Annotated in this window: 53 protein-coding genes, 1 tRNA gene and 3 pseudogenes (1 of these 57 only partly in view); 31 read left to right on the top strand and 26 right to left on the bottom strand. The window is 69.5% G+C overall.

Features of this window, described 5'->3' with window-relative positions; translation table 11 throughout:
• The first annotated feature begins 118 nt into the window (after positions 1-118).
• Positions 119-340 (top strand): hypothetical protein, encoded by a 222-nt coding sequence (locus tag AC5L36_RS40585; protein ID WP_441224139.1) that lies wholly within the window; start codon positions 119-121, stop codon positions 338-340.
• Between the two features lie 95 nt (positions 341-435).
• Here AC5L36_RS40585 and AC5L36_RS40590 read toward each other — a convergent pair whose 3' ends face one another.
• The 3 genes from AC5L36_RS40590 to AC5L36_RS40600 form a co-directional block, all read right to left on the bottom strand.
• Positions 436-2,013 (bottom strand): ABC transporter permease, encoded by a 1,578-nt coding sequence (locus tag AC5L36_RS40590; protein ID WP_441224140.1) that lies wholly within the window; start codon positions 2,011-2,013, stop codon positions 436-438.
• Positions 2,010-2,915, bottom strand: coding sequence for an ABC transporter ATP-binding protein (locus AC5L36_RS40595; RefSeq protein ID WP_441224141.1), 906 nt, complete (start codon positions 2,913-2,915; stop codon positions 2,010-2,012). The genes AC5L36_RS40590 and AC5L36_RS40595 overlap by 4 nt, the downstream gene beginning before the upstream one ends.
• Positions 2,916-3,090: 175 nt before the next feature.
• Positions 3,091-3,591: a GbsR/MarR family transcriptional regulator gene (locus AC5L36_RS40600; RefSeq protein ID WP_441224142.1), complete on the bottom strand. Its 501-nt coding sequence runs from the start codon at positions 3,589-3,591 to the stop codon at positions 3,091-3,093.
• A gap of 182 nt (positions 3,592-3,773) precedes the next feature.
• Here AC5L36_RS40600 and AC5L36_RS40605 point away from each other — a divergent pair, with 182 nt between their 5' ends.
• The 6 genes from AC5L36_RS40605 to AC5L36_RS40630 all read left to right on the top strand — a co-directional run bounded on the left by AC5L36_RS40605 (position 3,774) and on the right by AC5L36_RS40630 (position 8,496).
• Positions 3,774-4,745 (top strand): calcium/sodium antiporter, encoded by a 972-nt coding sequence (locus tag AC5L36_RS40605; RefSeq protein ID WP_441224143.1) that lies wholly within the window; start codon positions 3,774-3,776, stop codon positions 4,743-4,745.
• A gap of 315 nt (positions 4,746-5,060) precedes the next feature.
• Positions 5,061-6,203 carry a HesA/MoeB/ThiF family protein gene (locus AC5L36_RS40610; protein ID WP_441224144.1) on the top strand — a complete coding sequence of 381 codons (1,143 nt, stop codon included), beginning with the start codon at positions 5,061-5,063 and terminating at the stop codon, positions 6,201-6,203.
• Positions 6,188-7,405: a hypothetical protein gene (locus tag AC5L36_RS40615; RefSeq protein WP_441224145.1), complete on the top strand. Its 1,218-nt coding sequence runs from the start codon at positions 6,188-6,190 to the stop codon at positions 7,403-7,405. Before AC5L36_RS40610 ends, AC5L36_RS40615 begins: the two co-directional genes overlap by 16 nt.
• Positions 7,406-7,452: 47 nt before the next feature.
• Positions 7,453-7,686, top strand: coding sequence for a hypothetical protein (locus AC5L36_RS40620; protein WP_441224146.1), 234 nt, complete (start codon positions 7,453-7,455; stop codon positions 7,684-7,686).
• A gap of 79 nt (positions 7,687-7,765) precedes the next feature.
• On the top strand, positions 7,766-8,128 hold the full coding sequence (locus AC5L36_RS40625) for a group II intron maturase-specific domain-containing protein (protein ID WP_441224147.1): 363 nt from the start codon (positions 7,766-7,768) through the stop codon (positions 8,126-8,128).
• The gene (locus AC5L36_RS40630) at positions 8,092-8,496 is read left to right on the top strand and encodes a hypothetical protein (RefSeq protein WP_441224148.1); all 405 of its coding nucleotides are present in this window, start codon (positions 8,092-8,094) and stop codon (positions 8,494-8,496) included. The genes AC5L36_RS40625 and AC5L36_RS40630 overlap by 37 nt, the downstream gene beginning before the upstream one ends.
• 32 nt (positions 8,497-8,528) lie before the next feature.
• Here the strand turns inward: AC5L36_RS40630 and AC5L36_RS40635 are convergent, their stop codons facing one another.
• Positions 8,529-8,891: an HPF/RaiA family ribosome-associated protein gene (locus AC5L36_RS40635; protein WP_441224149.1), complete on the bottom strand. Its 363-nt coding sequence runs from the start codon at positions 8,889-8,891 to the stop codon at positions 8,529-8,531.
• 1,001 nt (positions 8,892-9,892) lie between these two features.
• On the opposite strand from AC5L36_RS40635, the pseudogene AC5L36_RS40640 reads away from it, so the two are divergent.
• Positions 9,893-10,642 (top strand): annotated as a pseudogene (locus AC5L36_RS40640) (HAD-IC family P-type ATPase); the annotation flags it as partial.
• Positions 10,643-10,857: 215 nt separating this feature from the next.
• Here AC5L36_RS40640 and AC5L36_RS40645 read toward each other — a convergent pair.
• From AC5L36_RS40645 to AC5L36_RS40690, 10 genes are all read right to left on the bottom strand, one after another.
• Positions 10,858-11,586: a class I SAM-dependent methyltransferase gene (locus AC5L36_RS40645; protein ID WP_441224150.1), complete on the bottom strand. Its 729-nt coding sequence runs from the start codon at positions 11,584-11,586 to the stop codon at positions 10,858-10,860.
• Positions 11,587-11,603: 17 nt separating this feature from the next.
• Positions 11,604-12,632: a WD40 repeat domain-containing protein gene (locus tag AC5L36_RS40650; protein ID WP_441224151.1), complete on the bottom strand. Its 1,029-nt coding sequence runs from the start codon at positions 12,630-12,632 to the stop codon at positions 11,604-11,606.
• Positions 12,629-13,621, bottom strand: a complete 993-nt coding sequence (locus AC5L36_RS40655) for a CobW family GTP-binding protein (RefSeq protein ID WP_441224152.1) — start codon at positions 13,619-13,621, stop codon at positions 12,629-12,631. Before AC5L36_RS40655 ends, AC5L36_RS40650 begins: the two co-directional genes overlap by 4 nt.
• A 273-nt stretch (positions 13,622-13,894) precedes the next feature.
• Positions 13,895-15,154: a CobW family GTP-binding protein gene (locus tag AC5L36_RS40660; protein WP_441224153.1), complete on the bottom strand. Its 1,260-nt coding sequence runs from the start codon at positions 15,152-15,154 to the stop codon at positions 13,895-13,897.
• The gene (locus AC5L36_RS40665; protein ID WP_441224154.1) at positions 15,151-16,932 is read right to left on the bottom strand and encodes an ABC transporter ATP-binding protein; all 1,782 of its coding nucleotides are present in this window, start codon (positions 16,930-16,932) and stop codon (positions 15,151-15,153) included. The genes AC5L36_RS40660 and AC5L36_RS40665 overlap by 4 nt, the downstream gene beginning before the upstream one ends.
• Positions 16,932-18,740, bottom strand: a complete 1,809-nt coding sequence (locus AC5L36_RS40670; RefSeq protein WP_441224155.1) for an ABC transporter ATP-binding protein — start codon at positions 18,738-18,740, stop codon at positions 16,932-16,934. Before AC5L36_RS40670 ends, AC5L36_RS40665 begins: the two co-directional genes overlap by 1 nt.
• Entirely contained in the window at positions 18,737-20,323 is a 1,587-nt protein-coding gene (locus tag AC5L36_RS40675; protein ID WP_441224156.1) for an ABC transporter ATP-binding protein, read from the bottom strand. The genes AC5L36_RS40670 and AC5L36_RS40675 overlap by 4 nt, the downstream gene beginning before the upstream one ends.
• Positions 20,320-21,126 carry an ABC transporter permease subunit gene (locus AC5L36_RS40680; RefSeq protein WP_441224157.1) on the bottom strand — a complete coding sequence of 269 codons (807 nt, stop codon included), beginning with the start codon at positions 21,124-21,126 and terminating at the stop codon, positions 20,320-20,322. Before AC5L36_RS40680 ends, AC5L36_RS40675 begins: the two co-directional genes overlap by 4 nt.
• Positions 21,123-22,094 carry an ABC transporter permease gene (locus tag AC5L36_RS40685; RefSeq protein WP_441224158.1) on the bottom strand — a complete coding sequence of 324 codons (972 nt, stop codon included), beginning with the start codon at positions 22,092-22,094 and terminating at the stop codon, positions 21,123-21,125. The genes AC5L36_RS40680 and AC5L36_RS40685 overlap by 4 nt, the downstream gene beginning before the upstream one ends.
• A complete protein-coding gene (locus AC5L36_RS40690; RefSeq protein WP_441224159.1) occupies positions 22,094-23,653 on the bottom strand; it encodes an ABC transporter substrate-binding protein in 1,560 nt (519 codons plus the stop codon). Before AC5L36_RS40690 ends, AC5L36_RS40685 begins: the two co-directional genes overlap by 1 nt.
• 457 nt (positions 23,654-24,110) lie before the next feature.
• On the opposite strand from AC5L36_RS40690, the gene AC5L36_RS40695 reads away from it, so the two are divergent.
• Both AC5L36_RS40695 and AC5L36_RS40700 read left to right on the top strand, forming a co-directional pair.
• Positions 24,111-26,591: a glycosyl hydrolase gene (locus tag AC5L36_RS40695; protein ID WP_441224160.1), complete on the top strand. Its 2,481-nt coding sequence runs from the start codon at positions 24,111-24,113 to the stop codon at positions 26,589-26,591.
• A gap of 92 nt (positions 26,592-26,683) precedes the next feature.
• Entirely contained in the window at positions 26,684-27,151 is a 468-nt protein-coding gene (locus AC5L36_RS40700; protein ID WP_441224161.1) for a DUF5818 domain-containing protein, read from the top strand.
• Between the two features lie 53 nt (positions 27,152-27,204).
• Here the strand turns inward: AC5L36_RS40700 and AC5L36_RS40705 are convergent.
• Positions 27,205-27,354, bottom strand: a pseudogene (locus tag AC5L36_RS40705) (uS14 family ribosomal protein); the annotation flags it as partial.
• A gap of 913 nt (positions 27,355-28,267) precedes the next feature.
• Between AC5L36_RS40705 and AC5L36_RS40710 the strand changes: the two are divergent.
• Positions 28,268-29,140, top strand: coding sequence for a tyrosine-type recombinase/integrase (locus tag AC5L36_RS40710; RefSeq protein ID WP_441224162.1), 873 nt, complete (start codon positions 28,268-28,270; stop codon positions 29,138-29,140).
• Here AC5L36_RS40710 and AC5L36_RS40715 read toward each other — a convergent pair.
• Both AC5L36_RS40715 and AC5L36_RS40720 read right to left on the bottom strand, forming a co-directional pair.
• Complete coding sequence (locus AC5L36_RS40715; RefSeq protein ID WP_441224163.1) at positions 29,106-29,990, bottom strand: IS3 family transposase; 885 nt, start codon at positions 29,988-29,990, stop codon at positions 29,106-29,108. The two genes, AC5L36_RS40710 and AC5L36_RS40715, sit on opposite strands and share 35 nt — an antisense overlap.
• Positions 29,991-29,992: 2 nt before the next feature.
• Positions 29,993-30,268 (bottom strand): transposase, encoded by a 276-nt coding sequence (locus AC5L36_RS40720; RefSeq protein ID WP_441224164.1) that lies wholly within the window; start codon positions 30,266-30,268, stop codon positions 29,993-29,995.
• 289 nt (positions 30,269-30,557) lie between these two features.
• On the opposite strand from AC5L36_RS40720, the gene AC5L36_RS40725 reads away from it, so the two are divergent.
• The 4 genes from AC5L36_RS40725 to AC5L36_RS40740 all read left to right on the top strand — a co-directional run bounded on the left by AC5L36_RS40725 (position 30,558) and on the right by AC5L36_RS40740 (position 35,012).
• Positions 30,558-32,030, top strand: coding sequence for a hypothetical protein (locus AC5L36_RS40725; protein ID WP_441224165.1), 1,473 nt, complete (start codon positions 30,558-30,560; stop codon positions 32,028-32,030).
• Positions 32,031-32,303: 273 nt separating this feature from the next.
• Positions 32,304-33,230, top strand: a complete 927-nt coding sequence (locus tag AC5L36_RS40730) for a sigma-70 family RNA polymerase sigma factor (protein WP_441224166.1) — start codon at positions 32,304-32,306, stop codon at positions 33,228-33,230.
• A gap of 637 nt (positions 33,231-33,867) precedes the next feature.
• On the top strand, positions 33,868-34,686 hold the full coding sequence (locus tag AC5L36_RS40735) for a transposase family protein (protein WP_441224167.1): 819 nt from the start codon (positions 33,868-33,870) through the stop codon (positions 34,684-34,686).
• Positions 34,683-35,012, top strand: coding sequence for a hypothetical protein (locus tag AC5L36_RS40740; protein WP_441224222.1), 330 nt, complete (start codon positions 34,683-34,685; stop codon positions 35,010-35,012). Before AC5L36_RS40735 ends, AC5L36_RS40740 begins: the two co-directional genes overlap by 4 nt.
• A 35-nt stretch (positions 35,013-35,047) precedes the next feature.
• Here AC5L36_RS40740 and AC5L36_RS40745 read toward each other — a convergent pair.
• Positions 35,048-35,218, bottom strand: a pseudogene (locus AC5L36_RS40745) (ArsR/SmtB family transcription factor); the annotation flags it as partial.
• A 187-nt stretch (positions 35,219-35,405) separates the two neighbouring features.
• Here AC5L36_RS40745 and AC5L36_RS40750 point away from each other — a divergent pair.
• The 3 genes from AC5L36_RS40750 (at position 35,406) to AC5L36_RS40760 (ending at position 37,884) form a co-directional block, all read left to right on the top strand.
• Positions 35,406-35,810 carry a hypothetical protein gene (locus AC5L36_RS40750; protein WP_441224168.1) on the top strand — a complete coding sequence of 135 codons (405 nt, stop codon included), beginning with the start codon at positions 35,406-35,408 and terminating at the stop codon, positions 35,808-35,810.
• Positions 35,747-37,360, top strand: coding sequence for a multicopper oxidase family protein (locus AC5L36_RS40755; protein WP_441224169.1), 1,614 nt, complete (start codon positions 35,747-35,749; stop codon positions 37,358-37,360). The genes AC5L36_RS40750 and AC5L36_RS40755 overlap by 64 nt, the downstream gene beginning before the upstream one ends.
• A 161-nt stretch (positions 37,361-37,521) precedes the next feature.
• On the top strand, positions 37,522-37,884 hold the full coding sequence (locus AC5L36_RS40760; protein ID WP_441224170.1) for a hypothetical protein: 363 nt from the start codon (positions 37,522-37,524) through the stop codon (positions 37,882-37,884).
• A 90-nt stretch (positions 37,885-37,974) separates the two neighbouring features.
• On the opposite strand, the gene mtnA is transcribed toward AC5L36_RS40760, so the two are convergent.
• Positions 37,975-38,988 (bottom strand): S-methyl-5-thioribose-1-phosphate isomerase, encoded by a 1,014-nt coding sequence (gene mtnA / locus AC5L36_RS40765; protein WP_441224171.1) that lies wholly within the window; start codon positions 38,986-38,988, stop codon positions 37,975-37,977.
• 207 nt (positions 38,989-39,195) lie between these two features.
• On the opposite strand from mtnA, the gene AC5L36_RS40770 reads away from it, so the two are divergent.
• From AC5L36_RS40770 to phnE, 6 genes are all read left to right on the top strand, one after another.
• Entirely contained in the window at positions 39,196-39,528 is a 333-nt protein-coding gene (locus tag AC5L36_RS40770) for a hypothetical protein (protein ID WP_441224172.1), read from the top strand.
• The gene (locus AC5L36_RS40775) at positions 39,525-39,953 is read left to right on the top strand and encodes a MerR family transcriptional regulator (RefSeq protein WP_441224173.1); all 429 of its coding nucleotides are present in this window, start codon (positions 39,525-39,527) and stop codon (positions 39,951-39,953) included. The genes AC5L36_RS40770 and AC5L36_RS40775 overlap by 4 nt, the downstream gene beginning before the upstream one ends.
• The gene (locus tag AC5L36_RS40780) at positions 39,953-41,140 is read left to right on the top strand and encodes a cysteine desulfurase family protein (RefSeq protein WP_441224174.1); all 1,188 of its coding nucleotides are present in this window, start codon (positions 39,953-39,955) and stop codon (positions 41,138-41,140) included. Before AC5L36_RS40775 ends, AC5L36_RS40780 begins: the two co-directional genes overlap by 1 nt.
• Before the next feature lie 144 nt (positions 41,141-41,284).
• Entirely contained in the window at positions 41,285-42,202 is a 918-nt protein-coding gene (gene phnD, locus AC5L36_RS40785) for a phosphate/phosphite/phosphonate ABC transporter substrate-binding protein (RefSeq protein ID WP_441224175.1), read from the top strand.
• A 12-nt stretch (positions 42,203-42,214) separates the two neighbouring features.
• Positions 42,215-42,934 carry an ATP-binding cassette domain-containing protein gene (locus AC5L36_RS40790; protein ID WP_441224176.1) on the top strand — a complete coding sequence of 240 codons (720 nt, stop codon included), beginning with the start codon at positions 42,215-42,217 and terminating at the stop codon, positions 42,932-42,934.
• A 3-nt stretch (positions 42,935-42,937) separates the two neighbouring features.
• Positions 42,938-43,723: a phosphonate ABC transporter, permease protein PhnE gene (gene phnE, locus AC5L36_RS40795; RefSeq protein ID WP_441224177.1), complete on the top strand. Its 786-nt coding sequence runs from the start codon at positions 42,938-42,940 to the stop codon at positions 43,721-43,723.
• Positions 43,724-43,827: 104 nt separating this feature from the next.
• Here phnE and AC5L36_RS40800 read toward each other — a convergent pair.
• Positions 43,828-43,923: transfer RNA gene (locus tag AC5L36_RS40800), tRNA-Sec, on the bottom strand.
• A 337-nt stretch (positions 43,924-44,260) separates the two neighbouring features.
• On the opposite strand from AC5L36_RS40800, the gene AC5L36_RS40805 reads away from it, so the two are divergent.
• Genes AC5L36_RS40805 through AC5L36_RS40825 form a run of 5 tightly spaced genes read left to right on the top strand, consistent with a single transcriptional unit; the run spans position 44,261 to position 47,713 of the window.
• Entirely contained in the window at positions 44,261-44,785 is a 525-nt protein-coding gene (locus AC5L36_RS40805; protein WP_441224178.1) for an OsmC family protein, read from the top strand.
• A gap of 9 nt (positions 44,786-44,794) precedes the next feature.
• Positions 44,795-45,514: an ABC transporter permease subunit gene (locus tag AC5L36_RS40810; protein ID WP_441224179.1), complete on the top strand. Its 720-nt coding sequence runs from the start codon at positions 44,795-44,797 to the stop codon at positions 45,512-45,514.
• Complete coding sequence (locus AC5L36_RS40815) at positions 45,511-46,152, top strand: ABC transporter permease subunit (RefSeq protein ID WP_441224180.1); 642 nt, start codon at positions 45,511-45,513, stop codon at positions 46,150-46,152. The genes AC5L36_RS40810 and AC5L36_RS40815 overlap by 4 nt, the downstream gene beginning before the upstream one ends.
• 6 nt (positions 46,153-46,158) lie before the next feature.
• The gene (locus AC5L36_RS40820; protein WP_441224181.1) at positions 46,159-47,043 is read left to right on the top strand and encodes a transporter substrate-binding domain-containing protein; all 885 of its coding nucleotides are present in this window, start codon (positions 46,159-46,161) and stop codon (positions 47,041-47,043) included.
• Positions 47,036-47,713, top strand: coding sequence for an ABC transporter ATP-binding protein (locus tag AC5L36_RS40825; RefSeq protein ID WP_441224182.1), 678 nt, complete (start codon positions 47,036-47,038; stop codon positions 47,711-47,713). Before AC5L36_RS40820 ends, AC5L36_RS40825 begins: the two co-directional genes overlap by 8 nt.
• 4 nt (positions 47,714-47,717) lie before the next feature.
• On the opposite strand, the gene AC5L36_RS40830 is transcribed toward AC5L36_RS40825, so the two are convergent.
• A complete protein-coding gene (locus AC5L36_RS40830; RefSeq protein ID WP_441224183.1) occupies positions 47,718-48,632 on the bottom strand; it encodes a LysR family transcriptional regulator in 915 nt (304 codons plus the stop codon).
• Positions 48,633-49,200: 568 nt separating this feature from the next.
• Here AC5L36_RS40830 and AC5L36_RS40835 point away from each other — a divergent pair.
• Positions 49,201-50,256: a methyltransferase gene (locus tag AC5L36_RS40835; RefSeq protein ID WP_441224184.1), complete on the top strand. Its 1,056-nt coding sequence runs from the start codon at positions 49,201-49,203 to the stop codon at positions 50,254-50,256.
• A 1-nt stretch (position 50,257) separates the two neighbouring features.
• Positions 50,258-51,391 carry a flavin-containing monooxygenase gene (locus AC5L36_RS40840; RefSeq protein ID WP_441224185.1) on the top strand — a complete coding sequence of 378 codons (1,134 nt, stop codon included), beginning with the start codon at positions 50,258-50,260 and terminating at the stop codon, positions 51,389-51,391.
• Positions 51,392-51,405: 14 nt separating this feature from the next.
• Here the strand turns inward: AC5L36_RS40840 and selB are convergent, their stop codons facing one another.
• The 5 genes in view from selB to AC5L36_RS40865 are tightly spaced (at most 34 nt apart) and all read right to left on the bottom strand, a layout consistent with a single transcriptional unit that may run on beyond the window.
• A complete protein-coding gene (gene selB / locus AC5L36_RS40845) occupies positions 51,406-53,208 on the bottom strand; it encodes a selenocysteine-specific translation elongation factor (protein ID WP_441224186.1) in 1,803 nt (600 codons plus the stop codon).
• Entirely contained in the window at positions 53,208-54,548 is a 1,341-nt protein-coding gene (gene selA, locus AC5L36_RS40850; protein ID WP_441224187.1) for an L-seryl-tRNA(Sec) selenium transferase, read from the bottom strand. The genes selB and selA overlap by 1 nt, the downstream gene beginning before the upstream one ends.
• Positions 54,549-54,562: 14 nt before the next feature.
• Complete coding sequence (locus tag AC5L36_RS40855; protein ID WP_441224188.1) at positions 54,563-54,775, bottom strand: response regulator transcription factor; 213 nt, start codon at positions 54,773-54,775, stop codon at positions 54,563-54,565.
• 34 nt (positions 54,776-54,809) lie between these two features.
• Positions 54,810-56,336: an APC family permease gene (locus tag AC5L36_RS40860; RefSeq protein WP_441224189.1), complete on the bottom strand. Its 1,527-nt coding sequence runs from the start codon at positions 56,334-56,336 to the stop codon at positions 54,810-54,812.
• Positions 56,333-56,478, bottom strand: the 3' end of a protein-coding gene (locus AC5L36_RS40865) for a hypothetical protein (RefSeq protein ID WP_441224190.1). 889 nt of this gene lie beyond the right edge of the window; only the last 146 of its 1,035 coding nucleotides appear in the window; its start codon lies beyond the right edge, outside the window — the gene reads right to left on this strand; it ends in the stop codon at positions 56,333-56,335. Before AC5L36_RS40865 ends, AC5L36_RS40860 begins: the two co-directional genes overlap by 4 nt.

Here is a 56,478-nt window from a genome sequence, read left to right on the forward strand (position 1 = left end):
ATCTACCGGCAGACCGCCGCCTACGGCCACTTCGGCCGCGAGCTGCCCGAGCTGACCTGGGAGCGCACCGACCGCGCAATCGACCTCGCCGTGGTCGCCGCCTAAAGGGAGTGCCGAGATGAGCCGCTGGACCACCTATCTGTGGCGAGGGTTGGCAGCCGTGGCAGAGTCAGGTTGCCCCCTTAGCTACGCGTACCTCGTGCAGAGGGACCAGACCCTGCGGACCCAGGCACCACAAATCCATCTCGGTGACGACGCGTCGGTGGATGCGACCTTCTGCTCGATCGTCGAACGGGAATGGGGCGCCACCAGCTTCCGCGGGGAAACACCACACCTGTGAGGCCCGCATCTCGGTGAGTCGGTGGCCTGACCGCGCTCACCGCCTGATCCGCCCGGTGGCCGGCCTTTTGACGGACCGGCCCCCAGCGGCTCGGGCTAGAAACTCAGGTCGCGGCGGCGGAGACCGCGGTACCCCGCCGCGGCGAGCACCGCGGCGAGGGCACCGAGGGCGAGTAGCGGTGTCGCGGTGAGCGGGTCGAGTGGCGCTCGCGGTGTATGCGCGAACGGAGAGCCGCGTCGCAGCCACTCGGGGATGTTGAACGAGTCGGCGAACAGCGCGATCACCGCGCAATACCCGAACACGGCCCAGGACAGCGCGGCGGCTGCCCGGGGTAGCCAGCCGATGCCGAGGACCGCGACCGCGACCACCAGCAACACGGCCGGCAGGTAGCCGAGCGCGACGCCGATCAGGCGTGGAATCTGACCGGCGTCGGAGACGGTGAGCCCGTACGCGAGGCCTTCGCCGAGTCCGGCCGCGGTCAACACCAGGGCGCTGCCCACAGCCGCCACACTCAGGTGGCTGGCCAGCCATGCGGCGCGGCTCGTTGCCGTGGCCAGCACCGGCTCGGCGCGCCCGGAGGTCTCCTCGCCGCGCATGCGCAGGGCGGTGACGACCGCGTACGCGGCGGCGATCAGCGCGAGGGTCATCGCGGTCAGCGCCAGGAAGGAGTCGAGGATGTCGGCCGCGCCGCCGGGTAGGAAGTCGGCCACCTCGGGGTTGTCGGCCACGTACTGCTCGATGCTGTCGCCGATCGATCCGTAGGCGGCGCCGAGAAGGAACAGGCCGGTGGCCCAGCCGGCCAGCGAGGCGCGCTGGAGCCGCCAGGCCAGTCCGAGCGGAGAGCCCAACGCGGTGGTGGCGGTAGCCCGTCCCGGGCGGGGTCGCACCAACCCGGCGGCGAAGTCGCGGCGCTCCAGCAGCGCCGCCGCCACCGTGCCGAGTACGGCGACCGCCACCACCGGGATGGCCAGCGGCCACCACCGGTTGTCGACGTATGGGAACGTACGCTGACCCCAGCCGATCGGCGACAACCACGACAGGGCGCCGTTGCCGACGTCGCCGGCGGCACGCAGCGCGGAGGCGGTGCCAAGGGCGAGCGCGACCGCCCCGTACGCGGCCCGGGCGTTCTCGAACACCTGCACGGCCACGGCGGTCAGCGCGGCGAAGACCGCGCCCACGGCGGCGATCGCCGCACCGAACAGAACGGACCCGGAGACCGGCAGCCCGGTCCCGACGGCCACGAGGAACACCAGCAGCCCGGCGGTCAGGTCGGCCAGCCCGGCCAGCGTCAGCGCGGCGGCGAGCGTGGCGTGGCGTCCGACGCGGGCCGAGCGGACCAGCTCGGCCCGGCCAGACTCCTCATCGGAGCGGGTGTGCCGCCCCACCAGGAACATGCTCATCAGCGCGACCACCACGGACACGAACCAGAAGATCTCGAACACCACCTCGCCACCGATGGAATCCAGCAGGCGGGTAGGCCCGCTCATCGCGATCGCGGCGGTGTTGCTACCGATGGTCTGGCGCAGCTTGGCCAGGTCTTCAGCCGTGTCGTAGAGGTTTTGGCTCTGCGTGGACTGGACCAGAACCAGCAGCGCGGCGCCCAGCAGCCACCACGGCAGCGCGAACCGCTCCCGCCGCAGCATGAACCGCAACAGCCCACCGAAGCCGGTCATGATGCGTCCTGGTCGCCGTAGTGCCGCAGGAACATCTCCTCCAGCGTCGGCGGCGTGCTCGTCAGACTCCGCACACCCAGCGGCGCCAACCGCCGCACCACCTCGTCAAGCTTCGCGGTGTCCACATCGAACCGTGCGTGGTGGTCCTCCAGGACCAGGTCATGCACACCCGGCAAGGAGTCGATACCGGCCATCGGCTGCGCCGTCTCCACCGCTATCGAGGTACGCGTCAGGTGGCGTAGCTCGCCCAACGTGCCTGTTTCCACCGTGCGGCCGAGCCGGATGATGCTCACCCGGTCGCAGAGCGCTTCCACCTCCGCGAGGATGTGGCTGGACAGCAGCACCGTGCGCCCTTCGCGCTTGACCTGGTGAACGCACTGCTGAAACTGCGCCTCCATCAGCGGGTCGAGGCCCGAGGTGGGCTCGTCAAGCAGCAACAGTTCGGCGTCCGAAGCGAGCGCGGCGACCAGCGCCACCTTCTGCCGGTTGCCCTTGGAATAGGTGCGGGCCTTCTTGCGCGGGTCGAGGTCGAAACGCTCCAGCAACTCGTCCCGCCGGGCCCGGTCCAGCCCACCGCGCATCCGGCCGAGCAGGTCGATCACCTCGCCGCCGGTGATGTTCGGCCACAGGTTGACGTCGCCGGGCACGTACGCCAGGCGGCGGTGCAGGGCGACGGCGTCCCGCCATGGGTCGCCACCGAGCATCCGCACCGTGCCGCCGTCGGCGCGCAGCAGGCCCAGCAGGATCCGGATCGTCGTGGTCTTGCCGCTGCCGTTCGGGCCGAGGAAACCGTGCACCTCGCCGGGCTCTACGGTCAGGTCGAGCCCGTCGAGCGCCTTGGCCCGGCCGAAAGATTTGGTCAGGCCGGCGATGTCGATCGCCGCCCCGTTCTGAACGCTCACGTTGACACTCCACAATGGAGAGAAGGAGAGGGGCACCGCGCGGCATGACGCGATGCGGATCGAACACGCATGAGTGAGAAGCCCTACCACCGTCAGCGCGGCGGATCCGAGTCCGCCTTACGCGCGGCCGCACACGAGCACCGCATCCGTCCGCGCGGCGCGACGGCAACAGCCCTCATCGCCGCTCCCCCGCCCGCCGGGCCCTTGCCTTCTCGGCGTGCTCCTCCCACCGCCGCACGTGCTCCTCGCCGTACTCCACACCGACGAAGTCAAAGAAGTCCATCAGCTCGTGCAGCCGCTCGCGCTGCACCGACCGGTCTTTCCCGACGATCGACAGCCCGAACTCGGCCGCCTCGATGCCCGGCCGTAGCCGGGCCACCCGCGCACGCAGGATCTGCGCCCAACCGCCGGGCTTGAGCTGGTAGTGATGCTGCCGAGAACCCGGCATCGGCACCCGCTCCACCAGCTGACCCAGCTCCAGCTGCCGAATGACCGTGCTGATGGAGGCCTTGCTGGCCCGCAACGCGGCCGCCAACTCGGTGATCGACTGATGTGGCTCTGGGCCGATCATCAGCCAGCCATAGATCCGGCCCATCATCCGTGCGGTGCCCAAGGTCTCGAAGAACATACCGATCCGCTCGATGAACTCGCGCTCACCTGGCGTCGGTTCGCTCATCACCACACCTCGGCGTTCAAAGGATGCTGAACGAACTGTACCGAACGAACATCGATGGATCCATAGCTTTGAACTGTCTTATATAGATCCCTTCCGGTGGCACCGGTGCGGTACCGTGACGGCCTGGTGTGCCGGGAAGCCTGGTCGGCGATGTCGAGACACGTCGAGCCCAGGAGCACGCCATGCTCGTTCAAATCACGCTGGCCGCCGCCGGTCTGGCCCTGCTCACCATCGCCGCCGACCACCTCGTGCTGGGCTCGTCCCGACTCGCGCGACGGCTGCGGATCAACGCCGTCGTGGTCGGTGTGATCGTCATCGGCCTGGGCACCTCCGCACCCGAGCTGCTCGTATCAGCGGTGGCCGCGGCACGCGGCGACACCGGAATCGCCGTGGGAAACATCGTCGGCTCCAACATCCTCAACCTGACCCTGATCCTCGGCGTAGCGGCGCTCATCGGTCCGATGGCGATCACCTCGAAGGTGCTCCGCCGCGAAGTGCCGCTCGCCGTCTGCGCGGTCGGCCTCTTCGCCGCGCTGGCGTGGGCCGGACTCGGCCGGACCGCCGGTGCGGTGCTCGCCACCGCCACGCTCGGCGCGCTGGCGCTGTTGCTGCGCTGGGCCCGCACGCCCCGCGGCAACCAGGAGCTCGCCGAAGACGTGGCCACGTTCACCGAAGACCCGGCCGTCCTGGACCTCCCCACGCCCGGACGGCGACCGCCGGGTTGGTTCGAACCCATCCGCTCCGCCGCCGGGCTGGCCGGCGTCCTGGCAGGCGCACAACTGCTGGTCAGCAACGCCGCCGCGATCGCCGCCGACCTCGGCGCCTCACAGGTACTCATCGGATTCACCATCGTCGCCGTAGGCACCTCCCTACCTGAACTCGTCACCACCGTGCAGGCCCAGCGCCGCGGCGAGTCGGAGCTCTTGGTGGGAAACCTCTTCGGCAGCAACCTGTTCAACAGCCTCGCCGGCGGCGCGGTCATCGGCTTCGCCTCAGGCACCGGCCGGCCGGCCACCGCAGGGGCGGCGCTGCTGCTGACGATGCTCCTCAGCAGCGGACTCGCGTGGGTACTGCTGCGCCGCGGGCTGCGTCTGACCCGGCCTGAGGGAGCCGTGCTGCTGGCCACCTACGTCCTCACGCTGCTGGCCGTGTAACCGCCGCTACCACCGGCCCGACGGACCGGCAGGCCGGCATGTCATTTCACGCCATTGCAGGTTCAGGCCACCCGGAACCCAATGACTCCCCGGCCGCGCCGGAGCTATAAGGGATTGCCAGGTATTGGCGACACGGTGAGCGAAAGGTAGCGAGAATGAAGATCGAGATCCGTCGGCTCGAAAAGATCGAGACGACCGTATTCTGTCCGATCTCCGGGGACTGCTGACCCAAGAGTGCCGGCGCGGAAGACAGTTCCGCGCCGGCCAGCGACGCATCGGTGTCGGCGCTTTTCGCACAAAACAGGGAGTTAGATCGTGGAACGGCCGCGCGTCAAGACCGTATTCCCGCCCATTCCGCTCGGCAATGGCAAGATCAGAATCGGCGGCTTTGATCTTGGGCTCGCCGCCGAACTCGATGACGACGAACAGGGTCACACCTGGCATCTCCTCAAACTGCTGGACGGCAGCAACACCCACGCCGATCTCGCCCGCGAGATGCACCGCTACGACCCGAAAGTGAGCCCCGAGGACGTTACGTCGGCGGTAGCCGCACTGGCCACTGCCGGCTATCTGGAAGATGCGGCCGAGCTGCCACCCGCGACGTTCTCGGCCGAGGAAGTGGAACGGTACCGCCGCAACATCGAATTCTTCTCGCACTTTCCCTCGGACACGGCGACCGCATACGAAATGCAACATCGGCTCAAGAGCGCGAGAGTCACCGTGCTCGGGGTCGGCGGGCTGGGTACATACGCGGCGCTGGCGCTGACCGCGCTCGGCGTGGGCGAACTGCTTCTCGTCGACTACGACGTGGTGGAGCTGGCGAACCTCAACCGCCAGGTGCTCTACACCGAGGAGGACATCGGCCGGCCGAAGGTCGCCGCGGCCGCCGACCGCCTGGCACAGGTCAACCCGCACGTCCGCGTTACCGCCGTGCGGGAGCGGTTGTCCGGACCGGACCAGGCCCGCGCCATGATCGCAGGACGGAACCTGCTGGTCTGCGCCGCGGACCGGCCCCGGCGGCTGATCTACGAATGGCTGAACGCGGCCACCATCGCCGAACGGGTGCCATGGATCCGCGGCGGCAACGCCGGACTCACGGCCAGCGCGTTCCTACACGTGCCATTCGAGACGGCTTGCTATGCCTGCGTGGAACTCGCCGGAGCCGACGAGCTCCCGTGGCTCGAAACGATGAACAGGTACATCCAGGAACACCTCTCCGATTCCGCGGCCAACCCATGCACGGCACCCGTCGCCGGGCTGCTCGGCAGCGTCGTCGCCATGGAGGCAGCCAAGTACCTGACCGGCGCCACGCGCCCAGCCATGTTGAACCGGCGCATGGTTGTCGACCTGGCACGCCTGGAGCTCCGCTACATGGACGGCCGCCGGCGCGACGACTGCCCGGCCTGCGGACCCGTAGCCGCGGCCACGAAGGAGGCGGCAGCATGGGAATCGCCCTGACGGACCAGGCCCGCGTCGAACTTCATTCCTTGGCGATCGGCCCCGAGGACGACGGTGTCCAGGAGGTCGGGCGGCCCGAGACCGGAGTGTTCATCGCCTTGCCCGCCGAGGGCATCCGGCTGCTGTCCTGGCTGGACAGTGGGTTCACACTGGGCGAGGTCCGGCGAAGGTTCACCGCCATCTACGGTGTCGCGCCCGAGCTGGACGAATTCGTCACGGGACTGCTGGACTGCGGATTCGTGAAGGCCGTCGACGGCACCGCCACCAGCCCCGCGGCGGCCGAGTCGGCCGGTCGTGGCTGGCGCCTGCTCGCCTCCTTGCCACAACACCGGGTGGCCTGGATCCTTGCGCCGCCGATGCGCCTGCTCTACGCCGGGGTGTGGCTCGCCGTGCCGGTGCTCTTCGTCCTTCGCCCCGACCTGATCCCGCACGCCGCGAACGCGCTGCTCGACCTTCAGGCCAGCCTCAACCTGCTGCTACTGGTGCTCCTGGTGTGGGTCATGCTCTTCCTCCACGAGCTTGCCCACATGCTGGCCGCGCGGGCCCGCGGCTGCGTGGCCTCGCTTTCAATCAGTCGGCGTCTCTACTTCCTGGTCGCACAGACCGACATGAGCGGAATTCGCGCCGTCCCACGGCGGGAACGGTATGCACCGTATCTGGCCGGCATGACCTTCGACTTGGCGGTGCTGTTGGCCTGTACCGCGTTGCGGATGGCCGGAGTCGGCGGCGGAGTGCCGACCGTGATCGCCTACATCGTCGGAGCCCAGATCGCGTACCAGTTCGCCATCTTCCTGCGCACCGATCTCTACTTCGTCTTGACGAACTGGCTTCGGACCGGAAACCTCACCCAGGACGTGCAGGCCATCCTGAACGATCGATGGCGGCGATCGCGGGGAAAGGCCCGACTCGATCTGAGCGGCATTCCCGCTCGGGAACGGCGCATCGCCCGGCTTTACTTGCCGTTCTACGTGCTCGGCATCGCCGCGGCGATCGCCAACCTCGTGTTCTACGTGCTCCCGGTGCTAGCTGGCCTCGTCATGCGCGCGGTCAGCGGCTTGCTCGGGCATGACGGCGTCCTCTCGCGGTGGGACGGCATAGCGTTCCTCATCGTCAATGCCGTCCATTTTGGCCTACTCGGCATGGTGTTCTACCGCGAACGTCGGGTCAGCCAGGCCCGCAAGACCGAGTTCGCGGTGAACTAAGCCTCCGTCAGGCACCTTGTCGAACTTGGCTTACGCTATCGGATCGTATGCTCGCGCTGGTGAAGGCGTTCCTCAAAGCCGGTGTGCTCGCCGAGACCCGGGTGCACGAGGACAGCCTCACCGGCACGCCGCAAGGTGGCATCCTGTCCCCGCTGCTGGCCAATATCGCCCTGAGCGCGCTCGATGAGCACGTGCACAGGCCGTGGCTGGACGGCGGGTGCTCAGTACGCCACGCCGACGCACCCGGCGTCGCGCCAAGGGCCTGCCGAGCTGGCGGATAGTCCGCTACGCGGACGACTTCGTCATCCTCGTGCAGGCACCCGCGACGACGTCGAAAACCTGCGCGAAGAGATCGCCACGGTGCTCGATCCCCTTGGTCTGCGCCTGTCGCCGGCCAAGACCCGGATCGTGCACATGAGCGAGTCGTTCGACTTCCTTAGGTTCCGCATCCAGTGGCGCCGCAAGCGAGGTACGAACAAGTGGTACGTCTACACGTTCATCGCCGACCGGCCCATCCGGTCGCTGAAGGACAAGGTCCGTGCCCTCACCGGCAGGTTGTCGCAGCAACCACCCAGGGACGTGCTGACCCGGCTCAACCAGATCATGCGCGGATGGGCCAACTACTTCAAACACGCGGTCTGCAAGCACACCTTCGGAACGCTGCAGGTCGGCGCGATCCGGTTGGGGTGCTGGATCTGTACCGGACCCGTCCCGGGCCGTTGAGCCAGCATGAGCCGGCCGACGCGTTGGCGTTCGCCGAAACGGCGTCCATGTTGCTGCTCGACACAGCGGCCGGGACGCAGCCGGACACCGCGGAGCTGACCTGGCAACGCGACGACCCGACCGCGCACCAGGCCCAGGCGCACCAGGCTACCGGCATGATCCTGGTCCAGCTCGGTATCAGCGCGGAGGCCGCCTTCGTTCGGCTCCGCACGTCGACGTGGATCAGACGTTCATCCTGCTCCGCAGCACCGCCCGCACCAACAACCGCCGGCTATCCGAACTCGCCCGCGCCGTCGTCGATGGCTCCGAAACGATCTGACACGAACCGTCCCCTTGGAACAGGGCGGCCGTTTCGTGCCGCCCTGTGACAGGTAACCACGGAGCCGTCGGTTGGCGGCGGTCAGCTCAGTCCTTCGCCTACCTCCAGGCGACGGATGGACTCTCCGCCCTTATGGCTGTTCGACCGCCCGTGCCTGTTTCCGATCAGGGCCGCGAGCTTGTGTACGGCACCGCTGCACGCCTCGCCCACGGAGGCGGCGTGGTGCGTGACGGCGACCGGTTGCTTTCCCGCGGACCGCGCCTCGATCATGCATCGCTTGTCCGAGCCGCCGGACCCTCCGGCGTTCTCGTCGCCGAGGTGGACCTCTACGCGGGTGATTTGATGACTGAAACGCGACAGCGCGGACTCGAGTTCGGCCTGGAGGCGCTGGACCATTCCATCGCTGACGGTCACGTTCTTGTCCGTGTGGACCTGGATCTGCACGCGCGGTCTCCTTCTGTGTCGCCCGTCCCACCGGGGCCGGCGAGGAAGTCGTGCCCGGGCCGGTACGCCGAACCGGCCGCACGAGCGTTCTCGTCGGGCCGGCGGCACCGGCGGTGATGTCAGCGGGGTCGGTTGAAGCGGGAAAGGAGGGTACGCAGCTTGCTCTGGTTCCCAGGGTGGGCCGTGCCCGGTCGGCCCTGGTTGCCACGGCGGTTCATGCCTTGCCGGCCCCGGTCGATCAGTTGACGGCCGTGCGGACTGCGGACGAAGGCCATGACACGGTTCAGCAAAGACGAAGACGCCATCGATTTACCTCTCCACTGGGGTGCGTTCCGCATGCGGAAATACACCGGTGCGATCAACGCTCATGTCAGACTGGACACGAACCTCGACGGCCGGTCCCTGACGACGCCGCCCCCTGGCGTCCGATCGATATGGCGGCGACGCTGTCCAGCCGGAGGTGGATTAGAGGCGTCATTTGTCGTATACCCGTTGAGCGGGTGTATATGCGTTCGCGGCGGGCCGATGTGGGTCGGGTTGCTTCACCGAACGGGCTTCGGAGTGTACGGCCGGGGTGCAGGATGAGTCATGCGACCGGGAAGGGGTGCACCCCGAGCACGAACGCGATCCAGACCGGGGTCAACTCGCGGTGACGCCGTACCGCGAGCGTCATGACTCCGAGCGCGGCAGCTCCGAACTCGGACAGAGACGGACGCTGATTGACACCTTGTGCGGTGCCCCAGCGGCATTTGGGGGACCCGCGCCGACCACCTGGTCCGGTGCGTCGAGCAGCGCTACTCGGTCGCCGTCGTGGTAGCGACCTGGTCCTGTTCGCGACGCCGCTCGCCTTCGGCGAGGAATTCACGGAGGCGTTGCTACGCGCGATGACGTTCATGATCGTGGCGTCGCCGTGCGCGGTGGTGCTGGCGACGATGCCGCCGCTGCTGGCCGCGATCGCGACCGCCGGCCGTAACGGCGTGCTGGTCAAGTCGGCCGTGGTGATGGAGCGGCTGGGCCAGACCAGCCTGGTGGCCTTCGACAAGACCGGCACCCTCACCGAAGGCACGCCGCGACTGGCCGCGGTCCGGCCGCTGCCCGGCGGACCGGTGACCGATCCTGACCGGCTGCTGACGTTGGCCGCGGCCGCCGAGCAGGCCAGCGAACACCCCCTCGCCGGCGCCGTGGTGGCCGCCGCCCGCGCCGCCGGCCTGGACATCCCCACCGCGAGCGCATTCACCTCTGCGCCCGGACGGGGCGTGCGGGCCGACGTCGACGGGCTGCCGATCACGGTCGGCCGCGCGAGCGCCGCCGACCAGCCGGTGCGGCGGATGGTGGCCGACCTCGAGAACACCGGGCACACCACCGTCGTGGTAACCGTCGACGGCGTCCCGGCCGGCGTGCTGGGGCTGACCGACCGGGTACGCCCCGCGGCCGCCGAGGCCACCGCCCGGCTCACCGTCCTAACTGGACAAGCACCGGCGCTGCTGTCCGGGGACAATCCCCGCGCCACGGCGCGGGTGGCCGCCGAGGTGGGCATCGGCGATGTCCGCGCCGGCCTGCTGCCGCAGGACAAGGTGGCCGCCGTACACGACCTCCAGGCCGGCGGCGAGCGCCTGCTGGTGGTCGGTGACAGGGTCAACGACGCCCCGGCCGTGGCCGCCGCGCACGCCGAGATCGCGATGGGCCGGGTCGGGTCGGATCTGGCGTTGCAGACCGCCGACGCGGTCATCACCCGCGACGACCTGAGCACCGTCCCCGCGCTGATCGCGCTGTCCCGCCGGGCCCGGCGCTACGTGATCGCGAACCTGGCCATCCCGGCCACGTTCATCACCGTGCTCGCCACCTGGGACATCGTCGGCCACCTGCCCCTTGGGTGTGGCCGGCCACGAGGGCTCCACCATCATCGTGGCCCTGAACGGGCTGCGGCTGCTACGCGCCTCCGCATGGAGCACGCGACCGTGACGGGTCAGGTGCGGGGTAGGGCCACCACCACGTCGAGCTCGCGGGCGGTGGCGGCGTACCCGGCGGCGGTCAGCTCGTCGAGCAGGTCCTGCGGGGACAGCACGTGCCACGGGTACTCCGCCACGAACTCGCTGTCGACGGCGCCGTCCTCGTCGAGGATCCGGTACCGCATGGTCCAGGTGACCATGTCGTCGCCGGCGGGACGGGCGCCGCCGCTGCCCTGGTAGGTGCGTCGACCGATCGGCACCGACGTGAACGGGCTCTCCGGGATGACCGTCGGCTCCGTGGGCGGTTGCAAGTTGACGATCAGCGGCGCGGCCGGCTCCAGCCGCGGTCGCAGGTCCGCCCAGAAGCGGCGGCGCTGCGCGGGGGTCAGGTGCCCGATCATGTTGATCGCGAGCACGCCGCCGAGGCGTGGCGGCAGCCGCATCCCGTCGACGTCGATGGCTTGGACGGTGACGCGCCGCCGCAACCCGTCGTTGGCGGCGAGACGGGACAGCAGTACGGCCCGCAGGATCGGTGACGGTTCGACGGCGATGACCTCGGCGTCGGGAACGGTGTCCGCGACCAGCAGGGTGCCCAGTCCGGTCCCGGCGCCAATGTCGACGATCGGTCCCTGCCCCGGCGCCGCCTGGCGCAGCGCGTCGCTGATCGGGGCGCCCAGGGCTCGCCAGGCGTCCTGGCTGAGCACGTCGATGAACTCTCCGGACTCCGCGTACGGATCGGCGGGCATCGGTTCACTTCCCTCGGTCAACGGGCTGGGGCGAGCTGGGCAGTGTCGATTGCACGGAGCGTGCCGAGCTGGGTGGCGATCAGCAGCCGCTGCGGGTCGAGCCAGGCCAGGGCGGTGCCGGCGGCGTCCAGGTCGAGGCGTGCGGCCGGGCGCGACGGCTTGCCGGCGGTGCCGGTGGCGGGTCGCCACAGCGCGGCGGCGGCGTCCCGGCCGGCGGTGGCCAGCACGGCGGCGGTCCCGGGCCGCCACGCCATCGCGGTCACGGAGGCGTCGTGGCCGCGCAGCATGCGTGGGGAGGTGCCGGCGGGGCCTTTACCAGCGAAGTCCCACACGGTGAGGTCCGGGGCGCCGTTGTTGGCCAGCCAGCGGCCGGTGGTATCGAACAGCAGCCGGGTGACCTTGTCGGGGAAGCCGGCCATCTCCAGTTCGTTGCCGTCCCGGGTGCGCCAGATGTGCACGCTGCGGTCCTGGTTACCGGTGCAGATCCACCGCTGGTTGCCGGTGGCCGCGATGGCCAGGTGCGAGCCGGGGTACGGGTAGTGGCCGACCGGGTCGGTGCGGTGCCGGGCGTACCGGTAGACGCCGTTGTAGGCGGACACCGCGATCTCCCGGCCCTGCCGCAGCCAGGTCAGGTCGGTGACCGTGCTCGGCGCCGGACCGGTCTGCCACAACACGGCACCGTCAGCGGCGTGCACCACCACGTGGCGGCCGCAGGCGATGGCAACCCGGTCGTCGCCGGCCCAGCGGGCGCGGGCAGACCAGCCGTCCGCTCGTGGTGTGTCGAGGCGGCGGTCGGCGGTGTGCCACAGCTGATATCCGGCCGTTCCGGTCAGCGCCAGGTGGGCGCCGTCCGGGGAGAAAGCGGCGTCGAGCAGTCCGCCGTCGACCGCCAAAGAAGCGGATGTTTCGCCGGTGTCGGCGTCGTAGATGGTGCAGGTGCCTTCGGCGCCGGCCACCGCGACCAGCCCGCCCGCGGTGGCGAGCGCGACCGGTACATCGTCCACAGTGGTCTGCCAGAGGAGAGCTTCGGCGGTGGTGGTGCTCACGCGGCGGCTCCGGTCAGGCAGGCGGTGAACCCGGCCTCAAGCTCGCCGCGGTCGAGGTTGCGGCCGATGAAGGCCAGGCGGTTGGTGCGCGGCTCGCCGTCCCGCCAGGGGCGGCCGTCGTCGCCGTCGAAGAGCATGTGTACGCCCTGGAACACGTACTGCTGGTCTTGTCCGGCGAGGGCGAGGATGCCCTTGGAGCGGAAGATGTCCACGCCCTTGGTGGCCAGCAGCTCGCCGAGCCAGTCGTTGAGCTTGTCGACGTCGACCTCGCCCGGCGTTTGGATGCCGACCGAGGTGACGGTGGCGTCGTGCTGATGATCGGTGTCGGTGAGGAACCGCGGGTCGGTTTCCAGGACGCGGGACAGGTCGAACGCGCCCACGTCCAGGATCCGGTTCAGGTCGAGTTTGCCGTGCTGGGCGGGGATGATCTCGGCCAGGGCGTTGACCTGCCGCAGCCGCGTGCGGATGTCACACAGCTCGGCGTCGGCGACGAGGTCGGTCTTGTTCAGGATGATGCGGTCGGCGAAGGCGACCTGTTCGATGGCTTCGTTCTCCACCCCTTCGGGTTTGACCTCGTCCAGGTGGGTGAGGATGTGCTTGGCGTCGACGAGCGTGATGATGGCGTCCAGGCGCAGCTGGTCGCGGATCTCGTCGTCGACGAAGAAGGTCTGCGCGACAGGTGCTGGGTCGGCAAGGCCCGTGGTCTCGACCAGGATCCGGTCGAAGCGGTCCCGGCGGCGCATCAGCGCGCCGAGGATGCGGATCAGGTCGCCGCGCACGGTGCAGCAGATGCAGCCGTTGTTCATCTCGAAGATCTCTTCTTCGGCGTCCAGGACGAGGGCGTCGTCGATGCCGATCTCGCCGAACTCGTTCTCGATGACGGCGATGCGCATGCCGTGCTGCTCGGTGAGGATCCGGTTGAGCAGGGTTGTCTTGCCCGAGCCGAGGAAGCCGGTGAGCACGGTCACGGGTACCCGGGTGTCGGTCACAGCTGGCCTCCAGGGGTGATGGTGTCGCGGACGTCTTGGCCGGTTACATCGGACAGTGGCTTGTGGATGGTCCACCGCCGAGGCGCCTCGCGGCCGCCAGCACGGCGACCACCGTCTCCACCGGTGGACAGTCTGGTTCGGCACATCTCAGTTGCTGTACGACGACCGTGTGCCGGTCATCGAGGCCGAGGACCTGACGCACCACCGCTTTGAGGGCGCCGCTGTCGGCGGCCGGCATACGTGTCGTCCGCACCGGGCCGGGGCGGCGGTCGCTCATGGCTGCGCCTGCGTTGTGAAGCAGCCGGCGAACGGGTCGCTCCAATGCCGCCACACTTCCTCGCCGGTGGCCAGTTCGCCGTCGGACAGCAGGCATGCGGACAGCAGCCGGTGCAGGCCGACAGCATCGAGGTCCAGGCCGATGAAGACCAGGTGACTGTGCCGGTCACCGTAGTACGGATCCCATTCCATCGCGGCGGCCAGCCTGCGCATGTCGCTTTCCTCGTCCCAGCCGGCGTCCGGGAGCGCGGCTAGCCACGATCCGAGCGAGCCCATGGAAAGGCCAGCGCCGGCCGACTCCCAGGCCACGACGGTGTCCGGCTGGCTGGCCAGCCACAGGTGGCCGCGGGAGCGCAGGACGCCGTCGGTGATCCCTTCGAGGGCCTTGTGCAGCCGTCCGGGGTGGAACGGCCGGCGGGCGCGGAAGACGGCGGACACCACACCGCAGTCCGGGATCGGCTCGTGAACCCCGACCGTATGCCCCTCGATGCCGCGCGCCAGGACGGCGGGGGTGTCCGGGCGGTGCCGGCCGGTGTGCCGCAACCGGGCGGCCAGCGCGGTGCCGTCGATGACCGGCTCGCCGAGCGTGAAGTGGGCGGCCCACGGCGCCATCCGGTGCAGCAGTATGGAAAGGCGGGTGGTGTCGAAGCTGCCCTCTGTGGACTGTCCCCAGAGGACGATCGTGTCGGCGTACTCGATCTGCCGGGAGATCACGTCGGCGACCGTGCGATGGTCGTCGTCGGCGGCGTGCAGGCCGTGGCGGGCCAGTTCGTCGGTGCTGGAAAGGCCGCCGAGCAGGCGGGCCGCGTCGACGACCGTGACGTACGAGTCGAAACGCACCGCCTCGGTAACCGGGGCACCGTCGACCAGGCAGTACTCGCACGCGGCGGCCAGCGTCTGCGGCTCCACGGCCTCGGGGAGGATCAGGACGAGGTCGTGGCACGGATGCTGTCGTGCCAGCCGTACCAGGGTGGGCAGCACGTCTTCGCGCAGGGTGCAGGCGGCACAGCCGTGGACGAGGCTGACCCGCTCGTCCTCCAGTACGCCGGAGCCGGTGCGTACGATCCGGTGCACGACGCCGTCCCGTACGCCGGCCAGGTCGTGCCGGACCAGCAGCAGCGACGGGTCGACGGCCAGCAGCGCGCGGGCGGTCGCGAACGTGGCGGCGGGCCAGAACCCGGACAGCACGGTGACGGCGGGTCGGGTGTCGGTCCGCACGTCGACTGCGCCGGGTTGCGCATGCGGCGGGAGCATCACGTCAGCCCTCCTGTTGGGGGTGTCGGGTTGAGCTGCCATTGGCTGGCCTTGGTGCGTTCGTGCCACATGCGGGTGTAGAGACCGCCCGCAGCGAGCAGTTCGTCGTGGGTTCCGGTCTCGGCAACCTTGCCGGACTCGAGGACGATGATCTGGTCGGCGTCGCGAATGGTGTTGAGCCGGTGGGCCACGACCAACACGGTGCGGTGCTGGACGAGCCGGGCCAAGGCCTGCTGTACGGCGTGTTCGTTGATCGGGTCGAGCGCGGCCGTGGCTTCGTCGAGCAACAGGATGGGTGCGCCCTTGGCGACGGCGCGGGCGATGGAGACACGTTGCCGCTCGCCGCCGGACAGGGTCTGGCCGCCTTCCCCGATGGGTGTGCCGTAGCCGTGGGGTAGGTCGGTGATGAAGTCGTGGGCCTGGGAGGTGCGGGCGGCGGCCTCGACGGCGGCCGGCGTGAGGTCGGTGTTGCCGAGGGCGATGTTGTCTCGGACGGTCCCCTGGAACAGGTACACGTCCTGGGGTACCAGGGTGATGGTGTCGAAGAGTTGGTCGGCGGAGAGGTGGCGCAGGTCGGTGCCGCCGACGGTGATGGCGCCGCTGTCCGGGTCCCAGAAGCGGGCGACGAGGTTGAGCAGGGTGGTCTTGCCGGCTCCGCTGGGGCCGACGATCGCGGTGACCGTGCGCGGGGGGACGGCGAAGCTGACGTCGTGCAGCACGGGCTGGTCGGGTTGGTAGCCAAAGGTGACCCCATCCAGCTGGACGCTGGGCTCACTGGGCTTGGCCACCGGGGCGTCGGGGTACGTCTGGGCGGGCAGGGCCAGGAGCCGGCAGATCCGTTCCAGCGCGGCGTCGGCGAGGCGGACCTGTTCGACGCTGGAGGCGAGTTCGAGCAGCGGGTTGTAGACGCGCAGGATGAGGACCAGGAAGGCGATGAGGGCGGCGGCGTCGAGGCCGCCACCGAAGAGGCGGTACGCACCCGCGGCGACGACCAGGGGAACGCCGAGTTGCACGGTGCCCATGGTCAGCAGCGCTATCGGAGTGAGCCGGACGGCGAGGCGGTCGTTGACGGCCCGGAGGTCGGCCACGGCGTCGCGGTACCAGCCGAGGCGTTCGCCGGTGCGGTCGAACGCCCGGATCACCGCGATTCCCTGCACGTATTCGACGATCCGGCCGGCGCTGGCGGCCATTCGGTCGCCGCGGTCCAGGGCGTTGGCCCGGAAGTAGCGGTTGGCCCACCAGAACAGCGGCGCGGCGACCAGGACGCTGGCCGTGGTCGCGGCGGCCATCGCCGGATCGAGCACAAGGAGGCCGGCGAAGACGAAGACCGGCAGCGCGGCGGCGCCCAGTAGCTGCTGCATGCCGACGCTGGCGAAGGTGGACACGGCCTCGTAGTCCGTGGTGAGCACGGAGCTGACGTCGCCGGTGCCGCGCTGCCGCAGCGTGCCGAGCGGCACGCGGTGCACGTGTTCCAGGGCGCGTAGCCGGGCGTCGCCGATCGCCTCGTACGTGGAGATCCAGGCGAACCGGTTGGCCGCGATCGCCAGGCCGTACTGGACGACGGCGGCCGCCACCATGACGACGATCGCGGTGGTGACCACCGGCGCGGTGAGCGTCTGAGTGCGGACACGCTCGATGGTCCAGACCAGCGCGACCACGGGCGCCGCACCGACCAGCGCCTGCGCGAACCGCAGCGCGACGCCCACGGCGAGGCGGCGGCGGTACGGTCCGAACAGCTGCCACACCGCCCTGATCGGACCCCGGTACGTCGTGGTGGTCATCATGCCTCCTGAGCGTGCACGGCGGCCGACACCGAAATCTGTTGCGCGCCTTCGAAGGCGGCCCACATCCGGGCGTACAGGCCATCGCGGGCGAGCAGTTCGTCGTGGCGGCCGCGCTCGACGATCCGGCCGCCGTCCATGACCAGCAGCTGGTCGGCTCCGGCCACGGTGGACAGCCGGTGGGCGACCATGATGACGGTGCGGCCGGCGGTGAGTGCGGTGATCGCCTCTTGCAGGGCGAGCTCGTTCTCCGGGTCGACGAACGCGGTGGCCTCGTCGAGCACGATGATCGGCGCGCCCTTGAGCAGCGCCCGGGCTATCGCCAGCCGCTGCCGCTCCCCGCCGGACAGGCGGCCGCCGCGCTCCCCGAGCCGAGTGGCGTACCCGTCGGGGAGCGCCATGACGGTGTCGTGGATGTGGGCGGCGCGGGCTGCGGCGACCAGCTCGGCGTCACTGGCGTCGGGCTTGGCCAGGCGCAGGTTGGCCGCCACCGTATCGTCGAACAGGAACGTCTCCTGGAACACGAACGTGACCTGCTCCATCAGCTGGGCGAACGGCATGTCCCGCACATCCGTCCCGCCGACCCGCACGGTGCCGGCGTCAGGGTCGTAGAAGCGGCAGATCAGCCGCGCGACCGTGGTCTTGCCAGCCCCGGACGGCCCGACCAGCGCGGTGACGGTCCCGGGTCCGGCGCGGAAGCTCACCTCGTGCAGGGCATCGGCGGCCGACTGGTCACCGGGATAGCGGAAGCTCACCCGGTCGAACTCCATGGCCGGTTCGCCGATCTGGGCGAGGTCGGTGGTTTCCGGTAGCTCACCGGCGTCCCGCAGCGCGGTAACCAGCCCGGCGGCCAGCGACAGGTGCCCGAGCTGCACGCTCAGCTCGGTCAGCTGGAGCACGGGTACCCCGTAGCCGATCCCGAAGATGGCGAAGAACAGCAGGTCCGCGGCGGTCAGGTGGCCGGTGTGGTAGAGGATCAGGGCGACCGGAGCGATCGTGACGACGGTGCCGGCGGCGAGCACCTGAAAGCCGGTGTAGAGCGGCAGGAACTGCCGCCCCCACCGGGCCTGGAAGCGGGCGGCGTCGGTGACCGCGTCACGGGTCTCGCCGTACAACTGGCCGGGCCGGTGGAAGGTGCGCACCACCGGCAGGCCGCGGATCAGCTCGACCAGCGAGCCGTTCATCCGCCCCATCGCCACCATGTACTCGCCGAGCTGGTCCTTCCCGCTGCGCCGGATCGACGCGTTCATCAGCCACAGTCCGGCGACCACGGTGGCGAGGGCGACGAGCGCCAGCCGCCAGTCGACCACTGCCATCCACGCGGTCAGCGCGAGGATGGACACCGCGGCGGCGACCAGGTCCGGCAGCGCGTGGGCCAGGAACAGCTCCAGCCGTTCCACGTCGTTGGAGATGGTCCGCTGAAGGGCGCCGGACTGGCGGCTGGTAACGAAGCCGAGCGGTACCCGGGTCAGCCGCACCCCGACGCGTAGCCGCAGCCGGTACAGGGTGGCGAACGCGGCCCGGTGCGAGATCCAGATCGACGTGCCCAACAGCACGTACTGGGCGACCACGAATACCAGCGCCAGCAGCGCCAGCCGGTAGAAGTCGGTACGGGTGGCGGAGCCGTCGACCAAGTGGCGCAGGGCCTGGTGGATGACGTACAGCGGACCCAGCCGGCACAGCGCTCCGGCAGCGGCGAGGACGGCGGACAGCGCGTACCGCGGCCAGTCCGGGCGGGCGAACGGCAGCAGCGACCGCACCCCACCGGACAGCGTCAGCGGTGTGTCGTTGCTGTTCTGGTCGGTCATGACGACGCCTCCAAGGAAAGAGCCGTGGCGAGGGTGGCGTGCAGCGACGGTGCGGCATTTACCAGCGCTCGGCCGGCCACAGACCGTGGCCGGCTCAGGACCGCTTCGGTCGTGTCGTACTCGCCCAGGTGTCCGTCTTCCAGGACGGCGACGGTGTCCGCCATCCGGCGGACCAGGCCGAGGTCGTGGGTGATGAACACCACGGCGACGCCCTCGTCGCGGCGCAGCTCGTCGAGCAGGCCGACGATGGAGTCTGCCACGGTGGGGTCGAGCGCCGAGGTGATCTCGTCGCACACGAGCACACGCGGCCGGGCGGCGAGGGCCCGGGCGATGGCGGCCCGCTGCCGTTCGCCACCGGACAGTTGCCCAGGCCGGCGGCCGGCGAGGTCGGCGCCGAGCCCCACCCGGTGCAGCAACTCGACCGCCCGCGCGGCGGCCTGCCGCCGGGACATGCCGTGCAGCAGCCGCAGCGGGCGGGCCACCGCAGCGCCGACGCGCCGGTGCGGGTTCAGCGAACCGTACGGGTCTTGCGGGATGAGCTGCAGCCAACCGCGCTGCTCGGGGCTGCGCCGCTCGGCGGCCGGCGCCAGGACATGGCCCGCGACCCGGACCTGACCGGCGGTGGGCTGATGCAAGCCGGCCAGGCAGCGCGCAAGGGTGGACTTGCCAGAGCCGCTGGCTCCCACGAGGGCGAGCGCTTCACCGGGCCGTACCTCGAAGCCAACGTCGTGGACGACGTCGCCGTGACCGTATCCGGCGCTCAGGCCGTGCACGCACAGCACCGCGGGATCCGCGGCCGGCGCGCTGCGGGGCCAGTCGGCGCGCGGATCCGGGTACGCGTCGACGAGGCGCCGGGTGTACGGATGGGCGGGAGTCCGCAGGGTCGGCCGGCAGTCGCCGGTCTCCACCTGCACCCCGTCCCGCAGGACGACCACGCGGTCGGCCAGCCGGGCGACCAGGTCGAGGTCGTGGCTGATCACCAGCAGGGCAAAGCGCTGCTGCCGTTGCAGCCGGTCGAGCTCCGTGACGACCAGCGCGCGGGTGCCGGGATCCAGCCGGCTGGTCGGTTCGTCGAGCACCACCAGCCGCGGCTCACGTGTAAGCGCACGGGCCAGCGCGAGACGCTGCTGCTGCCCGCCGGACAGCTCGCTGGGCAGCCGGCGCAGGAACCCGGCGTCGGTCGGCAGGCCGACACGGTCCAGGCGGCAGCCGATCGCGGCCGGATCGCGTTCAGCGGGTTCGAGCAGTTCGCCGATCTGGTTCGCGACGCGCATTGTCGGGGTGAGCGTGGCCGCCGGGTCCTGCCCCAGCCAGGCCGTGTGCTGGCGGCGCAGCCGTCGCCGCGCCCGCTCGGGCAGCGTGAAGACGTCCTGCCCGCACAGCCGTACCCGGCCGGCGGCCAGGCGCAGGCCGGGGCGGATGATCCCCAGGGCCGCCAGCGCGAGGGTGGTCTTGCCGGCGCCGGACTCGCCGACGACCCCGACCCGTTCCCCCGCCTGCAAACGCAGAGCGATGCCGTCGACGACGGGCCGCCCCACTGGACCGGTGACGCGCAGGTCGGTGATGTCCAGCGGCGCGGTCATCGCGCACCCCGCAGTCGGCCGGCGAGGCGATCCGCGAGCAGGTTCACCGAGACCGTGAACGCCACCACACACAACCCCGGGGCCAGCAGCGCCGCCGGATTGAGGCCGCCGGCGTCAGCGTTGCGCGCCACCATCGTCGCCCAGTTCTGCCCGCCGATCGGCGCGAACCCGAGGAAGCTCAGCGTGGCCACCAGGTATATCGAGCCGACCAGGCGCAGGCCGGCGTCGGTCAGGATCGGACCGGCCAGGGCCGGCGCCAGCTCGCGGGCCAGGATCGCGGTCCGCCGCTCGCCCATGGCGACGGCGTGCTCCACGTAGCCGCTGCCCGCCACTCGGGCGGCCGCGCCGCGCAGGTAGCGGACGCTGGTGGGCACGCCGAGCAGCGCGACCACCGCCACGACCAGACCGGCGGGCGCCCGCGAACCGACGACGATCACCAGTACGAGCAGCGGCGGCAGGACCAGCAGCAGCTCGGTGGCCCGCAGCAGCAGCCGGCTGCCGCGCCCGGACCGCCAGCCGGCCAGCAGCCCCAACGGGACCGCGACCAGGCTGCCCAGCGCCACCGCGAGGACCGGCACGACTACCACACCGCGAGCACCGGCCAGCAGGCCGGAGAGCACATCGCGGCCGAGGTGGTCGGTGCCCAGCGGCAGGCCCGGCCGGGCAGGCTCGTACGGGATGCCCACGATGGCGTCGCCCCGGTGCGGCGCCAGGTGCGGGCCAGCCAACGCGAGCGCCGCGGCGAGCGCGGCCGGCGCGGCGACGAGCACCAGCGCGACCGTCCGCAACCGTCCGGCTCTCATCTCCCGCCCCCCACGGCCAGGGCCGCCTGGCGCCCGGACCGACCGTGGAACAGTTCGGCGGCCAGGAACCCGGTGATCGCGACGGCGGCCAGGACCAGGCCGGCCGCTTCGACCTGGACCGCGTCCCGGGCCCGGACCGCGCTGGCCAACAGCGCACCCAACCCGGGGTACGCGAACACCGTTTCCACCACCAGTGCTCCCCCGACCAGGTACGGCACCAGCAGCGCCAGCACCTGCGCGATCGCTCCGGCCGCCGGCGGCAGCACGTGCCGGCGCAGCACCAGGTGCTCCGGCAGCCCGACGATCCGGGCCGCCTCGACGTGCGGACCGGTAGCGACCTCGGCGACGACCCCGCGGACCATCCGGGCGGTGTACGCACCCCCGTACAACGCCAGCGACGCGACCGGCAGCACCAGGACCGCCGGCTGCGACACCGGCCCCGTCCCGGGCGCGAGCAGCGACACCGGCGGCAGCCAGCCCAGGCCGAACGCGAAGACCGCGACCAACACAGCGGCGAGCGCGAACTCCGGCACCGCGGTCAGCGTCAGCGTCACCGCAGAGACCACCCGGTCCCGCCCGCTGCCCGGCCTCGCGCCGGCCAACAGACCCGCGCCGACACCCACCACCGCGATCACCACGAACGCGACCACCGCCAGCACCACACTGTTACCGGCCCGGTCGGCGACCACCGGACCGACCGGGGTCCGGGTGACCGCGCTGGTACCGAAATCGCCGCGCAGCGCGCCGCCCAGCCAGCGCAGGTACTGCTCGGCCACGGGCGCGTCCAGCCCAAGCTGGGCCCGCAGCTCGGCACCTCGCTCCGGGGTGTAGTTGCTGCCCAACGCCTGCGTGACCGGGTCACCGGGCAGCACCTGCACCGCCACGAACAACACCACGCTGACCGCCAGCAGCAACGCCAACGCGGCCGCCACCAGCCGCAGCACCCGACCCAGCATGGAAACGCCCATCACGCCGGCAGGTAGGCCGAGGCCAGCAGCGGCACCGACTGGCTCAGCCGCACACCATCCACACCGGGACGGACCGCATCGAGCTGCTCGGCGTACCCCCAGACGATGTCGCCACCGGAATCCCACAGGTAGCGCTGCAGCTCGTCGAACCGCTGCCGGCGGGCCGTGTCGTCGACGGTCGCGCGGGCCGCGGCGAGCCGGTGGTCGAAGTCGCCGCCGCGCACACCGGTGATGTTGAACGCCGCATTCGATCCAGTGAACGTGCTGATCATCGTCGCCGCGGGCCGGTTGATGAAGTAGAACGCCTGGAACGGCGTACTCAGCACGCCCCGGTAGTCGTCGAAGTAGGTGTCCGCTGGTGCCTGCTCCACGGTGATGGCAAGACCTGCCTCGCGGGCCTGTTCGGCCAGCAGCCGGGCCGCGTCGACGGTGCCGGCCACCAGGTCGGCCGCCCTGATCGTCAACCGGGTCACGCCCGCCTTGGCCAGCAACGATCTGGCCTGCTCCACGTCCCGGGTGCGTTGCGGCAGCTCGGTGTTGTAGCCGGGCAGGCCGAGCCCGTACACGTCGTTGCCGACCTGCCCCTGCCCAAGCAGCACGTTGTCCACCAACTGCTGCCGATCCACCAGCAGCCGCAACGCGCGGCGCACCTCCGCGTCGCGGAATGGGTCGGTCTGCACGTTCATCTCGAAGCTGCGCCCGAGCGAGTTGCCCGGCCCACCCCGACGGATCCGCACATCCCGCGAGTTCGCCACCGAACGCGCGCTGGCCGGGGTGACATCGACCGCGTAGTCGGCCTGCCCGCCGCGCACCGCGTTCAACCGCGCGGCCGGATCCGTGACCACCGCGATGGTGGCCTCGTCCAGCAGCGGCGCACCACCCCAGTACTCGCCGTTGCGGGCCAGCGTCACGCCCCCGCCCGCGGCCGCCGACACCAACCGGAACGGGCCGCTGCCCACACCCTTAGCCCAGTCCCGGTCAGTAGTGCCGTCCGGGAAGACCAGCGACATCTGCGCCAGCACCGACTCGACCAGGTCACCCCGCGCCCGCCTCAGCGGGACCTCGACGGTCCGGGCGTCGCGGACCTTCAGCTTCGCCAGATCCACATCGGCGTACAGCGAACCGAAGGTGGGGCTGCGCTTGGGATCGCCGAACATCCGCAACGAGTACGCGACGTCCGTCGCGGTCACCGCCCGGCCGTCGTGGAACCGCACCCCGTCCCGGATCCGGATCGTCCACCCGGTGGCGTCCGCGTTCGGCTCCACCGACTCCGCCAGCGACAACACCACACGGTCGCCCTCCAGGCGCACCAACTGGTCATATACCTGGAACATCGCGATGAAGCTGGCGCCGTCGGTCGCCGTCAACGGATTCAGGCCACCGGTCGGGCTACCCAACGCGACCAGCCGCAACCGGCCACCCCGCCGCGGCGACGACGACACCGCCGCCCCGGCCCCAGAGTCAGCGCCGCACCCGGCCACACCGGCCAGCCCCGCCGCCAGCGCGCCGGTCAACACCGCACGGCGCCGCACCCCGGCGCCCCTCGGCTCACCAGTCACCAGACCACCCCACACACCGACCCGTCTCCGACCCGCTCATGCTATCGCAAATGATTTTCATTGCGAGCAGCGCGGCGCGGGTGATCGGGATCTCACCGCGAGATGTGACTGCGTCTCCGGCGCGCGATGACCGAGGTCGTTATCCGATCGACGCTTGACAGGCTCTGTTGGCCTATTCCCCTTGGTGTAGTCGGCGAACTACGGTCCGATGTCGGGTGCGGTGCCCATGAGGGCGCCGTCGGGGAAACCTGGGGTGAGAGGGGCATCAGGCGTGCTCGTTCACAGTGGACGAATCAGATCTGGTGGGTTCAAAGGCGTTGCCGTCGCTATCGCGGCGCTGGTTGTGGTGGCGACCGTGCAGGGTCCGGCAGTGGCCGCCGATGCTGAGCGGCCGATCAAACATCCGAAGCCGGCGGCCGGGACGCATGCCGGGTCGGCTGGTCTGAAGACTTTCGCCATGCAGGAGGCGGTGGCGCGGCTGGCGCCGTACGGGTCGGTGGCGCCGGGTGAGTACGGTGAGGCGCTGGGTCAGATGAAGGGGTTGCCGGGCACGTTCGCGCCCTGGCGTGAGGTGACCGGTCAGGCATACGACGCCGACGATCCGAACTACCGCGATCCTGTCTTTTCGAACTCCGGCGCTGGCTGGGGCAACGTCGCCGGCCGGATCACCGGACTGGCGGTGGGCGGCGGCTACGTGTTCGCCGGCGGCGCCAACGGCGGTGTGTTCCGCAAGAAGCTCGGACCCGGCGGCCGGTGGACACCGATCTCGGACCGCATCCTCGCACTGTCCACCGGCGACTTGGTCTACGACGCGGCCGCGGACACCCTGTGGTACGCCACCGGCGAGGCCAACACCGGCGCCACCTCGTACACCGGCGCGGGTGTCTACCGGCTCCGGCACGCATCGCGGTCCAGCTTCAGCCAGGCCGATCGGGTCGGCGGCACCGAGTTGGAGTCGCGCAGCATCAACCAGCTGAAGTTCGACGGCGCCGGACGGGTGTACGCGGCGACCACCCGCGGGCTGTGGCGGCACTCGACGAACCCGGCCAAGCATGGCCAGGCGTGGGAGTTGGTGCTGATGCCGAACCCGGCCGACGACGCCGACATCAGCAAGCCGTACAACAACATCGTCAACGACGTCGTCATCCAGCCCGGCACGGGCGGCCGGGTCATCTTGGCCAACGCGGCGTGGCGCTCGGGCGCGGCGTACAACGGCTTCTACCTGTCCACCACCGGCGGCGGACCGGGCAGCTTCGCCAAGACGGCGCTGACCGGCGACGTAGACAACGCCGACGTCGGCAACGCCGAGTTCTCCGTCTCGCCGGACGGGTCGCGGTACGCCATGGTGCTGGAGGCACCGTCGATCGTCGCCCTGCAGGGCGTGTTCACCTCGAGCAGCCTGCTCGGCCCGTGGACGCTGGTCGCCGACTCGGCCAAGCTCGAAGACTCCGGCTCGGCCATCGGTGCCGACCAGGACTACCCGCCGGGCGTGCAGGCTTGGTACAACAACTTCGTCGAGGTCGACCCAGCCAACGCCAACCACATCTACCTCGGCCTGGAAGAGGTCTACGAGACCGAGGACGGCGGGGCCACCTGGAAGACCATCGGCCCGTACTGGAACTTCGGCTTCGACTGCTACGACGCCTCCGACCCGGACGGCGGCTGCCCGTCGACCACCCACCCGGACCAGCACTCCATCGCCATCTCCGGTGGCGTGCTGTACGTCGGCAACGACGGCGGCGTCTACTCCCGACCCAACGCACCCGGCAAGAGCGCCGAGGACGCGGCCGGCCACGCCACCGACTGGACCAACCACAACAACGGCCTGCGCACCTTGCAGTACTACTCGGTCGGCACCGGCAAGGACCCCAACCGGCGCGGCTACCTGGTCGCCGGCGGCCTGCAGGACAACGGCGGCTCGCTGCTACGGGCCGGCGCCCGCGAGCAGGTCAGCCCGTTCGGCGGCGACGGCGGCGACACCATCGTCAACACCCGCGACGGCTGCCAGATCCTCGACGAGTTCACCTTCCTGGCGCTGTGGATGACCAAGAACTGCGGCCAGTCCGACGGCTCGACCAGTGCCGTCTTCGACATCACCGTCCCGGATGTCAACGCACGCTTCACCGCACCGTTCCGGATCGTCCGCGGGTCCAAGAACGTCCGCGACGGCGCCAGCGAACGCTTCGTCGCCGGCGGCAACTCCTTCTGGCGGCACGACTACGGATTCGCCTACACCGCCGAGGAAGCCAACGCGGACCCGGACGACGGCAACGGCTGGATACAGCAGTACGCCACCGACACCACCGGCGCCCGGCTCATCGTCGGGATGGACGCAGTCGCCGACCCGTCCGCGCCTGCCGACCCGGCCAAGGACACCTACATCGCGTCCTGGTGCGGCCAGGCCAACTGCAACAGCGAAGGCTTCACCCGCGGCGTGGCCACCAACTGGGGCGGCACCTGGACCGAACTGGACCTGACCGGCCTGCCCAACCGCTTTCCCAACGCGGTCACCTTCGACCCGTCCGACCCCAGCAACTCCACCGTCTATCTGGTGTTCAACGGCTTCAACCGGCGGTTCATCGAGGGCCCCGGCGCGGGCGTCAAGCACGTGTACCGCGGCAAGCTGGCCAAGAACGCCGCCGGCCAGGTCACGGTGGCCTGGACCGACCTGTCGGTCGGCTTCCCGGACGTACCCGCCACCGACCTCGTGATCGTCGGCAACAAGCTCGTGGTCAGCACCGACCTCGGTGTGTTCGTCGCCGACAAACGCGCCACCCCGAACACCATCAAATGGCGCATGGTCGGCCTGCCGATCACGGTGCCCGGCCTCTCCCTGCCGCTGACCGCCGTGTTCGACCTGCACGCCTCGCAGGACGGCCACCTCTACGCGGCCACCCACGGCCGCGGCATCTGGAAGACACCACTATCCCTGCTGTAACCCGTCCAGCCGGCCGGCCCCGCCGCACACCGCGACGGGGCCAGCCCGGCCCACCCGGGGAACCGCACCCAGCACCCCGCCGTCTTACCAGAATGCGGAGATGGCTCGCCGTCGTCCTGCTGGCGCCCCTGCTCATCGGCTGCACCAGCCCCGCGGACGAGGCCGACCAACCAGCAAGGACAGCCCCGATGACCGGCGGCACCCCGAGCCCGGACCGGCAGGAGCCCGCACCGACCAACCCCGGCCCCAGCCCGACCGCCCCCGCGGTCCCGCCACCAACCGGCGCGACCAGGCCACCGGCACCGGGTGCTACCCCACCGCCACCCGACGACCGCCGCGGCGACCTCGTCAAAGGTCGACGCACACTGACCGGTGCCGTGAGCCGCGACGGCGCCTGCATCACCCTCCTGGTAGCCGGCAAGCGCTGGAGCCTCAGCGGCGCGCCCACCGAACGGCTCGCCGACGGCGACAAGGTCCGCGTCACCGGCACCGTGGCCACCGTCCGCGCCGCCTGTCCCGGCGACCACGCACTGGTCGTGACCCAGGTTCAGCCGGCGTAGCGACCCGGCTACCAGCTACGCCTTTCGTCGCCGAAACCGCATTGGGCGGCCGGCTACCACGACGCCGTGCGTACACCGGGAAGCTCGCCGCGCAGCGCCATCTGCCGAAACCGCATCCGGGACAGCGCGAAGCGGGGTCAGCACGCCCGAGGCCGTCCGTCGATTTGGTCGCGGGAGCGCAGGCGTACCGGACTGGAGTGGCGGCGTCCAGGTCGATGCCGATGAAGACCAGATGGTGGTGCCGTTCGCCCGATCGTGACCTGGTGGATGGGGTGAAGGGGACCCGTTCCATCGACCTATGGTGGCCGCAGGAGCAGGCCGACGCCGACCTGACCCGGCGAGTCCCGCGGTTCGGCTGCCGTCGAACTGGGGGCGCTGGTTCGAGCGTCGCGGCGTGGGCTGTCCCGGTCAGCTACGAGGACGAGCCGGCCTTTCGGCGGTGGTGCCGCCAGGTCCAGCCGGCTCCTCGCCCGGGCAGATCAGCCTGCACGGCATGCAGCCCCTGATCAAGGTGGAACTCAAATGGGGCTTGCACGCCTACGCCCAGCGCACCGACCACACTCGCTGGTGGATGCACTCGATCCTGCGCGTCGTGGAGGCCTGCCGCAGCCTCGGATCGCTGCACGACTACGACCTGGGCGGGGCCGGAGAGCACGAGCGGATGATCGTGACTGAGATCCTGCGCGACCTGGACATCGTCTACGTGACGCCGAGCGAGAGCAAGGCGGCCGGGTACATCGAGTTAGAGCACTTCGGGCGCCGGATCAGCAAGCTCAACAGCAGGTTCGACCTGACCGGGGTCCCGCAACGGTGGCTGCGCGACCTGCTCTGGGAGCACCTGGCGGACCTGCTGCGCTCGGTGGACTGCCCCCGCGGGCGCGGCACCTACTTCGCGATCCGGGTCGCCGTCCAGGAACTGGGTGCGTTCCTGGACGCCTTTGCGCCCGCGGCCGGCCACGACCCGTCCATGCTGTCGACCGAGCACGTCGAGCAATTCGTCGCCGACCACCGCCGGGCGCGAGAGCGGCTGCCAGCGCTGCGGCCGAACTCCACCACCAAGCCGGCAACCGTCACCAGCGTGACCCGCAACAGCACGTTCGACGTCCTGCGCAGGTTATGCGGGCGGCGTTGGAAGCTGGCCGCACCGACCCGATCGGCCTGGATCGGGCGTTCGTCTTCGCCTTCCCGCCGGGTGATAAGCCGGTCTTCCGGCCGCGCAGCCCGTTCCACGACGACACTGCCCGAGCGTTGGCCGACCAGTCGAACCTGGAGATGCTGGCCGGCGCGGATGTCACCGACCGGGGAGCCCGCGACATCTGGGAGACGATCGTGGCGACCGGGCGCCGCGCCGGCGAGGTCCTCGACCTGCGGCTGGACTGCATCGGGCTTCACAACGGCGTGCCGCTGCTGTGGCACGACCAGAGCAAGGTCGGCAACTACAACGAGGCCATCCGCATCCCCGACTACACCTTGCAGCGGCTGCGGGAACGGCAACGCAAGACCGTCACCCGATTCCAGGATCGCTACGCCCGCACACCGACCGCTGAGGAACGCGCGACGATGGCGCTGTTCCCGCGCGGCTACAAGAACCCACACGGCACCTACCCTGTCAGCCACAGCCGGTTCCACACCCACTTCCGCCGCTGGGTCCTCCACCTCGACCTCGGCCCCGCGGTCCCACACCAGGCCCGCCACACGCTGGCAACCAAGCTGCTGGCGGCCGGCGCCAGCCTGCAGCACATCAAGCGCTACCTCGGCCACGTCTCCGAGCGGATGACCGAGCACTACGCCGAGCCTCGGGAATTGCGTCGGATGGGCGAGGAGCCCGCGAATTCAAGGCGTGGACAGGCTATCGGCGGCGCTTTCCGGTGTTGTGGGACGGGTCGCCTGATCAGGGACTTTGCCGTAACCATCCCGTCTGATTGTCAATCCCCCAAGATCGTGGAGGGTGTCGTTATGCGGCGTTGGCCTTCCTGGCCTCGGCCGTGAAGTGTTCGTAGTCGGTGGGTGACATGCCGTCGCATGCGCTGTGTCTGCGGCGCTGGTTGTAGAAGTCGACGATCCAGGTCGAGATCTTGGTGCGGGCCTGGTGTCGGGTGGTGAACCGCTGCCGGTGGATGTACTCGACCTTGATGGTGGAGTTGAACGCCTCGGCGGCGGCGTTGTCCAGGGCGGAGCCGACCCGGCCCATTGATTGCAGCACGCCGAGGCGACCGCAGGCGGTCTCGTAGGCCTCGGACGTGTACTCACTGCCCCTGTCGGAGTGGAAGATCACCCCTTCGACGCCGCCGCCGCGAGTGGCCGCGGCCATGTTCAGCGACGCCACGACCAGGTCGGCATCGTGGTGGGCGCCCATGGCGTAGCCGAGCAGCCGGCGGGAGAACAGGTCGATCACCGTGGCCAAATAGAGTTTGCCTTCGTCGGTGACGATCTCGGTCATGTCGCCGCACCACAACACGTCCGGCGCCGGCGCACCGAACTTGCGATGAACTCGGTCTGGCGCAGCCGACCGCTTTCCTTGTTTCGTGAGGTTGCGGCGCCGCTTCGGCGCACGCCCGGCCAGGCCGAGCGCGGCCATCCGCCGGGCGACGGTGTTCTCACCGACCCGCCAGCCAGCCGCCCGCAGATCGAGGTTCACCCGAGGCGAGCCGTAGGTGCCGCCGGAGGCGTCGAAGACCTCACCGATCGCCTCGTCGAGCTCGGCCCGCCGTTTCTCGACCCCGGTGGGCCGGCGGTCGCGCCACTTGTAGTACCAAGACTCGGACACTGCCAGGGCGCGGCAGGTCACTGCGTGCGGCACACCATGGACGGTCCTCTGGGAGCTGATGAAGACGGCCACGGCTACTTCATCGCCTCCTTCACCCACAGGACCACGGAGCGCTTGAGGACATCCCGCTCCATCGCCAGCTCGGCGTTCTCCTTACGCAGCCGAGCCAACTCGGCCCGCTCGTCCTCACCCAACCCACCGGACGCGGCGGCCTCGCCCCGAGCCCGCCGGTCCTGATTCACCCAGTTCCCAAGCGTGCCCTCGTTGATCCCCAGGTCCCGGGCGACCACAGCGATCGGCTTACCCGTCTCGCGCACGATCCGGACGACCGCTGGGGCCACCGCGATCACCCGCCCAGCGTGCCCCCGCTGCAGCCGGGTGGTCGCCCAGTCTAAACGCCTCGAAGGGCAGCGGGTCTGCCGCACCTGTTTCGCCCACGCCGCCGCAGTGCCCTGCGCCCGCTGCGGCGCCGTGCGGGAACCGGCAACCCGCGACCCCGCCGGCCGTCCGCTGTGCCCGAACTGCCTAAGCAACGATCCCATCAACCTGGAAGACTGCGTCGGCTGCCGACGCCGACGACGGGTCGCCACCCGTACCCCAGGCGGTCCGTGGTGCCAAAGCTGCCGCCCGCGCCCGACTATGACCTGCGGGATCTGCGGACGGTCCGGGCCGTGCGAGATCTCCCGGGCCACCGGTCAGCCGTGGTGCGACCTCTGCCAGTCGCGGTGGGCGGCCTGCAGCCGCTGCGGCACCGTCGCGTCGGTCCGAGGCGGCACCCGCACACAACCGCTGTGCGCCCACTGCGTCAACCCCGACCCATCGTTCTGGGACCGCTGCCCGATCTGCCGCGACACCTGGCAGCTCAGCCCGCACCGCCCTTGCCACCGCTGCACCCTGACACAGCGGACCGACGACGTCCTCGCCGGCGGCGCCGGGCTGGTCAAGGCCGATCTCGCCGCGCTGCGACAGGCGCTGATCGCGGTACCTCGACCGGTCACCGCGATGGCGTGGCTGTCCCGGCCAGCCGTCGCCCACCTGCTCACCGAGATCGCCGCCGACCGTCGGGTGCTCACCCACGACCTGCTCGACGACCTACCCGCCGGCAAAACCCTCGACCACCTCCGGGCCGTCCTGGTCGCCGGCGGCACGCTGCCCGCCAGGGACGAACGACTCGTCACGCTCCAACGGTGGATCACCGCCACCATCGCCACCCGCACCGACCCGGCCGAACGGCAGCTGCTGCACCGCTACGCCGTCTGGCACCACCTCCGTCGGCTCCGCCGCCGGCTCGGCACCGCCCACGCCAGCCGCCTGCAGGCGCTCAACGTGCGCTGCCACACCACAGCCGCGGTCAACTTCCTGAACTGGCTGGCCAACCGCAACCTGGCCCTGGCCAGCTGCACCCAACTCGACCTCGACCAATGGGCAGCCGGTGACAACGCCAGCTACCGCGACGAAACCAGCCACTTCATCCGTCGGGCCACCGCCCACCGGCACGCCACCGGCCTGACCTTCGCCGCCCGAAGGTGGGACGGTCCCGCCGGCCCACACGACACCGAAGGCCGATGGACCACCGCCCGACGGCTGCTGCACGACGACACGATCGCCACCCCCGACCGGGTCGCCGGCCTGCTGCTTCTGCTCTACGCCCAACGCCTCAGCACCATCAGCGCGCTCACCGTCGACCACGTCAGCACCGCGAACGGGAAGGTCGCGCTCCGGCTGGGCAGCGCACCGACGATCCTGCCCGAACCGCTGGACGCGCTCGTCCTCAACCTCATCGCCGACCGCCGTCCCTATACCGTGATCGGACACCCCGACCAGACCCCCTGGCTGTTCCCCGGCCAACGCCCCGCCCAGCACATCAGCGCCGACCGGCTCAGCCAACGACTCGCCACCCTCGGCATCCACCCCGCCCGAGCCCGATCCACCGCCCTATTCGCCCTCGCCACCGAAATACCCGCCGCGATCCTTGCCCGCCTGCTCGGCATCCACATCAAGGTCGCCGTCGCCTGGCAACAGGCCGCCAGCGGCGACTGGACCACCTACGCCGCCGACGTCAGCCGCCGCCCCGATTCGCACGAAACGAGACACGACCGCACCAACCGCTGACCTGTCGTCACAAGTGACGTCAAGCGGAACATCCTCATCTGGCTCCGATGCGTGCGCATCTGATCATGAAATAATGATCTCTCGTTCGAATGCCGACGGTAACGGCGTTGAGCGGCACAGCTTCGGCCGCGCTGCGAAACAGGGCAGGTCTGGCCGTGCAGCACACCCCTTGTAAACGGCGAGCCTGCTTCATGCCGGTGCGGGGAGCCGAGCCGAGCAAACGCGTGTCCCGAAACGCGTATCCCGGCGGATGGTCGGCCCGTCGAGTACGGTATGACGGTACTCGATGATGATCTTCTCACCGGTGTCCGCGCAGCTCGGAAGGCGTTCTTCGAGCGCGTCGACCCGGTGCGTGCGGAGCTGCACCGCTACTGCCGCCGGCTAACCGGTGACATATGGGACGCCGAGGATCTGGTGCAGGAGACGCTGACCCGGGCGTTCAGCCGGGCGGCCGACAGCTTCGACCGGATCGACAGGGTGCTGCCGTGGCTCATCAGGATCGCCACCAACGCCTACATCGACGCGTGGCGGCGACCCCGGCCCGCGCTCGTCGAGGTGCCGGACACGGCGGCGCTGGGCGGTGCGGACCCGCTGGAGGTGCGCGATGCCCTCGGCGAGCTCGCAACCCTCCTCGCCCCGCAGGAACGGGCGGCGGTCGTACTCAAGGACGTCTTCGACTACCCTCTTGCCGACATCGCCAGGATCCTCGGTACCACGGTGGGCGCGGTCAAGGCTGCGCTGCACCGCGGCCGGGAACGGCTTGGCGGGCGCGCCCCGGCGCGGCGGCGCCCGCAGCCCGACCGGGCGGTCATCGAGGCGCTCGCAGCGGCCTTCAGCGCCTACGACGTGGAACGAATCGTTGCGCTGCTCCTCGACGGCGCCGAGTCGGTGCTGGTTGGGGTCGTGCACGAGGAGGGCGCCGAAGCGATGCGCAACGGCTCGCTGCACCACATGTTCGTTATCGAGTCCGACGTGCGCTACCGCGCCGAGGTCGGTGAACTCGACGGCGAGCCGCTGGTGCTGATGTGGCAGGCGCCGGTCGACGGCTCGCTGCCGGAAGCGCTGGTCGAGGTTATGCGGGTCGACACGGTAGGCGGGCTGGTCAGCCGGATGCGGTGGTACTACCACTGCCCCGAGACACTGGCAGAACTCGGGGAAAGGCTCGCGGTGCCGGTTCGGGACCATGGGTACCGATTCTGACGGCGACGATTCGTCCTCCAAAGGACTCTCTGCTTCAATGGCACGGCCGCGCTCATCTGGCCGCGCTCATCTGCCACGATCCGTTCGTTACGAAGCGTCACGACGAGTTCCCGGCGGGTGCCTGGTCGATGCTTGCTGAGCGCGTGCTCATGGTCGACGGGCGACTTCAACGAAGAGCGGCGCCTGCGGCCGGCCGAAGGCTGGGCGGGTGACCGGACGATCTGCGGTAGCCCATTCGGAGAGTTCCAATATCCGACGTCACCATCAAAGGTCGCGCTCAGCGACATCGACGACGTCCTCCAACAGGTCTGGGTCACCGGCCCCGCCGGTGCGACGGCCCGCGCGGTCGGACCCGACCCGGCCACCCCGACGAACCGACGTACGCCGGCCCAGCCGATAAGCCCGGCAACACCCCGGGACTGGACGACGAGTTGGATGCCACCGTGCGCAAGGCGCGCACCACAAGGTGCACGACCGGGCTCGTGAACTACGTGGTGACACAGAATCCGCACTCCGTAGAGCTGCGCCTGGCCTGGTCCGCTCGCGGTCAAGGTATGGATCTCGTGTCCGCGGCCGGTGAATACTGGCTCTGGCACGGTCTCGGTGATCGTGGACGATCGATGGTAGATCATGCTCCGTGTCCATAGTGGAGCTTCTCGCCGTCCTGTTCCCACACCTGTCCGGGCTACGCATCACGAACGTGCTGGCCAAGGGCCCGACGGTACGGGTGCATGCCGAGAGCGGCAGCGTCGCCGCGAGATGTCCGGACTGTTCGACGGTGTCGCGGCGGGTGCACAGCCGGTACGAGCGTTGGCTACTCGATACGCCGGTCGCCGGGCGGGAGACCGTGCTGCACCTGCGGGTGCGACGGTTCTTCTGCATCCTGGCCGACTGCGTACGCCGGATCTTCGCCGAGCAGATCGACGGCGTCACAGCACGCCATGGCCGATTCAGCGCGTTGGCGCGGCAAGGGATGGAGGCGGTCGCTTTGGCGTTGGGCGGGCGAGCCGGCTCCCGGCTGGCCGACCGGCTCGGGCCCAGCGAGGGCCGGATGACGTTGCGCAGCGCACCCGCCGCCGTCCAGGTCGCTGACAGGTGGCACTTGCTGCACAACCTGTCCGACGCGGTGAACAGGCGGTTGGCCCATCACCGCCGCTGCCTACAGCCGCCGCTCGAACAGCCAGCACCGGCAGAACCGGCACTGACGGCTGAGCCGGCGCCGGAAGGGCTGCGCCAGCAGCGCACCCGGACCCGGCACGCCGACGTCCACGCCCTGCGCGAGCAGGGCGTTGGTGTCTACACGATCGCCCGCAGGCTCGGCCTGGACCCCAAGACCGTGCGCCGCTACGCCGACGCCGCCACCCCCGAGGACCTGCTCGGCCCGACAGCACCACCCGGGACAGCATCCTCGACCCGTTCAAGCCCTACCTGCACCAACGCGTCACGGAAGGCGTGATCGGCACCAACCAGATCCTGGCCGAGATCCGGGACCGCGGCTACAAAGGCGCCGAGCGGACGCTGCGCCGTTGGCTGATCAGCATCCGGGGCCGCAACACCCCAGCACCCGTGCCACCAGCACCGCCACCGACCCGGGACATCACCGGCTGGATCATGCGCCCGATCGACAACCTCACCGACGAACACCAAGCAGAACTTGAGCGTCTGTGTGGTCTCTGCCCTGACCTTGCCGCCATCCGGGACCTGGCCCTGGCCCGCGCCCGCTCGGCGAGCGAGGCGAGGTATCCAGCGGCGCCGTCGAAGACCTCCGGACGCAGCCGATAGAACGTGTACCGCCCGCGCGGTTCCGCCAGCACCACACCCGCCTGCCGCAGCACCCGCAGATGGTTGGACACGTTCGACTGGGTGGCACCCGTGTCCGCGACCAGATTGCAGGTGCACGCGGTCCCGTCGGCTAACAGCTCGATGATTCGCGCCCGCAGCGGATCGGCCAGCAGGTGTATCACATCATGGTGTGCTGATATCAGCATCGCCTGATCAAACGGGAGGCGCCGTCGTGCCGTCAAGCGCGGCCCGACTCACGGACCAGCACGTTCAGAGAGGGCGTAGCGTTGCTATACTATAGCGACGCTACACATCCACCTGGGAGCGATCATGGAGCAGGTCGCGACAGCTCAGACGTCACCAGCGGCCACATCGACGACAGGGCCCGCGCGCGTGGCGTGGCCCATCCGCTGGGCTCTGCGGATCGTGATAACGGCGCACATGCTCGCCGTGTTCGTCCAGGCGGTCTTCGCCGGGCGGTTCCTGTCGGGCGACTTCGAGATGCTCCGCCTGCACTTCATCAACTCGCAGGTCGTCGGCGCCCTCGGGCTGGCCGAGACCGCTCTGGCGATCCTCTATTGGCGGCCCGGTCGCGGTCGGGGCTGGCCGGCGCTGGCCTGCCTGGCTGTCTCGATCGCCGAGCCACTTCAGATCGCCTCCGGCCTCCTGCGCGTCATCGGCGTCCACGTCCCGCTCGCTGTGGCGGTCTTTGCCGCGTCCGTGCTGCTCACGCTGTGGGCGTGGCGGCCCACCTTCGGAGTACGCCGCTCGACAGCCGCATCGGAGGAACGACGATGAAGCCCCGGCTGAGTCGCCGACGCGTGCTGGGTCTCGTGGGCGGGGCGGGTGCCGCGGCCGCCGTCGGGGCGACCATTCCCTGGCTCGCGTCGTCAGCGGAGACAGGGCGCCTGTTGCGCAGCGAGTTGCCGCTGCCCGAGCCGTTCCGCGTGCCATTGCGTATCCCGCCCGTCCTGACCCCGATATCGGACGGAGGGACCGACCGGTACGACGTCACACAGAGGTCGGCAACGGTCGAGATCCTGCCAGGCGTACCGACCGAGATCTGGGGCTACGACGGCCAGTTTCCGGGGCCGACCATCGTCTCGCGAAGCGGGCGGCGAACAGTTGTCCGTCATCGCAACCTGCTGCCCGCCCCGACAGTGGTTCACCTACACGGAGGCCATACGCCGGCCTCCAGCGACGGCTACCCCACCGATCTCCTGATCCCTGAGGGAGGCGCGGACGCAGGGCACCATGCCGCAAGCCACCCCGATCCCCGGGCCAGCGTCCTCGTTGGAAGCCGCGAGTACGAGTACCCGGTAGTACAGCGTGCCGCCACGCTTTGGTACCACGACCACCGGATGGACTTCACGGGGCCTGGCGTATGGCGCGGCCTGGCGGGCTTCCACCTGATCCGTGACGCCGAGGAGGCGGCGCTGCCGCTACCGGCCGGGGAGCGGGAGATCCCGCTCATGATCGCCGATCGTGCGTTCGCCGCCGACGGTTCGCTACGATATCCGGCCTTGGATCCGAGCCTGCTACACCAGCACGGCGTCGAAACGCCGTACCGCCAGGGGGTGGTTGGCGACATCATCCTCGTCAACGGCAGTCCATGGCCGGTGCTGGACGTGGACGCGGTGCGCTACCGCTTCCGCATCCTCAACGCCTCCAACACTCGCCGATACCGGATTGCGCTCGACCCGCCACCACCGGACGGATCCGGTCTCGTACAGATCGGTTCCGACGGTGGCCTGCTGGAGCGCCCGATTTCGCATGACAGCATCGAGATCGCGCCCGCTGAACGCTTCGACCTCGTCGTCGACTTCTCCCGCTACCCCGTCGGCCAGGCGGTCACGCTGCTCAACCGCCTCGGGAGCGGCACCGCCGGACACATCATGCGATTCCAGGTGCGGCGTCAGGCCCGCGACGACAGCGCGGTTCCGGAGCGGCTGTCCACAATCGAGGTGCTGCGGCCAGAGCAGGCGGTGACCACGCGCCGCTTCGTCTTCCGCAGCAATTTGGAGCACGAGTGGCAGATCAACGGGCGACCGTTCGATCCGTCGCGCGCCGACGCCACGCCAAAGCTCGGAGACGTGGAGATCTGGCGGTTCACGAGCGATTTCCATCATCCCGTCCACATCCACCTGGTCCACTTCCAGGTCCTACAGCGGGGCATCGGAGATCCCGGGCCGTACGACGCCGGGTGGAAGGACACCGTCGACCTGCGCCCGGCCGAGCAGGTCGCGGTCATCGCCCGCTTCACCGACCACAAGGGACGGTTCGTCTTCCACTGCCACAACCTGGAGCACGAGGACATGGCGATGATGGGCAACTTCGAGGTCGTGTAGTGGTCAGATGACCCGCTCGTTGCCCCCGTCGATCGGATCTGCGCGCCCGTGGTTGCCCCGAACGCGTCTGAGCACATCACCGCCACCAGTTCGCCGACCCGGGCGCTGGTGATTTCCGTGTGTAGCAGGTTGCGCCGCTTGTACTCCCCGACGCTCATGCCGTGGTGGTCGGCCCGTTGCTGGAGGATCGCGTGGCTATGCAGGGCCGCGGTGTGCGGCAGGAGTGCGTGCAGAAGAGTCTCGACACTCGGATCAGGCGCCCTGGCATCGATGGACGCGCAGCGAAGCTCGTTCATCATGTCGGTGTCGCTGAGTTTGTCCAGCGTCAACAGGGCGCGCAGGCGGTCGAGGCGCAGCGGGGCGAAGCCGTCCGCCTCGATCGTCGCCATATCCCAGCCGCTGCCCTTGACGTGCAGGATGTCGACCGGTTCGCCCGTCAGGTGCGTCATGGTGGTCTTGACCGAGCTGTTGCTGCCCCGGTGCAGCACGAGACTCGCTCCCGCCCGAGCAGGCGCGAAGCGTAGACGAGCTGGGCGAGAGGCTGAGATGGGGACGGGGCCGTGGCGTCGTCCCAGTCGTTGCGCATTCGATCCGGCTCCTCCGGGCGCGGGACCTTACCGGTCGGCGGCGGGTTGATCGTCAGGGCGCCCGCCCATGGCGGGAAGGATGACGCGGCGGTCGGTGACGATGGCGGTGACGAGCGCCGCCGGCGTCACGTCGAACGCATAGTTGAGCGTGTCGGTCCCGTCCGGCGCGACCTTGACGTCGCCCCAGCGAGTGATCTCATCGGTGCCGCGAACCTCGATGTCGACGTCGTTGCCGGTGGGTGTGGAAAGGTCGATCGTCGACTCGGGCGCGGCCACCACCATGGGAACCTCGGCGTATGCGGCCGCCAGAGCCAAGGGGAACGTGCCCACCTTGTTGATCACGTCACCATTGGCGGTCACCCGATCCGCGCCGACGACGACGGCCCTCGCGAGTCCACGCGCCAGGACCGAGGCAGCGGCGGAGTCGACGACCAGGGTGTGCGGGACGCCCATCTGGGCCAGCTCCCATGCGGTGAGCCGAGCGCCTTGCAGCAGAGGACGCGTCTCGGCCGCGAACACGTGGCCGAGAGCGCCGCGCTCGTGCAGAGCCCGGACGACGCCGAGCGCCGTCCCCCACTCGACACACGCCAGGGCACCGGCGTTGCAGTGGGTCTGGAGGGCGACCGGACTCGTGACGTGCTGCATCAGCCAGCGGGCTCCGCGCTCGCTGAGTGCGCGGCTGCACGCGATGTCCTCCTCCAGCACCGCCAGCGCTTCGGCCAACACCGCGTCGATGCCCTGATCCAGCGGCCTCAAGGCGCGGTCGACTCCCCACGCCAGGTTTACCGCCGTTGGCCGCGCTCCACGAACCGCCGCAGCGGCGGCGGCCACCATCGACGGGTCACCGGCGCTGAGCCGCGCGGCGAGCGCGACCCCCAAGGTACCGGCGACACCGAGTGCCGGTGCACCTCTGACCACGAGGCGTTTGATGGCATCGACGAGAGCTTCGACCGTGTCGATCTCCATCAGGACGAGTTCGTGCGGTAGCCGGGTCTGGTCGATGGCCACGATCCGGTCATGCCGCCAGTCGATGGTGCGCATGTGGCCTCCCCAGACTTTGGACATCGAAGCTACGCGTGATGTCCGAGTCACGCACGAGGGTAGCAACGCTATAGATAGCGTTGCTACCCTGACTGTTCTCGACATCCAAACTTGTAGTCGCTGAGGGGTTGCAATCGGTACCGAGGTACGGGGTTACCGTCGAGGGGGACGCTGCCAACAGCTGTCGAGGCGTAGATCGGGAGTCTCATGACCTGGGTGATGCCTGACGCGTGTACGTTGCCCGTCGCCGAGCATCCGCTGCGGCTGGATGAGCTCGACCGTCTGTTCGCCAGCGCCGTCCGTGAACAGCGTCGGGTCAGCGGCCAGCACCTCCAGCTCGTGCTGGTCGGTGACAACGACGTCGAGGCCGTCACACGTGACCTTGTTCGGCGCGAAAGCACGTGCTGTGCGTTCTTCGAGTTCGCCGTGGAGCGGCAACGCGAAGGACTGATCGTCGACATACGCGTCCCGGATGGACAGACAGCAGTCCTCGACGGGCTCGTGCACCGTGTCAGCCTGGCGCGCGGGGCGGACACATGAACGGCTCGGGGATGCGCTCCGGTGAGCTCGCGCAGGCGGCCGGCGTCAACATCCAGACATTGCGTTACTACGAACGACGCGGCTTGCTCGCCCAGCCGATGCGCAGTCCCGGCGGCCACCGCTCCTATCCGCCGGAGGCTGTGTCCTTGCTGCGGATCATCAAGGCGGCACAGCGGCTCGGCTTCACACTGGACGAGGTTTCCGACCTCCTCGAAGCCGGTAGGCGGCGTCACGCCAGCGGCGCCCTTCGCGAGCGGGCCCTTGCGAAGCTCGAGGAGATGGATCAGAAGATCGCCCACCTGTCCGCCATCCGTGACGCGCTTGCCGAGGTCCTCGAAGCCCGCTGCGACGGCCTGACGAACTGCACCTGCCCCAACGGCTCGATTCCCTTCGCCGACCTCGGCCGGATCAGCGCGGAGATCTGATGGACAGCCGGCCAGCATCGGACGGGCTGGCCGCACCGCGTATGCCGGTCTACCTGGATCACAACGCCACCACCCCGGTAGACCCCGCGGTCGTTGCCGCCACACTCCCGTACCTGACGACGCACTTCGGCAACCCGTCCAGCGGCCATCGATACGGCCTGGTCGCGAGACAGGCTGTCGACGAGGCGCGGCAGCAGACCGCCGGCCTCGTCGGCTGCGATCCCAAGGACCTCGTATTCGTCGGCTCCGGCTCGGAGGCGAACAACCTGGCTTTGCGCGGAGCGGTCCTGGCGAGTGCCTCCCACGGCCGGCGGACGATCGTCACGCAGGCAACCGAGCATCCCTCCGTCCTCGCCACCTGCGCCGCGCTGCGGCGGGCCGGTGTCTGCGACGTTGTCGTCCTCGACGTGGACGCTCACGGGCTGGTCGACGTGGAACAGGCCCGCTCGGCGATCGACGCCACGACGCTGCTGGTGTCGATCCAGTACGCCAACGGCGAGACCGGCACGATCCAGCCGATCGCCGAACTCGCCCGCCTGGCCCACAAGCGCGGGGCGTTGTTCCACACGGACGCGTGCCAGGCGGCGGGAAAGATCAGCATCGACGTCGCCGCGCTCGAGGTCGACCTGTTGAGTCTCGCGGGGCACAAAATGTACGCGCCCAAGGGCATCGCCGCCCTGGTACGCCGCCACGAGATCGGACTGGACGCGACCACCTACGGCGGTGGGCAGGAGGGCGGTCTCCGGTCGGGGACGGAAAACGTGCCGTACATCGCCGGCCTCGGGAGAGCCAGCGTCCTCGCGAAGGAAAACCTAATCGGTGAAGGTGAGCGGCTGCGGGCCTTGCGGGATCTGCTCTACGAGGAGCTTCGTGCGCGACTCACCCGAGCGGTGCACCTCAACGGGCACCCGACGCTGCGCCTGCCCAACACCCTCAACATCAGCATCGAGGGGGTCGACAGCCGCTCACTGCTGGCCGCGACACCTCAGGTCGCCGCATCGACCGGATCCGCCTGCCACACCGGTACCGGCGAGCCTTCCGGCGTGCTTATGGCCATGCGCATGCCGCCGGAGCGCGCGGCCGCGGCGGTCCGCCTGAGCGCTGGTAGGACGACCACGGAAGCCGACGTACGTACAGCGGTGGACGCGCTGGTGGCCGCGGTACACAAAGGCATCGGCGACGCCTGAATTGCAGACAAGATGAAGAACAAAGGTAGCGACTAATAGCATTGATGAGGCGGCGCTTATTCTTTGTCGCATTCTTGACCACCCCGTCTTGGGCGGGCACACTCGGTTGCACGACACGTCCGCGACTTCCGTCAGGAGACCGCCGTGCGCCGTGCGATGTTGACGCTGCTCTCGATCGCCATTATGGTCGGCATCTCCCAAGCCGGTTGCGGCTCGGACAGTTCGGGATCCGAATCGACCGGACCGATATCCAGGACCTTGCGCGTCGGCCTAATTCCGAATATCGCACCCGAGCAGCAGAAGGCGAAGTACGAGCCGTTCGCCGCCTATCTGAAGGAACGACTGGGCGTTGATGTCGAGCTGTTCGTGGCGGCGGACTACGCCGGTGTCGTCGCGGCGTTGGTGGGCGACCGCATCGACGTCGCCTACCTCGGCGGGTTGACGTACGTGCAGGCTGAGCGGCAGGCGAAGCTGACCCCGCTGGTGACCGAGATCGACCAGCTGACGGGGACGCCGCGCTACGACTCCGCGATCGTGGTCCGGCGCGAGGCTCCCTTCCAGAAACTGCAAGGTGACATCGTCTCCGCTGGCCACTCATTCGCCTTCGGGGATGTCAGCTCCACGTCGGGGAGCCTCTACCCACGGATCATGCTCAGCGAGGCCGGGGCGCGGTGCTCGGTCCGCAAGATGGATGAATGCCCGCCACTCGCGAGGGTGCTGTTCACCGGCGGCCACGACGCGACCGCCCAAGCGGTGCTGTCCGGCAAGGTCGACGCGGGTGGTATCGAGCTACGCATCCTTCGACGCCTGGAGAAGGAGGGAAAGGTACCGCAGGGTGCCCTTCGAGTCGTCCAGCAACGGCAGGTACAGGGCTACCCGTGGGTGATGCGTGATGCCCTCGGCGAGCCGGCGAAACGTGCGCTGGTCGACGCCTTTACCTCGATCACCGATGCCGCACTCCTCGATCTTATGCGCGCACGCGGATATGCCGCGGTCGGCGCAGCGGACTACGAGGAGATCCGCCAACAGGCCACCCGCCTCGGACTGCTTGCGACGTCATAGATGGACCTCCGGGTGGATCGACTCACGGTGCACTTCTCCGGCCGCCCGACCGCCGCGGTGCGCGACCTCGCCGCCAACATCAGGGCCGGCGAACGGGTCGCCCTGCTCGGCCCTTCGGGGGCAGGAAAGTCGACGCTGTTGCGTGCACTCCTCGGAGCGGTCCCGGCGAGCGGCCTCATCCGCGTCGGCGGGCGCGATCCGTACGGTACGGCCGCCGATCGGTTGGCCGTCCGTTCCGCGGCGGGATTCCTGCGGCAGGGCGGCGACCTGGTCCTCGGCCTCAGCGGTCGACTCAACGCTCTCATGGGCACGGCGGGCGCTTGGCACGCCGGCGACTGGATCCGCGTGCTGCGCGGCAGGGTTCCGGCCCGGTACGCGGACCGACTCGCGGATCTCGCCGAGCGGCACGGCATCGGCGACTGCCTCGGCCAGCGCGTCGACCAGCTGTCCGGCGGCCAGCGGCAGCGAATCGCGCTGGTCCGAGCGCTACTCCCCCAGCCGCGGCTTCTGCTCGCGGATGAGCCCACCGCCGGCCTCGACCCGGTAAGCGCGGACGCGGCCACGCAAGCCATCCATGACTGCGGCGCGGAGACGGTCGTCGTCGCCACTCATCACCAGGCCGTCGCCGCGCGGTTCACGCGAGTGCTGGCCCTTCGCCAGGGCCGCCTCGTTCATGACGGCGCCGCCCTGGACGACGACGATCTGTCCCGCCTGTACCGCCGGGTCCCCTGAGACATGAGGACCCGCCACGCCCTGACATGGTCGGTCCTGCTCACGTGCGCCGTCGTGGCCTGGGCTGCGCAAGGCAGCGGCATCAGCCTGACCGCGCTCTGGGAGGGAAGGTCCGGCGGGGCCCGGCTCGCGGAGGGCTTTCTGCGGCCGCAGACCTCGCCCGATTTCCTCGTGGACGTCCTCAAGGCAATCGCACAAACCGTGCAGATCGCTGTGACCGGGCTGGTCCTGGGCATCGTGATCGGCACTCCGATGGCCGCCGTCATGGCCGGTGGCGTCGGCGCCTGGGCCCCGCTGCGTGTCCTCGTGCGGCTACTTTCGGCCGTACTCCGGGGCGTTCCCGATCTGGTGTGGGCTCTCTTGCTCGTCGCCATCGTGGGGCCGGGGCCGGCCGCCGGAACGCTCGCCATGGCGCTACACGGCACGGGGATGCTGACGAAGCTCGCCGCCGAACAACTGGAAGGTGTGAACCCCGCGCCGGTCGAGGCGCTGCGACTCACGGGCGCCGGCCGGGCGGCGACAGCGGCGCTGGCGATCGTGCCGCAGGCGCGCACCGGTCTGGTGTCCGTGATCCTCTACCAGTTCGAGTGCAACATCCGCGCGTCCACGGTCCTTGGCTTCGTCGGTGCCGGCGGGCTCGGCCAGGACCTGGCCATCTCGCTGCGGCTGTTCCGCTACGACGAGGTCTCGACTTTGGTCATCGCGACGCTGGGGCTCATGCTCCTGGTGGATGTGCTCTCTCGCCGCGCCCGGAGAGGGCTGGGGGCCACCACAAAAGCCTGCACCTAGGATGCACATTCTTCGATCCCGAATTGTGACCGCTACGATTTGACAAAGAGAGCCCGACCACGTGGGGACGTTTGGTATCAATCAAGAAAACCTCGCGGTTTTCATGGCGGAGGTGGACGGGAATCGAACCCGCCTGGCCGAGGTGCTCGGCCACGTCGGTTTTGAAGACCGCGGGGACCACCAGGCACCCACACACCTCCGGTTGAAAACCTACTGCGCCTCGGTGGCCATCGTCAATGCCACGAGAGGCGAACAGCAGCGGTCCATACGTTCCATAAGACAGCCTTATGAATGTCATCCTCTCGGCGAAATGAAATAGGCTTATGTATTGCAATGCTACGTATCCGTCAATAGGATGTGACCGTCGACACCGAAGCGGGCCGACATTTTCTAGACGCGCAACGGCGTGCCGGGGGTGGCGCCCCATTTTTTGTGCCTTCAGCGGGGCAAGCGTCCCTACACGGTGACAGCCGTCCCGGCATCACACCCGGCCAACATCCCACGCGAACCATCGTGTGACGGCAGGAAGGCTCCAAGATGGACATGCGAGGCCAGGACCGTCGATACTTCCGCGTCGATCTCCAGCACCAGGACCGATACCGGTTCCTGTCCCAGGCCGGCGAGGACGGCCGGCCGCACGGTGGCCCGTATGCATCGGACGAACCGGACCCAGTGGGCGAAGCCTCGGCGCCGGCAACGCCGGCGCTCCTGGGATCGGCGATCGCTCACTGCCTGTCGGCCAGCCTGCTGGAGACGCTTCGCCACGCGCACCTGCCGGTCGAAAACTTCAGCTCCGAGGTCGTCGCCGTGGTGGCTCCCAACCAGGAGGGCCTGCCGCGGATCGACCATGTGGATGTGGTGCTGCGCCCGGTGCTGACTGAGCACTCGGGCCGTACCCGGCGGTGCGAGGAGGTCTTCGAGAAGCACTGCACGGTCACGTCCTCCGTGCGGGAGGGCGTCGACGTACGTGTCCGGGTGGAGTGGGAGTATGCCGACGCGGAGGCGCCCTCGATGAACGGCGCCAAACCCAGGCCCGGACAGGCTGTGGCGGCGCGCGAATAGTCGACGCCGATGCCAGGGGCGATCGTGACGGCGATCCTCGGCACGCTGGTCCTGTGGTCGGCAAGCGCTATCGCGGCGTTGACGTTCGCGGTCGTGCTGGCCACCGGTTCGCTCAGCCGGTCATGGATCGCGCGGCGCCCAGCTGACCTCGTCATACTGCTCACCCGGGGCGTCCCCACCAGCCTCCTCGTGGTCGTAGCCGGCCTCGCCGCCATGCCCCAGGTGCCGCCCGCGTGGCTGCCCAACCCGTTTCCCGGGACGTCCGACGGCATGGCCCTTGTGGGCTGGGCGATCGCGGTCGCGTTGGCGCTGGGATCGACCGGCCACCTCGCGGTCATCTTCCGCTCCGGATACCGGTCCCTCGGCACGGCGCGGCTGGAGCAGGTACGGGTCCTCGGGCTTACACCAGGGCAGCGATTCAGGCTCCTGGCTCGCGAGTCCGCTCTCGCGAGCCTCGCACCGACCGGCGCGCGACTCGTCCATCACCTGCACAACACCGGCTTCGCGGCACTCTTTCCGATCGTCGACCTGTTCGGATGGGTGCAGGGGCGCTCTCACGAGACATTCGAGGTCACCCGGTACGCGGCGATCGGTGCCGGCGTATACGTAGCGCTCAGCTTCCTCATCTGGGTGGCCACCCGCGCCGTCGAGCACCGCCTGGGCTCCCGACGGGGCCGTCCTGGCCTGCCACGGATCGTGCCCCGAGTGCTCATCGGTAGTCGCACATGATCGTGGACCTGCTGATCGGGCTACCAGACCAGAGGCCGGGTGGACTGCTGCTCAGCGTCCTGGCGGCGGTCGTCGCCGGCGGCCTCGCCGTGCTGGCCGGCACGCTGTACGCGACCGCCTGTGTGGCCGCGCCCGGTCTGACGTTGTCGGTGCAGGGAGTCCTAGCCCTGCTGCGTGGGATCCCTTTGCTGCTGGTGGTGTTCGCGCTGGCCCAGACGACCACCCTGCCGTTGCTGGCGAGCGGTTTCGTCGCCCTGTTCCTGTACTCGTTGTCGCACGTCGGCGAGGCACTGCGGGCCTACCTGGCCACCTATCCCCCGGCCCTGCGGGAACAAGCCCGGCTGCTCGGCATCTCGCGCGTCCGGGAATGGCTGACGTTTCGGATTCCGTGGACGTTGCGGCGCTCGCTGGACGCGCTTGGCACCCATTGGGTCTCCCTGCTGAAGGACACCGGGGCGCTCACCGTCCTGGGCATCGGCGAGCTCACGACGGTCGCTCGCCTCCTTAGCGAACGCACCAACACCCGCGGCTGGCTACTGGTGCTCCTCGCCGCCGCCGCGATCTACCTGGCCACGATCGCCGCGCTGACTCGGACCCTGTCGTACCTGACCAATCGATTCGCACGCTATGCGAGGTGAACGCACATGAGAGGAATACCCCGAACCAAGACGGGTCTGTTGGCGGCCACCCTCCTGCTCCTTCCTGGGCTGGTGGTCGGCGGCACGGGATGCGCGGACACGGGGAAGGCGAACTCCGGCTCGGGGACATCCCTGCTGGACGAGATCAAGTCCCGCGGTGTTCTCCGCGTCGGCAGCCGGGTCGACAACCCGCCCCACAGCTCGTACGACGAGCAGGGCAGATGGGTGGGCTTCGACAACGACATCGCCACCGCCATCGCCAAGCGGTGGGGGGTCAAGCTCGAGATGGTGAAGGTCGACGAGCTCACCCGGATCAGCTTCCTGCACAACGGCAAGGTCGACCTTTCCGTCGCGAGCATCAGCAAGACCAGGAAGCGCGGAGCCCAGGTCGACTTCAGCCAGACCTACTTCTACTCGGTGCAGACGTTCGTGGTCCGGAAGGACAGGGCCAAGTCCTATCAGGACCTGGTGGGCAAGCGCGTCGGGGCCAGCCGCGGCAGCAGTTCCATCGGAAACTGGAAGGCCTGGCTCAAGCGCAACGGCGTGTCCGCCGAGCCGGAGATCGAAGAATTCGGCGACAAGCGGGCCGCCCTCGTCGCGGTGAAGCAAGGCGCGATCGCCGGATGGACAGAGGACTACGAGGTACTCGCGAGCTACGCCCGCAACGAGCCCGGCCTCGCCGTACTCCAAGTGCCCGGCGGCACCGGCGTCAAGCTCGACGGCATCGCCATGCGCAAGAACGACTCGACACTGCGCGACGCGGTAAACCTGGCATTGCAGGACATCGCCGCCTCCGGCGAGTACGACAAGATCTACGACCGCTGGTTCGGCCCGTCATCGACGGCACCCGTCCCCCGCCAAGGAAAGATCGAGGTTTGGCCCAATGGATGACCGCTGTGTAAATGTCCGCTGCTGCGACCTCAGCGTCTGCGTCGGCGAGGTGACCCTCGTACAGGATGTGACGTTCAACTGCTGCAACGGGGAGTGGGTGGTGCTCGCGGGCCCGAGCGGCGCCGGAAAGACGACCCTCTTGCGCGCTATCAACGGGCTCTGCCCACCGTCTGCCGGTCGCGTTTGGGCGCTCGGGTCGTGGATGCCGGGACGGAGTCGCCGCGAGGCCGAGTTGGCGTGGCGGCGCACCGGCACCGTGCAGCAGGAGCTGGCTTTGTTCGAGAGTCTGTCCGCTGTGGACAACGTGGCGGCTGGCGTCCGGCGGTCAGGAGTATCGCGCTCGGAAGCCCGCCGCGAGGCGCGGTCATGGCTCGACCGTTTCGGTCTCGACGACAAACACGGTTCGTTTCCGCACGCGCTTTCCGGCGGGGAGCGTCAACGAGTCGCACTTGCCCGGGCGTTGGCCCCGCAGCCGCAGCTGTTGATTCTCGACGAGCCGACCGCTCACCTGGACGACGGTTCGGCCAGGATCGTACTGACGGCGATCAAGGACCTGGTGCAGCAGGGCGCCACCGTCGTCATGTCCAGTCACCGCGACGAGGAGGTCGCCTCGCTCCAGACGTGCCGGATCGAGATGCAGGCAGGTCGGGTCGCACAGATTTGCGTATGAGTCCTCATGACGGGTCACCACCGGCGCGGATCAACATCTGCCAGGCCGCCTCGACGCCAGGGTTGTCCGGTCCCTGTCGACGTACTGCGTACACCGGTAGCCGGCCGCACTCCTGCCGTAGCGCCACCAGCGCACCCGACGCGAGGTCGCCGGCGACCGCGACCGACGGCAACGCCGTCAGGAAGTTGGGTGAGCTGAGCACCGAGCGACGCGCGGCCTCCATGCTGCCTACGAACATCTGCGCGGCGATCCCGTAGTGGTCGCCGAGCGTCTCCTCGACAAGGGCCTCGGTGGTCGAACCCGCCTCCCAGACCAGGTATCGCGTCGCGCGAAGCACGTCTCGTGAGCACTTGGCTTTGGTGGCGAACGGGTGGCGCGGGTGCGACACAAGCACCACCTCGGTCGAGTCCACCTCGGTCCGTACGAGGTTGGGATGGGCTTCGTGTGCCCCATCGACCAGGCCGCATTCGAGGTTTCCCGCCGCGACGTCCGCGCACACCTCCTCGCCCGCGGCGACGACGACGCCCACCGTGATGCCGGGATGGGTCGCGGCGAACTGGCTGAGCACCGCGGGAAGGTAGAAGCTGGCAGCCAGCTCGCTGGCGCCGATGGTGAGTGAGCCGCGATCGAGGCCGCGCAGCCCCTGCACGACCTTCTCGAGATTTTCCAGCGCGCGCATGACGAGGAGACAAACGCCAGCGACCTCCACGCCCGCGGTCGTCAGCCGCACGTTGCGGCCGACCCGCTCCAGCAATCGGATGCCGAGCGCACGCTCCAGCAGCTGGACCTGCTGGGTGACGGCGGGCTGGCTCAAGCGCAGAACCTGCGCGGCGTGGGTGACATGCTCACGCGACGCCACGGCGAGGAAGGTGCGGATCTGCTCCAAGGTGTAGGTGGGTCGCAGGAACGAGTCGGTCACCAGGCTGGAGTCGGCTAGCGCCTCGGGTCGTGACGGTCTGGCGCCGGGAGGCGACGCGGGACTGCTATTTCGCCGGTCGCCCTGAGGCCCCGACGAGCGCCGCGAATCTGTCTCACGTCTGCGCACAATAAGCCTCCCCCGTGCACGCGACCGGTTAACAACTATAGCGAACCTTCAATCATTTCGACACCCGTTCGACACCCAAGATCGCACTGTTGGATTGTGACGAAGTACCTTAAGACCACCACGCGGCCCATTGCTAACATTCGTCATGGAAGGTGTTTCTTGTGCCAACAGCAACCGGCAGAAGGTTAGCCTAAGGTAACACGCAAGTCCGTAAGGCGCGCGACGGACTATCCGCTATGTCCTACTATGACACCACTGTAGGGCTGGGCCTCAGCACTCAACGTAGATGACGGCCCGCCCGGCCACCGCCGCTGGCGCGCATCCGCCAAACCGCAAGAATATCCTTATCACACTATTTTCGAATTGATGTACACCACTGAATATGAAGCGGACCCGGTAAAACCCTAGGTTTACTATCTGCGGAACAGGATAGCGTCCCAACATGGGCAGCGACATAGCCGGACAGCACAACAGCTCGCCGGCCGGAGCACCCATTCGTGCGGTGCTGCAAATGATCCTGGGTCACCACGTCACCGCTGTCGTCGCGACGATCGCCCGATTCGGCATCGCCGATCATCTAGCCCCGGGGCCCGGTACCGCGGCTCAGCTGGCGCAAGTGACCGGTGCCGATCAAGTCGGCATGCTGCGCCTGCTCCGCGCCGCCGCGAGCCTCGGGCTACTCGATGAGCTGGCCGGCGAGACATTCGCGATCAATTCGCTCAGCGACTGCCTCCGCCGAGGACCTCACTCGCTGCGGGAAATCGCAGTCGCGGCCAGCGAACCAATCCATTGGCGGACCGCGGCACATCTCGCCGAATCTGTGATCAAGAACCGAGCGGTAGCACCGGACGTCCTCGGGATGAACGCGTGGGAGTACCGGGACACGCATCCCGAAGGACGCTTGGCCACGTCGGAACGGCTCGTGGACATCGAGGAGGTCATCCTGCCCGCGCTGCGGCGCACAGTGGACCTCGATAAGCACCGACGGATCGTCGCCATCGGCGACAGCCGTGGCCGCCTGCTGTCCGCGCTGCTCCGGTCCACGCCAAACGCCACGGGAGTGCTCTTCGACCGACCGCCGGTTGCCGACCGAGCGCGGACCATGATCGATGCAGTAGGTCTCAGCGACCGCGTCACGGTGGTCGGCGGCGACTTTCTCCAGAAGGTGCCCCCGGGAGGAGACCTGTACGTCCTCAAGGGAGTGCTGCACGACTGCGACGACGACTCCGCCTCGTGGCTTCTGGACAGTTGCTACATGGCGGCACTTCCGGCCAGCACGCTCGTCGCTTTCGAAGGCGTCTTGCCGGACGGGCCACCGCACGACCCGGTGGCCCATCTCATCGACATCAACTCGCTGCTGACCGTCAGCGGCCGAGAGCGGACGATCGACGAATTCGAAGAGCTCTTCAACAACGCGGGATACGAGCTGGTGCGCGCGGAGCCGCTATCCGGTGTGGACTACCGGCCGTTCGTCATGCTCCAAGGTCGGCGGTCCTGAGATGTCCAAAATCGTCGTCGTCGGCGCGGGGCCAGCCGGGTTGGCGGTCGCGGCCGTCCTGCGGCGGCGCGGTGTGCGGGCCACACTCCTCGAGCGCGGCGAGGCCGTCGGGGCCAACTGGCGAGGCCGGTACGACGGGCTTCGGCTCAACACCGTCCGCTGGCTTTCCTGCCTGCCCGGGTATGGGATCCCGCGACGGGCTGGCCGCTGGGTCTCGCGCGACGACTACATCTCCTATCTGGAGCACTACGCGGACCTTCATCACCTCGACGTCGAAACCCAGGTCGACGTCGAGCGGATCGTTCCCGGGCACGGTAGCGACTCCCGCCGGTGGCGGTTGCACACGTCCAAGGGTGAGTTGGCCGCGGCGGCGGTTGTCGTCGCATCGGGACCGTTCGATCGCCCGGTAGTCCCGCCATGGCCCGGACTTGACCGGTACGACGGCGCTTTCGCGCACGCCGCCGCCTACCGCGACCCAGCCCCGCACCAGGGTCAGCACGTCCTGGTGATCGGCGGCGGAGCGAGCGGGCTAGAGATCGCCCTGCTGTTGGCTGAGGGCGGCGCGGCGCGGGTCGACCTGTCCGTCCGCTCCTGCACGAACCTCTTCCCGCGACAGCTCGGGCCGTACCCCCTCACCCCGCTGCCCGCCACCAGGCATGCACCGCGGTGGCTGTTGGACGCCGCCGGCGCGCTGACTCATCGCATGCTCGGGTCGACCTGGCCCGACCCGCTGCCACGACCAGCCGCCGGCCTCGGCACCGCGCTGCATCGGCACGGGACAGAGCCAGTCGTGGCGGACGGCATCGTGCCCGCCTTGCGGGCCGGACGTGTGAGCCTGCTGCCCGCCGTCGACCGCTTCACGGCCACGGCCGTACACCTCGTCGACGGCAGCGTGGTGCGGCCCGACATGGTGCTGGCGGCGACCGGCTACCGCAGTCGGGTGGAGAAGCTCGCCGCCGAACTGGACGTGTTCGATCGGCAGGGTCGACTGATCCGGGGCGACGGCGGCCCGTGCGCAGGGGCGCCGGGCTTGGCGTTCGTCGGTTTTCAACCCGCGGTCACGGGACGGCTGCCACAGATGCCCTCCCAGGCGCGTCGGGCGGCACACACTGTCTTGGCCGCCGCGGCGCGCTGACGAGACGACAGCGATCAGTCCGGCAGGCGGCAGCGACGCTGGTTTGCATCGACGCGTTCGGTGTACCCCTCGCGGTCGAGTAGCTCCAGCAGCGGGATGATGACCCGGCGAGTGGTGTCCAGGGCCTGCCGCGCATCCGACGCGGAAAAGGGCTGCGGGAGTGTGGCCAGAATCTTGGCCGCCTCCCGGTCGGCACCGGGAGCCAACACTATCCCGTCGGCGATCCGGAGGAGTTGGCCCGCGCGTTCGGCGGCCGCGAGTCCTTTGCGATCCAGGCGACGCGCGGCCAGCTCCTGCTGCTCCGGCGCGCGGAAAGGCGACTTGGTGAGCTCGGTGACGACCGCGCGTACGGCGCTGGCGAGCGGCTCCGGCAGTACTTGGGCCTGGTCCGCGGTGCGGATCCGGCCTTCCACCAGGCGCAGCGGCGGCGGCATGAGCGCCGCCACCAGCCGCCGGTCGGGAAGGCACAGCGCGCGCCGGGCCGCGTCGAGCGGCATGCCCCTCTCGAGCGGATGGGCTTCGGCGTATTCGGTGACCAGCGACACCAGCTGCTCACCCAGCTCGCCGCGACGGCCCGCATGGAGCAGCCACTCCCCCACCGCCGGAACGTCGGGCGGTGCCACACCCATCATCGTGAAGTCGGCTTTCCGCAGCACGCCGTGTTGGGCCAGGACGACCGCGCCGTCGGGGATGTCCGCCAGGGCCAGCATCCGCGTGCCACGGTTGGCGGCGTCGCCGCGCCGCCGAAGCACCGGCGGCCGTACGTCGAGCACGGTCACCCGGGCCAAGATCCGGGTCTCCCCGCGGGCCTGTCCCGCGTCGCGCAGGACGGCGCGATCACCGATGTGGAGCGGCAACCTGTCTCGCAGGGTCAACCGGGCGGCCAGCCGTCGCTGATCGCGGGCGAGCGGCCTGATCCGTGCGACAGTCCGGCCGGAGCCCATGTGCAGCACGGCGGCACCGGGCATGTCCCAGTCCGTCGCCTCCGCGTATTCGGGCTGATCGAGGCGCACGTCGATCGCATCTGGCAGGGACCATTGCCCTGGCGTCAAGAGCGCCATTCCCCGCGAGATCGCTGATCGTTCCGCGCCACGTAGGTTGACGGCGACCCGCGCGACCGATCCGACCAACCGTGCGGGCTGTTCCAATGTCTGGAGTCCGCGGACCTGTACCCGGTGTCGGGTAGGTGAGAGCTCCAGCTCGTCACCGAGTTTGATCGTGCCGGCGCCGAGTGTGCCGGTCACCACGACGCCGCTGCCCCGGATGGAGAAGGCGCGGTCCAGCCACAAGCGCACAGGCGCGGTCAGGTCTGGAGCCGGTAGGTCGGATGTGACCTCGTCGATGGCGGCAACCAACTCTGGCAGTCCGGCTCCGGTCGTCGCGCTGACCGCCACCGCCGGCACTTTGCCGAGGCTGGACTCGCCGATGCGTTGCTGGGCGGCCGCGAGCACCGGAGCCGGGTCCGCCAGGTCGCTGCGCGTCACGACGAGCAGTCCATGTTGGACGCCGAGAGCGTCCAAGGCCGCCAGGTGTTCCTCGGACTGCGGCATCCAGCCCTCATCCGCCGCGACCGCGAACAGTACTGCCGGCACCGGGCCCACGCCCGCGAGCATCGTTCCCAGGAACCGCTCGTGGCCGGGGACGTCCACGAACGCGACCTGCCGGCCCGAGGGAAGTGTCAGCCATGCGAACCCCAGCTCGATGGTCAGGCCGCGATCGCGTTCCTCGGCGAGCCGGTCCGGCTCCATCCCGGTCAGGGTGCGGATCAGAGTGGACTTTCCGTGGTCGACGTGTCCGGCAGTCGCGAGGACGTGCATCAGTGGCTCCCGTTGCTCAGCGCCGCGGCGATGACGGCACTGCCGACCGTGTCGTCGAGATCCTCCGGGATGGACCGCATGTCGAGCAGGAGTCGTCCCTGCTCGAGGTGCCCCACCACCGCCGGATCCGACCGGCGCAACGGCGCCGCCAGCCGGTCGTCCAGGCTCACCGCACGGCTCGGCAACCGCACACCCGGGGCGCCGCCGCCACCGACGACGGACCAGCTCTCTATGACCTGTGCGTCGATGCCGTGGCTGGCCAACCGCGAGACCATCGCATCGGCCCGGCGGCACAACTGCTTCACCGGCGCACGGAGCGAGGCCACGGTGGGCGGCGCCGGTCCGCGCAGCGTCGCCTCCAGTGCCGCAGCGGTGAGCTTGTCCAGCCGGAGTGCCCGCGCCAAAGTATGCCGGCGCAGCTGTGTGACCAGCTCGCGCTTGCCGAGCAGGAGGCCGGCCTGCGGACCGCCTAGCAGCTTGTCACCACTGGCGGTGACGAGTGCCGCGCCCATACGCAGCGCGCTGTCAGCGTCCGGTTCGTCGGGGAGAAGCGGCTCGCGGTTGAGGAGTCCGGAGCCGATGTCGTAGACGACGGGAACGTCGAGCGCCGCGAGTTCGCCGACCCCGACGTCCCGGGTGAAGCCGTCGACACGGAAGTTCGACGGATGCACCTTGAGGATAAACGCCGTCGCCGGTCCGATGACGTCGCGATAGTCCTGCAACGACGTGCGGTTGGTGGTACCGACCTCGCGAAGCCGGGCGCCGGTGCACCGCAGCAGCTCGGGGATTCGGAACCCATCGCCGATCTCGACGAGTTCGCCCCGGCTGATGATGATCTCGCTGCCGCGGGCGAGCGCGGTCGCGACGAGCACCAGGGCAGCGGCGTTGTTGTTCACCACATGCACGTCCTCGGCCGCGGGGACCGCCTCCGCGAGCGCTGCCGTGAGGCCGGCCGCCCGCCGACTCCGAAGGCCCGTGGAGAGGTCGTACTCGATGTCGGTGGCGCCGCATGCCACCTCGACCGCGGCGCGCGCGGCCGGCGACAGGACAGCACGGCCGAGGTTGGTGTGAACCAGCACGCCGGTGGCGTTCACGACCGGCCGGAGCGTGGTGGCGCGGCACGGCAGCGCAGCCACAGCGGCACCGGCCACCTGCGCGGCACTGATCTGCCCACGGCGGGCCAGATCCTGAGCGGTGGCGATGGCCCGGCGCACCGCGGCTGGTCCGAGCCGTTCGGTAGCGGAAGCGAGGCGGGGGTCGTTGAGCAGCGTGTCGGTTGCTGGCACCGCACGCCTCGGATCGAGGCTCTGGCGGCCGGCGGCGGGGTTCGTTTTCGGCATGGCAACCGCCCGGCTCAGGAGGCGTTGAGGCGGAGCATGCCCACCTGCCAGGCGCGCGTTACCGCCTCGGTGCGTGATTGGGCGTTCAGCTTCCCCAGGATGTTGCTCAGGTGAAACTCCACTGTCTTGATCGTGACGTTGAGCACCTCGGCGATCTCTCGGTTGCGGCGACCCGCCGCGACCAGTCCGAGGACCTGCAACTCTCGGTCGGTCAACTGTTCCAACACAAACGTCCGTCCCTGCCCGGACTGGACCTCCCGGTCAGACAACTGCTCCAGAACGAAGTTGTTTCCGGGCGTCGACACGATGCGGCCCCGCGCTGTCATGGCTATCGCCACCTCTCTCCCGCGAGTATCGGATTCCGGGCTGCCGAGGAGCGGTGGCCGCCTCGGCTCGGCCCCAGCAGGCCGGCATCGTGACATCGGTCGGCGCCGTCGTTCGCCGCCCGCGGCGCGCGATCGCGCCGAGCCCCACGATGCCGCCAAGCATCAATGTCCCGACGGCGATGTTCTGCCAGCCCCACGCCCAGGCGGCGGAGGCGAGCATGAGGATGTTCAGTCCGGCGATCGCGGGCCCCAACCGCGCCAGGCCGGTGCGCAGCCGCAGCAGCCCGCGGCGCACCGGACGTCGGTGGTTCAGCCAGGCGGCCGCCAGCGCCAACGTCATGCTGATGAAGTAGCCGACGTTCGCCGCGGCCAGCAGGGCGATCGGCACCTGCGCCGTGTTGCCGCGGGCGAGGGCGGTCAGCACGGCGATCAGCAGCAGGTTGACTCCGACGTCGAAGCGCAACGCCTGCGCCGGCATCCCGTGCCGGTTGAGCCGTCCCAACGCCGGCCACGCGTCGCCACGGGCGCTCATCTGGTGCAGCGTCCATGACGAGGCCAGGGCGATCATGTTGAGACCGAGCACCAAAGCGAGAACCAACACCCCGAGCACCACGTTGGCGCCCACGTCGGTCGACCGTTCGCTGAGCATCAGGAAGGCATCGGCAGGATCGGCGCGCAGCCCTTCTGGTCCCACGACCGTGAGAAGCAGGAACGGTATGACGCCGAACGCGAAGACGCTGACCAGGGCCACCACCACCAGCACCCGGATGGCCTGCATCACGCCGCTGCGGTAGCGCGTCGCGTAGGACAGCGCGAGCTCCGAGCCGTACGCGCTCCAGCCAGCGATGAAGAGCCCGCCAGCGAAGCCCAGCACCCCCGCGCTCGAGAGCCACCCGTCCGGCGGCGCGAACGGGTGCAGATTGTCGACGTTCATGTTGCCCTTGGCAAGCGCGCCGAAGAACAACAGACCGACCACGGCGACCACGCAGGCGACCAGGACGACCTGCAACCGCGCGCCGACCTGCATGCCGAAGTGGTTGACTGTCGCGCTCATGGTCAGGACCAGGCCGGCGACGAGAGCGGCGGTCCAGGCGGGCCCGTCGGGGAAGGCGATCCGCTGCACGTATGCACCGACGAGCAGCCCGTTGATCGCCAGGGCTGGGCTCCAGCCGAACCAGTAGCTCCACTGCGCGACGCGGGCCAGGGCACGGCTGCGCGGCTGAAGGACCTCGGCGGCAAGCACGGCCACGCCCCCGTTGACACGGGAGTAGCCGCCGGCGAGCTCGGCGAAGATGACGGCCATCAGTAAACCGATCACCGCCGACACCAGCCACACCACGATCGAGGCGTTGCCGACGAGTGCGGCCACTGGTCCCATCGATACCAGGACGAGAACGGGTACGCCCGCCGCGATGGCGACGCCGAAGCGTCCGCTGATGGTCCGATCGTCGTTCACGCTCATCCTGCCGCACCCACGGTGGCGTCGAGGTTGAGCGGCCTGGTGCGGACGCCGTGGCGCGCGGCGACGGCCTCCATCTCGATGGCGAAGTCCACTGATGCCTGGCCGACGGAGTGCTCGGTGATGCCCTCCTTGGCGAACAGGT

The organism is Phytohabitans sp. LZ39 (genome assembly GCF_059359075.1).

What these genes read in the sequence shown, in the direction of transcription:
- AC5L36_RS40585 (WP_441224139.1), top strand. Translation starts at nt 119, where the DNA reads ATGAGCCGCTGGACCACCTATCTGTGGCGAGGGTTGGCAGCCGTGGCA.
- AC5L36_RS40590 (WP_441224140.1), bottom strand. Translation starts at nt 2,013, where the DNA reads ATGACCGGCTTCGGTGGGCTGTTGCGGTTCATGCTGCGGCGGGAGCGG.
- AC5L36_RS40600 (WP_441224142.1), bottom strand. Translation starts at nt 3,591, where the DNA reads ATGAGCGAACCGACGCCAGGTGAGCGCGAGTTCATCGAGCGGATCGGT.
- AC5L36_RS40605 (WP_441224143.1), top strand. Translation starts at nt 3,774, where the DNA reads ATGCTCGTTCAAATCACGCTGGCCGCCGCCGGTCTGGCCCTGCTCACC.
- AC5L36_RS40615 (WP_441224145.1), top strand. Translation starts at nt 6,188, where the DNA reads ATGGGAATCGCCCTGACGGACCAGGCCCGCGTCGAACTTCATTCCTTG.
- AC5L36_RS40620 (WP_441224146.1), top strand. Translation starts at nt 7,453, where the DNA reads ATGCTCGCGCTGGTGAAGGCGTTCCTCAAAGCCGGTGTGCTCGCCGAG.
- AC5L36_RS40645 (WP_441224150.1), bottom strand. Translation starts at nt 11,586, where the DNA reads ATGCCCGCCGATCCGTACGCGGAGTCCGGAGAGTTCATCGACGTGCTC.
- AC5L36_RS40665 (WP_441224154.1), bottom strand. Translation starts at nt 16,932, where the DNA reads ATGACCACCACGACGTACCGGGGTCCGATCAGGGCGGTGTGGCAGCTG.
- AC5L36_RS40670 (WP_441224155.1), bottom strand. Translation starts at nt 18,740, where the DNA reads ATGACCGACCAGAACAGCAACGACACACCGCTGACGCTGTCCGGTGGG.
- AC5L36_RS40675 (WP_441224156.1), bottom strand. Translation starts at nt 20,323, where the DNA reads ATGACCGCGCCGCTGGACATCACCGACCTGCGCGTCACCGGTCCAGTG.
- AC5L36_RS40680 (WP_441224157.1), bottom strand. Translation starts at nt 21,126, where the DNA reads ATGAGAGCCGGACGGTTGCGGACGGTCGCGCTGGTGCTCGTCGCCGCG.
- AC5L36_RS40685 (WP_441224158.1), bottom strand. Translation starts at nt 22,094, where the DNA reads ATGGGCGTTTCCATGCTGGGTCGGGTGCTGCGGCTGGTGGCGGCCGCG.
- AC5L36_RS40695 (WP_441224160.1), top strand. Translation starts at nt 24,111, where the DNA reads ATGCAGGAGGCGGTGGCGCGGCTGGCGCCGTACGGGTCGGTGGCGCCG.
- AC5L36_RS40700 (WP_441224161.1), top strand. Translation starts at nt 26,684, where the DNA reads ATGCGGAGATGGCTCGCCGTCGTCCTGCTGGCGCCCCTGCTCATCGGC.
- AC5L36_RS40710 (WP_441224162.1), top strand. Translation starts at nt 28,268, where the DNA reads ATGCGGGCGGCGTTGGAAGCTGGCCGCACCGACCCGATCGGCCTGGAT.
- AC5L36_RS40725 (WP_441224165.1), top strand. Translation starts at nt 30,558, where the DNA reads ATGACCTGCGGGATCTGCGGACGGTCCGGGCCGTGCGAGATCTCCCGG.
- AC5L36_RS40730 (WP_441224166.1), top strand. Translation starts at nt 32,304, where the DNA reads ATGACGGTACTCGATGATGATCTTCTCACCGGTGTCCGCGCAGCTCGG.
- mtnA (WP_441224171.1), bottom strand. Translation starts at nt 38,988, where the DNA reads ATGCGCACCATCGACTGGCGGCATGACCGGATCGTGGCCATCGACCAG.
- AC5L36_RS40770 (WP_441224172.1), top strand. Translation starts at nt 39,196, where the DNA reads ATGACCTGGGTGATGCCTGACGCGTGTACGTTGCCCGTCGCCGAGCAT.
- AC5L36_RS40775 (WP_441224173.1), top strand. Translation starts at nt 39,525, where the DNA reads ATGAACGGCTCGGGGATGCGCTCCGGTGAGCTCGCGCAGGCGGCCGGC.
- AC5L36_RS40780 (WP_441224174.1), top strand. Translation starts at nt 39,953, where the DNA reads ATGGACAGCCGGCCAGCATCGGACGGGCTGGCCGCACCGCGTATGCCG.
- phnE (WP_441224177.1), top strand. Translation starts at nt 42,938, where the DNA reads ATGAGGACCCGCCACGCCCTGACATGGTCGGTCCTGCTCACGTGCGCC.
- AC5L36_RS40805 (WP_441224178.1), top strand. Translation starts at nt 44,261, where the DNA reads ATGGACATGCGAGGCCAGGACCGTCGATACTTCCGCGTCGATCTCCAG.
- AC5L36_RS40810 (WP_441224179.1), top strand. Translation starts at nt 44,795, where the DNA reads ATGCCAGGGGCGATCGTGACGGCGATCCTCGGCACGCTGGTCCTGTGG.
- AC5L36_RS40815 (WP_441224180.1), top strand. Translation starts at nt 45,511, where the DNA reads ATGATCGTGGACCTGCTGATCGGGCTACCAGACCAGAGGCCGGGTGGA.
- AC5L36_RS40820 (WP_441224181.1), top strand. Translation starts at nt 46,159, where the DNA reads ATGAGAGGAATACCCCGAACCAAGACGGGTCTGTTGGCGGCCACCCTC.
- AC5L36_RS40825 (WP_441224182.1), top strand. Translation starts at nt 47,036, where the DNA reads ATGGATGACCGCTGTGTAAATGTCCGCTGCTGCGACCTCAGCGTCTGC.
- AC5L36_RS40835 (WP_441224184.1), top strand. Translation starts at nt 49,201, where the DNA reads ATGGGCAGCGACATAGCCGGACAGCACAACAGCTCGCCGGCCGGAGCA.
- AC5L36_RS40840 (WP_441224185.1), top strand. Translation starts at nt 50,258, where the DNA reads ATGTCCAAAATCGTCGTCGTCGGCGCGGGGCCAGCCGGGTTGGCGGTC.
- selB (WP_441224186.1), bottom strand. Translation starts at nt 53,208, where the DNA reads ATGCACGTCCTCGCGACTGCCGGACACGTCGACCACGGAAAGTCCACT.
- selA (WP_441224187.1), bottom strand. Translation starts at nt 54,548, where the DNA reads ATGCCGAAAACGAACCCCGCCGCCGGCCGCCAGAGCCTCGATCCGAGG.
- AC5L36_RS40860 (WP_441224189.1), bottom strand. Translation starts at nt 56,336, where the DNA reads ATGAGCGTGAACGACGATCGGACCATCAGCGGACGCTTCGGCGTCGCC.